The following is a 56,869-nucleotide window of genomic DNA, read 5'->3' on the forward strand; positions in this document are numbered from 1 at the left end:
TATCCGGTTAACCACAAAGCGTCACCGCTTAAGTGAACAGTATTGGGCCAGCGTGCCGGGGTTTTTTATCAGTTGGTGAAAGACTACCGGCCCTAAATAAATGCAATTTTTGTATAAAATATGTGAATTAATGGTTTTAATTAAGGTGGCTATAGGGCAGAATTTCGAATCATATTAGTCTATCTGAGCTTTCCTATGTCAATTCGTCGATTTGTGGTTACAACCTCCTTGTTTACTGCACTGGTAAGCTGTGCTGCATTTGGTACTAATGAACAGAGTGCCAGAGTACCGCTTGATCGTCTGCAAGCTCTAGCAAATGGTAATCCTGTTACACCTTTACCTCCAACATTTTCAGCGCAGGCAACAAAGGGTATCGCCAATGATCAGCTTGCCATGTATCTGGCCGGTGTTATTGACAGTGGCGAAGGACAAAGCTGGTGTGTAGTAGCATCTAATATTCCACCGCATGAGGTTAATCAGCAGCTGTTAGCTGAGCTGCAACATGATTTGCAGCAGAAGAAATCTGCCGCTACAGCTAACTCCGCAGTATTGCTGGCAGCTAAGTTGAAAATTTTATTTCCTTGTAACTAACTTAAGTAGGGATGCGTTATGTCAGTTATCAAATACCAAGCCGTTGCCGATGCGTATGAAAAATACAATGCTTATGAAACAACAGAACTTTATCAATTGCTTGGTTGGGGCGATCTCATTGGCCGGCCGGAGTGGGCCAATACCTGCGCGGTTAGAATGAGCCTGGCACTGATTGAGGCGGGTATGACGGTATCTGGCCGTGTACAAGTTAAAAAAGGGGATCTTAAAGGCAAATGGATAGAGCCGGGGCAAAACCGTTTATCAGACTGGCTTATCCGCCACCTCGGCCAACCCGAAGTTTTTCCTTTTGATACCAGTAGTGCCGCAGGCCCACAATCGCTTTACGACAAAAAGGGCATAGTATCGTTTATGCGTATCCCCAGTTACTCCGGCGGCCATATCGACTTGCTGCAACCCTCAAATGATTACCTTACCTGCAGTCGCAGCTGTTATTTCACCGCCGGTGAAGTGCGTTTTTGGCAGTTAAACTAGGGGCGTGTTTATCGCGCCTTTTGACCTTGATTACTCACGGGTACTAGTACGCCGCCTTCCCGGTAGCCTTAGTGGCAGAAAACAAATTCTGGCCAACGGTAACCCGTATTGATGATGTATACGGCGACCGTAACCTGATCTGTTCCTGCCCAAGCCCGGAAGCGTATCGCTAAGCGGTTAGCGTGTTGCAGTAATGGCCAAAACCCCGGCCAGCGCGCCGGGGTTTTTAATGGCTAAGACCGACTCGTTTGTAGTGTAAAATGTGAGTTTGCAGTTTATCGATTATCGATATATGATTGGTTATAATCAAGAGTTTTAAATGTGCGGATACACAACAACTGTTTGAAACCGGTAAATCCAACCGGTGGTCCGCTATGGTAAAAGTTGCCACGCGCAAGTTAACTCAGTTAGAGGCTGCAACAACATTAGATTTTTTGCGTAGCCCACCCGGAAATAGGCTGGAATCTTTAAAGGGTAACCGTGCAGGGCAGTATAGCATTCGCATTAATGAGCAATGGCGGCTGTGTTTCCGCTGGGATGACGGTAATGCATGGGACGTTGAAATTGTCGATTATCACTAACGGGGGGAGTTATGTTTAAAAACGGCATGCGCGCAGTGCACCCTGGTGAAGTATTGCGTGAAGATTATTTGTTACCACTAAATATGAGTGCCAATGCCTTGGCTCAGGCGCTACGGGTAACACCTGCGCGGATCAATGAAATAGTGCGTGAAAAACGCGGTGTTACTGCTGACACAGCACTTCGGCTGGCTCGCTATTTTGGCGGCGATGCCCAAAGCTGGCTTAATCTGCAGGCGATATACGACCTTAAACTGGCCGAGCAGCAAAGTGGTGAGCAAATCCGCAAAGATATCTCACCTCATGCAGCTTGAATGTAAGCATTGCTATGCCACGTCGCACCTGCCCGTTTTGCTAGATACCAAATTGCTGCACACCAGATAGCGGCAGTTATCTTTTGTTTATCCATGTATGACAATCAAAGCCTGTTGGCTCCGAACAATGGAGCCGTGGCGAAGGTATGGCAATTGAATCAAAGGCGGCACTGGATGCACTGTTTGACGATATAAAAGGCTAAACAGATACCAGCTTACACGCTCGTTATTGTCCCTTCGCTGTACCATAAGCTTCCGTTCCCCACAGCGGCACGGTAGACAGGCTGTGTTTAAAGCTGCCGGACGTTTCTTTGGTGGCGTAAGACAAATACATCAGCGTCTGGTTTTGCGCATCATAGATGCGGCGTATCTTCATGCTTTTAAAGAAGATGCTTTTGGACTTGGTAAACAACACTTCACCGTTTTTGCTTTTGTCTATTTGCGCAATCATCTCAGCCGTAATCGCGCCGGTTTGACGACAGGCAATAGCACTGTCGGACGGATCAGCAAAGTCAAGATTGGCTTCAATACTGGACACATGACAGGTCACGCCTGTCACGATGGGATCGCTAAAGGCGTCGATTTTAATATCTTTGGTGGTAAAAACGCCTAATGACACATCAGCCACTTCATTTCGGTTACAGCCAACCAGCATCAGCAGTATCAAAATGCAATAAATCGGGCGCATGGCATAGCCTCTTTAATCAAACTGTTATTTGGTCTGCTGAATCATCTGCATCAGTTTTTTTGCGATCTGGGTATTATCCTGAAAGCCGGCAAAATCTTTGGCGTTTTTGCCATAAGCCAGTACCGCCACATCGGCTGCGGTGTGGCCGCCGGTGGTCCAGCCGGTGTAGGAATATTTCGCCACTAACTGATTAGACAGGTTGCGCAGCGCCGTTTCGTCTTGCTGGCGTGTTGCCAGTAAACTGGCTTGTTCTTCTGCGCTCAGGTTAATAGCGGTAAGCTCGGCCCACAGTGCCAGCGCTGCGCTGTCTGACTCTGCTTGTTTAAGCTGTTTGGCAATGCTTCTGCCGGTGGCTTTTACCTTGCGTACGACCTCGGGCAGCCACTGGTATTCACCTGCCGCGCCTAAAGATAAACCACCTGTCTCGTGATCTGCCGTGATAACCAGCAAGGTATCAGGGTGTTTATCGACATAGGCTTTAGCGACGGCTATCGCTTTGGCAAAATCGTCCATTTCTGCCATGGCGCAGGCGATATCGTTATCATGGCCACACCAGTCAATCTGGCTACCTTCTACCATTAATACAAAGCCTTTTTCGGCCGGGGTTAATAGCGCCAGTGCTTTTTCTGTCAGCGGGGCCAGCATGGCATCAAAACCACTGTTTAATTTGGCGGGTAAAGCTGTTTCAGCCAGTAACATCATGGCAGGGGCTTTGGTAATAGTGTCAAGCTGGGTGTAGTCGTCGGTGTACTGATAGCCCAGTTGTTTAAACTCGTTGATCAGGTTTCGGTCTTTACGCACAAAATACTTAGTACCGCCGCCTATCATCACATCGGCTACCGGTTTGCCATTAATGCGATAATCCAGATACATATCGGCGATTGCATCGTAGTTACGCCGGCTTTTATTGTGCGCTAAAAATGACGCTGGTGTAGCGTGGTTTATTTGTGAGCTGGCAACAATACCATTGGCTTTGCCCAGCGTTTTGGCCAGTTGCATCATGGTGCCAATTGGCACGTGCTGGCGGTTTACAGCTATAGCGCCGTTATAACTTTTTACCCCGGTTGCCAGCGCCGTTGCGCCTGCGGCAGAGTCGGTAACATAAGTATCATCGTCCGGGTTAGTGGTCGCCATGCCCAGCCACAGCTGGTCGAAAATGGTGTTCTCTACTTCGGCTGTAGTTTTATCATCACTGAAATAACGGTAAGCCGACAGGTAAGACGGGCCCATACCATCGCCAATCATGTAAATAATATTTTTCGGCGCAGCCAGCGCGACCACCGGGGCGACAAATAATGACAGGGATAACAGATGACGGCGCATAGAGCCTTACCTCAAATTTGCTTGATGTTCTGGTGAGCTAGTGTACTTTATAGCCTGAGTTAAACAAACCACCGTCGACAGATAACCCAATTCATCGGCTTAGTGTTGTCAATAAGGGTTTATTTAACCACATCAGATGGAACTGAATGAAAACTGAACAATCGAAAAGATGGAAATGTAGTCGTTGTCGTCGTATTGACCACACCGAGGCAATCGCAAGTCATCAGTAAGGTGTATTGTATGTCACTAATAACGAAAACAAAGACAGTTATCACAGCCATGTTATTCACCGGCTGCTGCCTAAGCGGCGCAAGCATAGCCGCAGAGCCGGATACAGTGCTTCTGCAACAGCTGGCTGACAGCGAGCAGCGAAGTGCACAGCACAGAGCTCGCAATGTTTACCGTAATCCGGTAGCAACCTTAGAATTTTTTGGTATCACCTCACAGATGTCGGTACTGGAAGTGTGGCCTGCCCACGGCTGGTATACCGAAATACTGGCACCCTATTTAAAACAGCAGGGCCAGTTAACGCTGGCGCAGTTTCGCCATAATGATGGTTCATTAAAAGACGAACGCAGTATTTTTTGGGCAAAAGTCAGTGAACGTTTGGCGCAGCGGTTAGCGGATAATAGCGACTATTTTGGTACACCTACGCTGATAGAACTGGAGCCACCATTATTTTCACCGGCCGTGACAGAGCAGTTTGATCTGGTGCTAACCTTTCGCAATGCCCATATCTGGAATGAAAGTGGCCACTTATTCGCTACCTTGCAAAGCCTGTTTCAGGCGTTAAAACCTGGTGGCGTCTTGGGTATGGTGGAACACAGAGCTGCCCGGTTGTCTGATATCTCCAGCTCTGCCGTAGAAGGCTATCTGGATGAAGCTTATGTCATTGAAGCGGCAGAGCGTGCCGGTTTTCAACTGCTGCAAACCAGCGAGATAAACGCCAACCCGAAAGACACAAAAGATTATCCCAAAGGCGTGTATGCACTGCCGCCAACCCTGGCGATGGGGCAAGACGATCGTCAGAAGTATCTGGCCATCGGTGAGAGCGACAGAATGACGCTGAAATTTATCAAACCGCTGCAGAGATGAGTGCAATTGTGTTAACAAAGCAATTGTGGGATGATTAGCCGTTAGAGTAATAACTCAAATAAAACCCGCTGTAAAATATAAGCGCAGCAGCAGATTGCGCCGGCATGGTTTTATATCTATAAAATAATAACCTTAGACAAGAGGAGAGGACGGTGGATAGAGTTTGGTTAAAACGTTACCCGTCAGGCGTACCTGCAGAAATAAATGCCGATCATTACCCGTCATTACTAGATATTTTTGAACAAAGCATTGCGCAGTATCCGGACAAAACGGCTTTTATCAATATGGGTAAAAGCATCAGCTACCGCGAACTGGACCAGCAAAGCACTGCCTTTGCCGCTTACCTGCAAAGCACACTGGGGCTGAAAAAAGGCGATGCCGTTGCCATCATGATGCCAAACCTGCTGCAATACCCCATTGCCTTGATGGGGGTGCTGCGTGCCGGCTGTGTGGTGGTAAACGTAAACCCGCTTTATACACCCCGAGAGCTGGAGCATCAGCTGAACGACTCTAAGGCAAAAGCCATTGTTATAGTAGAAAACTTCGCGCACACTTTGCAAGCTATTGAAAGCAAAGTGAAACTTGAGCATGTAATCCTAACCACCATGGGCGACAGACTGGGCTTTGTTAAAGGCAGCATTGTCAATTTGGTGGTACGGCATGTGAAAAAGCTGGTACCGGCCTATACATTAAGTAAGTTTGTTCGCTTTAATGATGTCCTAAAGCAGGGGGCCGGGCAGTCTTACAACAAGCCACAGCTGCAGGGCAGCGATATTGCCTTTTTACAATATACCGGTGGCACGACCGGCGTGTCGAAGGGTGCGATGTTAACGCACCGCAATATGGTGGGTAACCTGGAGCAGGTCAGCGGCTGTCTGGACAGCTTTCTGGTTAAAGGTGGTGAGTATGTGGTTACCGCGCTGCCGCTGTATCATATCTTTGCCTTAACGGCGAATTTCTTTACCTTCTTTAAATACGGCGGCACCAACCTGCTGATTACCAACCCGCGCGACATGCCCGGTTTTGTTAAAGAGCTGGCGAAATTCCCCTTTACCGCCATTACCGGGGTAAATACGCTGTTTAACGGCTTACTGAATACACCAGGCTTTGCCGAGCTGAATTTCAGCACGCTTAAGTTATCCTTAGGCGGCGGTATGGCGGTGCAGCGGCCAGTTGCCGAGCGCTGGCAAAAAGTGACCGGTACCCGACTGGTAGAAGGGTACGGCTTAACCGAATGCTGCCCGCTGGTGACGGTAAGCCCGTACGATTTAGACAGCTTTAATGGCAGCATCGGCCTGCCTGCGCCTTCCACCGATATTCGTCTGGTTGATGAGGCAGGTAATGACGTGCCAGCCGGTGAACCCGGCGAAATGTTGGTAAAGGGCCCGCAAGTGATGCTGGGTTATTTAAACCGGCCGGAAGAGACCGCTAAAGTGCTGAAAGACGGCTGGCTATACACCGGTGATATAGCCCGTATGGACGAAGAAGGCTTTTTCTATATAGTCGATCGGAAAAAAGACATGATTTTAGTGTCGGGCTTTAATGTGTATCCGAACGAAATAGAAGAAGTAGTGGCCATGATCGACAAAGTATTGGAAGTGGCGGCAGTGGGTGTGCCAAACGAAGCTACCGGCGAAGCTGTTAAGGTATTTGTGGTGAAGAAGGACGCCAGCCTGACCGAGCAGGAAGTGATCCAGCATTGCCGGCAACATTTAACGGGCTATAAAGTGCCTAAACTGGTAGAATTCCGCACAGAATTACCCAAAACCAATGTGGGTAAAATTTTACGCCGAGAGTTACGCGGCTAACGCTGAGTAAGACGAAAACCGGCTTTAATGCCGGTTTTTTATTTCAGCCAGGGTATTACAGGTAAGGCATGACTTCGTTAATCACAGATAATCAGGCACTGGCGGCATATTGCCAGCAAGTGGCTGGCAGTAAACTGTTGGCGCTGGACACTGAGTTTATCCGCCAGAGCACTTTTTTGCCAAAGCTAGGTTTAATTCAGCTGTTTGACGGCAAGGCTTTGGCATTGGTCGATCCGCTTACGATCTCCGACTGGCAGCCGTTACAGCAGTTGTGCGCCGATACCGCGGTGGTGAAATTATTACACTCATGCAGTGAAGATTTAGACGCCCTGGCCACTATTGGCATCAGCCAGATCAGCCCGTTGTTTGACACTCAACTGGCCGCAGAGCTCTTGGGCTGGGGCGCCAGTGTTGGCTATGCCCGGCTGGTAGAACAGCTAAGTGGCGAAGTGCTGGATAAAAGTGAGTCGCGTACCGACTGGCTGGCCCGGCCATTAACCGAGACACAATTACGCTACGCCGCCAACGACGTGCACTTTTTATACCCGTTGTATGACAAACTGTGTCAGTTGCTGTCAACGCAACATCAGGCGCTGCTGCTGCAAGAAGGCGAGCAATTGATCCGCCGGCGCAGCCAGCAAGTGCCACTGGCATTTAAATATCTGGAAATTAAAAACAGCTGGCAGCTAAGCCCGCGCGAACTGGCGGTGCTTAGGGAGTTGACAGCCTGGCGCTACAGCTACGCGGTAGAAAAAGACTTAGCACTGGGGCTGATATTAAAAGACATCCAGTTAGTTGAGCTGGCAAAACGTCGCCCGGCAACAGCCGAGAGTTTATTAAATGTACCCGGTTTACCGCCGCGGGAAATACGCCGGCATGCCAAAACGCTGGTGGAGCTTATCAGTGATGCCAAAGCCTTACCACTTGAGCAATGCCCGCAGCGTTTTTATCACCAGCACGACTTTGCCGGTTATAAAGAAACCAGCGAGCAGCTGAGCAAAGCCATTAAAGCAGCAGCAGCGGCGCAGCAAATTCCTGCAGAGTTTCTGGCGGTGAAAAGACAACTGAACGAATATTTAAACTGGTGTTGGCGGGTGTCTGATGAGCAGCGCGCTATGCTACCGGTACCGGAGTTTATGCAGGGCTGGCGTGCTTCGCTGTTACTGCCGTTTTTACCCAAACCGGCCCATATCAACAGTTGAACCAGTTATAAACGTCTGGATGTACAACACGGATCAGTGCATTTTTTGCATTAATTTGTCCACTTTTTAACAGGCTGTTTTCCTGATCCGGCTTAATTTCACTGGCGTAACTCTTCAGCAATCCACAAACTGAAGGGTTTCAACAATGAAAGGAATAAAAATCTTTGCTTTACCTGCAGTACTGTCGCTGTCGTTAACCGGCTGTTTTTTGGATGATGACTCAGATCCGTTGCCGTCACCTCCACCGCCACCACCGCCGCCAACAGTAGTGAATGCCAGTGTGCAGGTAGTACACACCTCTATTGACGCACCGGACGTTAACGTATTGGCTAACGGCGAAGCGGTGATTGAAGGTTTGCCGTTTGGTGAGGCATCGGATGTACTGTCGCTGCCACCGGCAACCTACAGCATAGCGGTCGACGCCTTACTGCCGGGCGATGAAACTGCCACTGTTATTGGCCCGCTGGATTTAACGCTGGAAGAAGCGGTGCGTTACACCGTATTCGCGGTGGGTAAAGTGGCTGAAGAGACCTTAGAGCCCATCGTGGTCACAGGTACTGTAGAGGATGTAGCCGAAGGCAAAATCCGCTTGCAGGTAGTGCATGCTGCCTCTACCGCGCCTGAAGTAGATATTCACGTCACCGCGCCTGATGCAGAGCTTGGCACGCCACTGGCAACGCTGATGTATAAAGACGCTACAGACTACGTTGAAGTCGACCCGGGCGAATATCAGGTAAGGGTAGCTCTGCCGGGTACTGACACTGTGGTATTTGACAGCGGTGCGCTTGATTTATCAACCGCAGGCACCGATTTAGTGGTAGCTGCCGTAGATACCCGCTTCTCAGGTGCGTCGCCAATATCGCTACTGGCAGTAGGCCAGGATGGCAGTGAGATGGACATTCTGGATATTAATGCCACTTCCTCTGTCCGTGTAGTACACAACGTATCAGACGCGCCTGCGGTCGATGTGATTGTTAACGATGCCATTACACTGGTAGACGCTTTAGCCTTCCCGGACTTTACCGACTATGCGGCAGTGGCACCAGACACTTACAACGTCAAAGTTGCAGCCGATGCTGATAACAGCGTAGTGGTGATTGATGCAGACTTAACACTGGAAGCCAGTGCCTTCTACAGCGTATTGGCCGTGGGCTCCTTAGGTGAAGATAGCATCGAGCCGCTGGTGTTAGCCGATATGCCACGCCGTATCGCCACTGAAGCGCAGGTGCGTATTGTGCACGGTTCTACTTTGGCCGGTAATGTAGATATTTACGTCACCGCGACCAATGATATCAGCGAAGCCACACCCGCTTTTGCCGATGTGTCGTTTAAAGCCGAGACCGGTTATGTATCATTAGCTGCCGGTGACTATGTGGTTACGGTAACACCTGCAGGTAGCAAAACTGCCGCCATTGGCCCGGTGACACTAACGCTGGAAGCCAACAGCATTTACACCGCGATAGCGCGTGACGGTGAAGGTTTAACCGCGGATGTAGGGTTAATTTTAATGGACGATTTCATCCAGCCGTAAAATTAAATAACAGAAGGTCCTGTTAAGCGAAAGCCCGCCTTGTGCGGGCTTTGTTTTTACTGTTAACGGCTGTGAAATATTTTGCCAGTATGCAAGCATTTTGCTACCTTGCTGCGGTGAAAATACTGATAACAGGAACGTTAACCTTGAACTCACTTTTTGTCCGGGCGTTATTAATTGGCGCCTTGTTAAGTAGCACTGTTTATGCTGGGCAGTTGCCGGTGGAAGCTTTTGCCAGTGCACCCGCCATTGACATGCTTAAACTGTCTCCTGATGGCAATAAACTGTCGATGATCCAACGGCTGGAAACCGACAAAGAGCAGCTGGTGTTGCTAAAACTGGTTGATCTTGAAAGCGGCGAACAGAAGTTTTTGATGAAAGCCGATACCCGTGAACTGAATATTTTCTCGGTCGTATGGGCTAATAACCGTCAGCTGTTGGTTAAAGCGGCTTATGCATCGCACCGTTATGGTACACCGGTCACGGAAACCCGGCTGGTGGTGGTCGATGTTAACACCGGCAAAAACTATAATGCTGTAAGAGGTCAGTTACAACGCAAGTTAGTGCGTACGCCACAGTTTCAATCAGAGATTGTTGCTTTAATGCCTGAAGATGAAGAGCATTTTTTGCTGGCGCTGGATGGGCTGAGTTATGGCATGGGCACGAGCGTCGTAAAAATTAATCTGGCCGGTGAAATTGCTGAAGTTATTGCGCATAGCCGGGAAAACCTGATTGATTGGGTGGCGGATCGCAGTCATACTCCGCGCATCGCGGTATTTCGAGAAGACAAACAGTTTCAAATCAAGCAACGGCTGGCTGAGAGTAACGAGTTTCGGCTGCTGTGGCAGTTCGAAGCATTTTCCGAGCAGGCTATCTGGCCGATTGGCTTTGATGCCGATCCCAACATTCTTTATGTGTCAGCCTACCATGATGGTCGCAAAGCCATTTTTACAGTTGACCTGAGCAGTACCGATTTAGCTTTACAGTTGGTCAAAGCCGATGCCAATTATGATGTGCCGGCCGACATCAGCTACTCCTGGCAGGATAACAAGATCATTGCTATTGCCGATGAGTATATTGACGATAAGTACCGCACCTTTCAGCGTGCCCTGGATAAAGCGCTACCGGACGCTGAAAACAGCATTATCAGCATGAGCCATGATCAAAACCGCTATATCGTGTTAAGCAGCAGCCAAACCAATGCCGGCATTTACTTGCTCGGCGATCGTAAAGCCAAAAGCCTGGAATACTTAACCGCCAAGTTTGCCCAGTTACCGCCTGAGCAGATGGTAGCTAAACAGACTATCAGCTATCAGGCCCGCGATGGCCTGACGATCGAAGGCTTTTTAACCACGCCGCTCGGGTACACTCAGGGCGCGCTGCCAACGATTATTTTTCCGCACGGCGGCCCTATTTCGTTTGACGATGACGGTTTTGATTACTGGACACAGTTTTTTGCCAACCGTGGTTATGCGGTGTTGCAAATGAACTTTCGCGGCTCATACGGTTATGGTTTCGACTTTATGCAAATGGGCTTGCAGGGCTGGGGCGCACAAATGCAGGACGACGTAGAAGATGGCACCCGTTGGCTAATCAGTAAAGGTATTGCCGATGCTAAACGTATTTGTATTGTCGGTGCCAGTTATGGTGGCTATGCCGCGCTGATGGGCGCAGTAAAAACGCCGGATCTATACCGCTGTGCTGTAAGCTTTGCCGGAGTTAGCGATCTGAAAGCCTTAGTGAAAGCCCAACGTGGCTTTACCAACTATGAAATTGTTAAAAAGCAAATTGGCGATGATTTTGACGTGTTAGAGCAGCGCTCGCCATTAACCTTTGCCCGCCAATTTAACCTGCCGGTGTTGTTAATTCATGGCACTGATGATCGCAGTGTGCGGGTCAATCAAAGTCGTGATTTGTACAAAGCGTTGCGCCGGTACGATAAAGACGTGCAGTATATCGAACTTGAAGACGGCGACCATTACCTCAGTACCAACAGCCACCGGTTGCAAACCTTTCAGGCGATGGACAGCTTTCTACAGCAACATTTAACTGCACCAGTACAACAAGCAGCAATTCAGTAGCAATCTAATAGCTGCACAAAAAAGCCCGCATTATGCGGGCTTTGTTTTTTACTGGCAGTGACTTTTAACGTTTATCATCCGGGAAGGTAACGTTAAGCTCGAGTACCGATAGCTCGTCGTCACGCTTCTCCAGCGATACCGCAATTTGCTCGGGTGAAATGTCCACGTACTTGCGGATCACCTCTAAAATATCGCGCTCTAACTGCGGCAGGTAATCCGGGCTGTTACGCTTTCTGCGCTCGTGCGCCACGATAATCTGCAGCCGCTCCTTGGCGGTGCTGGCGGTGTTTTTTTTGCTTGAACGAAAATAATCCAGTAACGACATGCGTTAACCTCCAAAAATCCGTTTTAACAGGCCTTTTTTCTCCACGGTTAAAAAGCGGAAAGGCACATTTTCGCCCAGCAGGCGGTCTACCGTATCTAAGTATGCTTGTCCGGCGTCGCTGTCTTTATCCAGAATCACCGGCTGGCCTGAGTTAGAGGCATTTAACACCGCCTGTGATTCAGGAATAACACCAATTAAATCGATAGACAGAATTTCTTTTACATCTTCTACGCTTAACATCTCGCCTTTTTCGACCCGCTCCGGGTTGTAGCGGGTCAGTAGCAAATGCTCTTTAATCGAATCCAGGCCTTGCTCTGCGCGGCGTGACTTGCTGGATAACATACCCAGAATGCGATCTGAGTCGCGTACCGATGACACTTCCGGGTTGGTTACCACCACAGCTTCATCGGCAAAATACAGTGCCATCATGGCGCCGCTTTCAATACCGGCCGGTGAGTCACATAAAATAAAGTCGAAGTCTTTGCTTAGCTCGTTTAATACCCGCTCTACACCCTCTTTGGTCAGGGCGTCTTTGTCGCGGGTTTGTGAGGCCGGCAGAATAAACAGGTTGTCGATGCGCTTATCTTTAATCAGCGTTTGCTTTAAATTGGCTTCGCCGTTTATCACATTAACAAAATCGTATACTACCCGGCGCTCACAGCCCATAATTAAATCCAGGTTTCTAAGGCCAATATCAAAGTCGATAATCACCGTTTTGTGGCCTTTTAATGCCAGGCCGGTGCCAATAGCGGCGCTGGAGGTAGTTTTGCCTACGCCGCCTTTACCTGAGGTGACAACAATAATTTTTGCCATCAAAAATTCCTTATACTAAATCCGCTAACACCAATTGATCGTCCTGCAGCCTGACACAGGCAGGCTTGCCCCAAAAATTGCCCTGCAGGCTCTCGCTTAGCCAGTAATTACCGGCAATAGACACCAGTTCGGCCTGCAGGTTGTAACAAAAAATTCGTTTGCTGCTATCGCCCGCTGCACCGGCGATGGCTTTGCCTCTTAAGGTACCATAAATGTGAATGTTGCCATCGGCAATCACTTCAGCACCGGCACCTACGGTGCCTTTAATCACTAAGTCGGCGCCTTTGGCATAAATTTGCTGGCCCGAGCGTACCGTTTGTTCAACAATTTTGCTGTCCATCGGCACCGGCACATTATTAGTGACGACCGAGGTTTGCCGCGAAGGGGCCGTCGCTGTCGGCTCAGCCGCTTGGCTGGCTTTGGCGGTTTTCCCCAGCTGTAATACTGCCAGACCTGCCTGCTGTGCCAGTTGCTTGTGTTCGCTGCTGGCACCGCAAACGCCTACCAACACCAGGTTAAGCTGGCTAAATAACTGCTTAATGGCGCTAAAATCAGGTGTTTGTTGGCTGTCGCTCAGGTTAAGCACAATCGGCGCCTGATAAAAAAACGCCGGCGCTTGCGCGAGCTTGTGTTCAAGTTGTGATTTAACTACCGCAAGGCTGAGGTCGGTGCATGACAGCACCGACAAAGGAAATAAACTGCCTTTTAATTCCAGAGACTGATCTGACATAAGGATAAGGTGCGCACTGTTAGGGTTTGTTACAGCCTGGCAGCCATCAGGCGCCGGCGCTGCGATTTATTTGCGTTGCTACCTTGTTGCCGGTACGCAACACCTGGCGGTCATGTTATAGTTTAGCCCTTAGTTAAGCAAGGTTGGGGCGTGGTTTTCTTCGATGTTATGTGCCGTATATAAAAGTCTGAAAAAAGACAGTACCTATTTGTTTGTTGAACGCCGGGATGATTTTTCTGCCGTGCCTGAGCCGCTGCTGGCCGCCTTTGGCACACCTGTGCTGGTAACCCTGATAAATTTAGCCAACCGGGAACATCTGGCGCAGGCGGATATCAACAAGGTACGGCAACAGTTAACTGCGCAGGGCTACTACCTGCAACTGCCACCGCCAGAGGAGAACCTGCTTGCGCAGCACAAAGCCAGCCAGCAGGGGCTATCGTCTTAATAATTCACAGGCCTTTTTAATTATGATTAGAGCAATATTTCGCGCCACCTGTAGTCGTCTGCTTCTAAGTGCCAGCTTATTCGTCGCCAGCCCTTATGTACTGGCCGAGCAGCAGAAGCCGGCTTTTGCTGACTATGTCGCTGCGTTAAAACAAGAGGCGCAAGGCAAGGGTTACCAAGCCGAGCTGCTTGATGCGGTGTTTAATTCGCTGCAATACCATGAGCGGGTGGTGTCGGCTGATAAAAGCCAGCCCGAGTTTGTTGAAACGCTAAATACCTATCTGCCCAAACGCGTTAGCGAAACGCGGATCAAAATGGCGCGTGAGCGTTATCAGCAATATTTGCCGGAGCTGACTAAAATTGGCCAGAAATACGGCGTGCAGCCGCGCTTTATTGTCGCGCTATGGGGGCTGGAGAGCAGCTTTGGCCGCTTTATGGGCACTTACTCTGTACCCTCTGCCTTAGTGACACTGGCGTATGATGGCCGGCGCGAAAGTTTTTTTAAACAAGAGTTTTTTCATGCGCTGGATATCCTGGCGCAAGGCCATATCAGCCTGGATGACATGAAAGGCTCCTGGGCCGGTGCTATGGGGCAAAGTCAGTTTATGCCCAGCTCCTTTATGGCCTATGCGCAGGACGGTGATGGCGATGGTAAAAAAGATATCTGGACCAATCAGCTGGATGTGTTCGCCTCTATTGCCAATTATTTAAAACAGCAGGGCTGGGATAACAGTAAAACCTGGGGCCGTGAAGTTAAGCTGCCAGCCGGTTTTGATGCCAGCCACGCCATTGCCCGCGGCAGCTTACAGCGCAGCGAATGGCTGGGCCGCTGGGCGCAGTCTGAGCGCAGCTTAGCGCAGTGGAATAAACTGGGCGTACAGCGGCTGAATAACACCGAATTACCCAAGCGGGATATTAATGCCGCCCTGGTACTGCCTGACGGCGAAGGCGGCCGGGCCTTTTTAGCCTATGATAACTACAAGGTGCTGATGCACTGGAACCGGTCTTATTATTTTGTCACCAGCGTGGGCTATTTAGCCGACCTTATTGTAGCAGAGCAGTCATGACGCCTTATCAGCACCTCGCACAAGATGGCAGTACCATCGCTTTGCCGGTTGGCAAAGTGGTCTGTATTGGCCAGAACTATCAGGACCACATCGCCGAGATGCAAAGCAAAACGGCGCCGCAGGCTCTGTTTTTTATTAAGCCTTCTACCTCTTTGTGTGCGCTGACGCCCGGCTTTAGCATTCCGGCGCAGCAAGGCGCGGTACATAACGAAACTGAGCTGGCGGTGTTAATTGGCAAGCCGCTAAAGCAGGCCGACTATGTCCAGGTGCATAACGCCATTTGGGGCTACAGCCTGGCGCTGGATTTAACCCTGCGCGATGTGCAGGCCGAGCTGAAAAAACTGGGCCGGCCCTGGGAGATTGCCAAAGGCTTTGACGGCGCCTGTCCGGTGGGGCCATTTATCAGTAAAGAGCAGGTGCAGCACCCGCAGCAGCTGGAGTTTCGCTTAATGGTGAATGGTCAGCTGCGCCAGGATGGCAATACCGCCAATATGATCCGCGGTATTCATCAGCTGATTAGCGAAATGAGCCAGCATTTTACCCTGTTGCCAGGCGATGTGGTGCTAACCGGTACCCCAGCCGGTGTGGGCCCGCTGCACAGCGGTGACAAGCTGGAATTACAACTGGCGGACCAGCTTCGCCTCAGCACTAAGGTAAATTAGTTATGGCGCTAACGGAACGGTTCTGGGAGCACAAAAGCCTGGATCAGATGAACACTGAAGAGTGGGAGGCGCTGTGTGACGGCTGCGCCAAATGCTGCCTGAACAAGTTTATTGATGATGACGAGGACGAAGGCCCGACGGCGGTGCTGCATGATAACGAGCAGGTGCACTACACCAATATTGCCTGTCGTTATTTAAACAGCCATAAGTGTGAATGCACGCAGTACAGCCAGCGCACAGTATTAGTGCCTGATTGTATTGCGCTAACCAAAGACAACTTAAAAGACATTTTTTTTATGCCCACCAGCTGTGCTTACCGCCGGCTACACGAGGGCCGCGGCTTGCCGCACTGGCACCCGCTGTTAAATGACGGCAAAAAAAGCCTGATGCACAAAAAACAAATGTCGGTACGCAATAAAACCATCTCTGAGTTAGACGTAAATATGGATGACTTTGAAGATTTTATTGTGCGCTGGCCGTTAAATGATCTGGATTAATCTGTAGGAACACCATCTTGTCCTGGTTCGATTATAGCCAACAACTGCTTAAGCACTTAAGCCCGGTGGCCGTGCAGCTGATCATCAGTGTCTGCGCGGTGCTATTGTATTTTATTATAAGCCGCCGGGTGATGCCGCTGCTGTATCAGGTTATCGCCCATAGCCGGCTAAAAGCCGAAATGAACAAACGCGCAGCAGCGGTGTTTCATATTTTACTGGTGCTGCTACTTATCGTGGTGTTAAGTATTGTCTGGGGTGTGGATATCCGCGGCCTGTTGGTGCTGGCCTCGTCGATGATTGCCGTGGTCGGTGTCGCCTTGTTTGCTGCCTGGAGCCTGCTTAGCAACATTACCGCCTTTTTTATTCTGCTGGGGCAAAAAGCCTTTGCCGAGGGCATGGAAGTGCGGGTCATTGATGGCGGTAACTATCTGGAAGGGCGCATTGTCGAAATAAACCTGTTTAGCACTGTGCTGCGTACCAAAGATAACGAGCAGGTGGTGTACCCGAACAATCTGCTTATCTCAAGGCCGGTGGTGGTATTTCCGAAAAAAAGCCGCCAGGTGAGAAAAAACACTATAACCGAGAAAGCGCTGCGCTGGCGCAGTAAAACCGGCATTAGTGCCAAGGCTGACTGATTTTTCCGTGACAGCCTTTTGGCCTGCTGCTACATTGCGCACAACGCCATGATAACTATAAGAACTGTATTGCTTAAATGCGCTTAAAACAGATCAAACTGTCGGGCTTTAAATCTTTTGTCGACAGTACCAGCGTGCCTTTTCCACAGCAGATGACGGCTGTGGTGGGCCCCAATGGTTGCGGTAAATCGAACGTGATTGACGCGGTGCGTTGGGTGCTGGGTGAAAGTTCAGCTAAGAACCTGCGTGGCGATGCGATGACCGACGTTATTTTTAACGGCTCGGCGCAGCGTAAGCCGGTGTCGCAAGCTTCAGTTGAGCTGGTGTTTGAAAACACTGAAGGCCGTCTGGCCGGCGGTCTGGCCGACCGCAGTGAAATTTCCATTAAACGTATCGTCACCCGCGATGCGCAGTCACTATATTTCCTCAACGGCAGCAAGTGCCGCCGTCGTGACATCACCGATATTTTCCTCGGTACCGGCCTTGGGCCGCGCAGCTATGCCATTATCGAGCAGGGCATGATTTCAAGGCTGATAGAGTCTAAGCCGCAGGAGCTTAGAGTTTTTATTGAAGAAGCGGCCGGGATTTCCAAGTACAAAGAGCGGCGGCGCGAGACAGAAAACCGTATTAAGCACACGCGTGAAAATTTAGATCGCTTAGCCGATGTGCGCGAAGAGCTGGGTAAAAACATTGATAAACTTAAACGCCAGGCCAGCGCGGCGCAGCGTTATAAAGAGCTAAAAGCCCAAGAGCGCAGATTAAAAGCCGAAGTTACCGCCATTAAATGGTTGCAGTTTAACAGCCGCTACACTGAGCTGGAGCAGCAGCTGAGTAAACAGCAAACCGAGCTGGAAAAATACCAGTCGCAGGAGCTGGGCGATCAGCGGGTGCTGTTAGAGCTTAAACAACAAGCACAAGAAACCCGCGCGCAGTTAGAGCAGGCGCAAAGCCGCTTTTATCAACTAGGCGCCACCATCAGCCGGCTGGAGCAACAAATACTGCACCAGCGGCAACAGCAGCAAACGCTCAGTACGCAACTGTCGCAGGCACAGCATAGTTTAAATCAGGCGCAGGACTATATTGCCGCCGAGCAGGCGCAGCAGCAAGAGCTTGAGCAACAGCTGGCCGACGATGAGCCAAGGCTTGAGATCATGCAGCAGCAGGTAGACGAGCTGGCCTTTACCCTACAGCAACTGGAAGACGAGCAGCAGCAACAGCAACAGGCATTGATGCAGTGGCAACAGCAGCAATTTCGTTTGCAGCAGCAACAGCAGCAATATCAGCTGCAGTTGCAGCATGAGCAGCAGCAAGACGGGCAGCAGCAGGCTGCGCTAATGCACATAGAGCAGGAAATTGACCAGTTGGCGCTTAAACCGCTGGAGCAAAAGCTGCAGCAATTAACGGCTGAATTAACCTCGTGTACTGCTAAGGTTAGCGCGCAGCAACAACTGCTGGCAGAGCGGCAACAGCAACTGGCAGAGCAAGAAAAGCGCACGCAATCCGCGTTAAGCCAATGGCAGCAGGCCAGCACCGAGCTGCAATTACTGCAGCGCGAGCAGGCGCAGTTAGCGCGCCAGCAACAGCAGCAGGCCACTGAGCAGCAACAATTATTACAGCAATTACAGGTTAAACCGGGCTGGGCGGCCAGTGTCGCCCTGGTGCTGGGCCAGCTACAGCATGCCAGTGTGAATACCAGCCTTAGCGATACGGCTATCAGCGAAGTGTTTGCCAGGCCGCAGCCGCGCCAGGCCGGTAGCCTGGCAGAGCAAATAGCAGAGGGGCTGTATCCGGATTATTTTAATCAGATTTTATGTGCTCAAAGCGTGACGGCTGCCCGTGAGCAGCTAAGCAGTTTAACTGCCGGCCAATCAGTTATTACCGCAGACGGCTATTGGCTGGGTAGCAACTGGGCGATACTGGCCGGTAGCAGCAACGCCGACAGCTATTTGCTGCGTGCCGAGCGCTTACAGGCACTGACAGCCGAGCTTGATAGCGCTCAGCAACATCTGACGGAACTGGATACCGCCTGTCAGGCGCAGCAACAGCAACTTGACGTATTACAACAGCAACAACGCGAGCAGCAAGCGGTATTACAACAGCTGCAGCAGCAACAGCAGCAGGCTCAAACGGCTAAATTGCTGTCAGAGCAAGAGTTGCAGCAGGCGCAAAAGCTGTTGCAAAAATTACAGGCCGAGCTTAACGACAAAACCCTGCAGCAGGCGCAGCGCCAGGAGCGCATTGAGCAGTTGCAACTAGCGTTAGAGCAAAGCGTTGAGCAACTGCTTAACCATGAAGCGGCGCAGTATGATTTAACCAGTCATAGCAGCGCCGCACAGCAACAATTGCAGCAGGTTAAACAGCGCTTTGAGCAGCAGCGAAGCAGCCAGCAGCAGTTAATTATGCAGCATAAAATGGCACAGCAGCAGCTGCAAACCCTTAGCCAAAACCTGAACCGCAGCCGCCAGCAGCAGCAACAACTGCAGGAGCAGGTAAGCCAGCTGGAGGCCAAGCTGCAACAAGATGACGAGCCTGAGCTGCTGTTACAGGAGCAGCTGCAGGACAATTTATTACAGCGTGAAGAGGCTGAGCAGGCGTTAATCAGCCAGCAGGATCTGCTGGCTAACCTGGAGCAGCAAATCCGTCAGTTAGAGCAAGGCCAGCAGGGTATCGTGCAGCTACTGAACAAAAAGCGCAATGAGCTGTCAGAACTGCGACTAGATGCTGAAGGTTACCGGGTGCGCGCCAACAATATGCTGGAGCTGCTGCGCGAACAGCAAGCCAGCATGAAAGAGTTGCTGGAAAGCTTACCGGCGGATGCCGACGAGACGCTATGGCAGCAGCAACTGGATAAGACCACCGATGCTATCGGCCGGCTGGGGCCAATTAACCTGGCGGCGATTGAAGAGTACGAGCAGCAGGCTGAGCGTAAGCTGTATTTAGACGCGCAGAATGATGATTTAATGGCGGCGATGGACACGCTGGAAACAGCCATCCGTAAAATTGATAAAGAAACCCGGCAGAAATTTAAAGACACCTTTGAGCAGGTAAACGATGGCTTAAAAACCTTGTTCCCGAAAGTGTTTGGCGGCGGCAGTGCTTATTTGGAGCTGACCGAGGATGATTTGCTGGAAACCGGGGTCACCATCATGGCCAGACCGCCGGGCAAAAAAAACAGCACAATACATTTATTATCGGGTGGTGAAAAAGCGCTGACGGCCTTATCATTGGTGTTTTCGATATTCCGGCTTAACCCGGCACCGTTTTGTATGCTGGATGAAGTGGATGCACCGCTGGATGACGCTAACGTAGGACGTTTTTGTAACCTGGTACGGGAAATGTCAGAAACGGTGCAATTTATTTATATCAGTCATAATAAGATAGCCATGGAAATGGCCGCACAGTTGATGGGTGTGACCATGCAGGAACCGGGTGTGTCGCGGGTCGTCGCTGTCGATGTAGACGATGCTGTTAAAATGGCAGCAGCCTCTTAATTTAGGGTAGCCTTATGGTAAATGAGTTACGTTTGGTATTAATTATTTTAGGTGCACTGGTGTTAGGCGCCCTGCTATTGCATGGCCTTTGGACAGTGCGCAAAAATGCCGGTCAGCCGCGCCACCGTTACCTGGACGAGAGCAGCGAGCACGCGGAAGAAAAAGCCGAAGGCTTCGACGAGCTGGGTGTAGGGCCGGTACGGGTCATTAAAAAAGCCGGTGGCGACAGTAGCACAGCAGAGAAACCTGCCTCGCCCCTGCAGGCGAAAAAGCCGCAGTTTAAATACAATACGCAGGCAAAACCTGCCGTAAGCGCTAAGCCTGTTGCCGAAATACAAAACGAGTTGCCGTTTGATGAGCCGAAAGAGCCGCAGCTGAATTTTAGTGCTTTAACCGATGACGAGCTACAGCAGGACGCTTTTGCTGAACCCTCTGCAGAGCACTCAACAGACTCAGCGCATGACAGCGACCAGGACCATGAAGCAGCAACCACGCCTGAGCCTGCAGAAGTACTGATCCTCTATGTGCTGCTGGCGGAAAATAAAGAAATGAAGGGGCCAGAGCTGTTATCAGCGCTGCTGACGCTGGGCTTTAAATATGGTGATATGGACATTTTTCACCGCCATCAGGACAGTGCCGGCTCAGGCGCGGTGCTGTTTAGTCTGGCCAATATGTTTAACCCCGGCACCTTTGACCTGGAAAACATTGACAAGCTAAGCACCCGCGGTGTCAGCCTGTTTATGACGCTGCCCGGGCCGGGTGAGCCACTGCAAAACTTTAACCTGATGCACAACGCGGCGAAAAAGCTGGCAGAAGAGTTTGGTGGTCAGGTGTTGGATGGCCAGCGCAGCGTATTAACGGTGCAAACTGTGCGCCATTACGTGGATAAGATCCGTGAGTTTCAGCGCCAGCAGCTGATCCACGGTTAACGGCGAAATTCTCAGCAGACACAACGGCAGGCAGTAGTCCTGCCGTTTTTGTTATGGCAAACTCAGGCGTTATTTTGCTACGGGCATAGATGCTATGGATCAGGTTTTATTGCAACAACTGCAGCAGCTGCGTCAGCAGCTGGAAGATTACAGTTATCAGTATTATGTGCTGGATAAACCCACTGTACCCGATGCCGAGTACGACCGGCTTTACCGCGAATTGCAACAGCTTGAGCAGCTGCATCCTGAACTGATAAGCCCGGACTCACCGACGCAGCGGGTAGGGGCGGCGCCGCTGACAAAATTTGGCCAGGTAAGCCACAGCATACCCATGCTGTCACTGGATAACGCCTTTGATGATACCGAATTTACCGCCTTTTGTAAGCGCATGGCTGACCGGCTGGATAGCAGCCAGGACTTTAGCTTTTGCTGCGAGCCTAAATTAGATGGCCTGGCAGTCAGTATCCGCTACGAAAACGGTGTGCTGGTGCAGGCCGCCACCCGGGGTGATGGCTACACCGGCGAAGACATCACCAGCAATATTAAAACCATCCGTGCAGTGCCGTTAAAATTAAAAGGTGATGCGCTGCCTGTGGTGCTTGAAGTGCGCGGTGAGGTATTTATGCCACTTGCCGGCTTTAATGCCATGAATGACAAGGCGCGTGCAGCAGGTGAAAAAGTGTTTGCCAACCCGCGTAATGCCGCAGCCGGTAGCTTGCGCCAACTGGATCCGAAAATTACCGCTCAGCGTCCGCTGATGTTTTATGCCTATGCGGTAGGGCTGGTAGAAGATCCTGCCGCATTGCTGGACAGTAACAGCCATTATCAGCGGCTTATGCAGTTAAAAGCCTGGGGCTTGCCGGTATGTCCGGAAATCCGCTTGGTTGAAGGCGCTCAGGCTGCGCTGGGTTATTATCAGGATATTCTTAAGCGCCGTAGTCAACTGGCCTATGAAATTGACGGTGTGGTAATCAAGGTGTCGGATTTAGCCCAGCAGCAGGCGCTGGGCTTTGTGGCGCGGGCGCCGCGTTGGGCTATTGCCTTTAAATTTCCGGCGCAGGAAATGCTGACGACTTTACTGGATGTAGAGTTTCAGGTGGGCCGTACCGGCGCTATTACGCCGGTAGCCCGGCTTGAGCCGGTGGTGGTCGGTGGCGTAACCGTCAGCAACGCCACCTTGCATAACCAGGACGAGATAGACCGGCTGGGCATTAAAATTGGCGACGCTGTTATCGTGCGCCGCGCCGGCGATGTGATCCCGCAGATTGTCTCAGTGGTAGTGGAGCAGCGCCCAGCAAATACGCGCGATATTGTGTTTCCGCTACAGTGCCCGGTGTGTCGCTCGGCGGTTGAGCGGGTAACAGGTGAGGCCGTGGCCCGTTGTAGCGGGGGCTTGTTCTGCGCTGCCCAGCTAAAAGAGTCGATAAAACACTTTGTTTCGCGCAAAGCCATGGATATAGAGGGCCTGGGCGACAAGCTGGTTGAGCAGCTGGTTGAGCAGCAATTGGTAAAAACCCCGGCTGACATTTATCAGCTGGATATGGCGGCACTGGTGGGGCTGGAGCGGATGGCGGAGAAGTCAGCACTGAAGCTGCTTAACGCTATTGCACAGTCAAAAAACACGACGCTGGCGCGTTTTATTTATGCGCTGGGCATTCGTGAAGTGGGCGAGGCGACCGCACTTAATCTGGCTAATCATTTTGCCTCGCTGCAGGCATTGCAGCAGGCAACGCTTGAGCAGTTACTGGAAGTGGCCGATGTCGGCGCTGTGGTGGCAGAGCATGTCAGCGGCTTTTTTGCCGAAGCGCATAATCAAGATGTGATCAGCGCGCTGCTGGCCGCCGGTATTCACTGGCCTGACATTGTAAAACAAGCGGCGACTGAGCAGCCTCTGGCCGGGCAAACACTGGTGCTTACCGGCACCTTAACCAGCATGGGGCGCGATGAGGCTAAAGCCGGCTTACAGCGGCTGGGCGCCAAGGTGTCTGGCTCAGTGTCAGCGAAAACCCACGCTGTTATTGCCGGAGATAATGCCGGCTCTAAGCTGGCTAAAGCCACTGAGCTTAATGTGCCGGTGTGGAGCGAACAGCAAATGTTAGATCTGTTTACGCAGTATGGAGTGAGCTAGATGCCTGATTTTCTCTATCAGCTGTTATTGGACTGGGGCGCGTTGTTTCGCCCTTATGTGCGTGATATTGCGCTGGCGCTGGTCGCTACGGCGTTGGTGGTGTTTGGCGATAACATTAACGCCTTTGTACGCCGCCAGACGCTGACGCTGCATTTTATCTGGCGTACGCTGATATTTATCCTGTTGTGTGCTTTTGGCTATGGTGCACTGACCATTTTCTTAACGCCGCTGGTAGCGGCACAACTGGCAAAACTAACCAACCTGTGGCTGCCCTGGATCACGCTGGCCATTTTTATTATGTTGGCGCTGCTGGCACAGCGTAAACGGCAGCTATGAGCCCGCCACCGCTGTGGCCGGTGCTGGATGACTACGGCCTGCATAAGGTACCGCTGCGCTTATACTGGCTGTTATTGTTATTGCTAAGGCCCTACATTTGCTGGGTATTGGTACTGACAATGCCACAGGGCAAGCAGGATCTGCTGGCGCTGTTTTATCCAAAACAGGCTGACTTTGTGCTGGCCTGCGCGGTGGCTGCGCCGTTATTGCTGCTGTTGGCAGCCCTGAGCCAACGCAAACCCAACGGCTATAAGCCGTGGCGTTATATCTGGCGTCTTGCGTTGCCGCTGTTGTTTTTGGTTACTGCAGCTGATTTAGTCATCACCCTTAGCCAGCTGCCAGCCGATGTGATGCTGGATGCGCCCTGGCGTATTATCACGCCCTTGTTGTTGCTGCTTAGCCTGCTGTGGTTGGTACGTTCGCGCACCTTGCGTCAGGTGTTTGCCGAATGGCCCGACAGTAACAGTTAAGCCAGTTTAGTTAAGTACTTTTGTTTTAGCTGCTGGTAACGCTGTAGCTGTTCGGTCTTCAGTTTGCTGTTTTCAATCAGCTGTTGGCACTGCTGTAACAGCTGTTGTTGCTGCGGTGCCGGGCACAGCGGCCTGGGTGAGGTGAGCAGGGTTTGCCACAGGTTAAGCGCTATACCGGCATTTTTTGGCATCACCTGCCAGGCCAGCATAAAAGCGGAAAAAGCTTCCTGCCAGTTACCATGCTGGTATAAATGTACGGCGTTGTTATTTAACTCACGTGGCCCATGCGCCATCGCTGCGCGTTCTTGCTGCTCCTGTTGTAAGTATTGTGCCAGCATCGGCTCTGGCTGTTGCGCAGCGCAATAGCTGCTGATCCGGCTGAACAGCGCTTTGGACGCCTCGGTTAACCCCACTTCATGCAGGGCCTTGGCTTTATCCAGCGCATCTTCCAAAGAGTGAATATCGTCATCGCTGCTAAGTTCGGCCAGCAACTGCCGGGCTTTATCACGCTGATCCTGTAGATATAATAATCTGGCCTGTAGCACCTGCAGCGCCTGCTCTGAAGCCGGTGGTGAGAATTGCCGCTGGGCGGTATTAAGCGACAAGGTGGCCTGGCGGTTTAAGCGGATTTGCTGCTCGCTATCTTCGCTACTGAGCGCAAAGTCGATGCTGGCACGGGCCAGGTTCAGGTATAAATCGCTTTGCTCATAAATAGAGTGGCGGGCAAATTTCACCATGTCACGGGCAGCGCGGTACTGGGTTTCGTAGTCGTGGTTGAGCCGCGACAGCTGCAGCAGTTTTTGTTGGCGTAGTAAATTGCGTGGCGCTATGTTGGCTGCTGTCAGAATATGCTGCTGTGCCTGTTGATAATGCTGCTGACGAAACTCCAGCTCTGTTAAACAGTCCAGCGCAAATAAGCGTGTTTCGCTGCGCGCTAGCATCTGCTCCAGCTCGCTAAAGGCGTCCTGCTCTTGCTGCAGGGCCAGCAAACAGCGCACCTTACCAATGCGCGCCCAGCCAAACGGCTGAATATGCAGCATGGCGCGAAAGAACGTCAGGCCGGTGTTGTAATCTTGTTGCTGCAGTAAAATATCGCCTTTTACTTTTAGTAGCAGCGGATACAGCTTATGCAGCTCGGGCTGTGTCAGTTGTTGATCCAGCAATCGCAACGCTTTGTCGTACAGTTGCAGGTCCAGCAGCTCATACACTGGCCGTAATTGTTGTTTGCGGCTGAGCACCCGTTCAATGCGTTGTTGTAAATCACGGATCACGAAGGGTTTGGCTAAGAACTCATCCGGCTGCAGTTCCAACACACTGTGTACCAGAGCAGGATCAGTATCGGCGCTGATAAAAATTAACCCGCAGCTGAGCTTTTGCAGACCGGTACTTTTAAGTTCATCAAACAACTGATAGCCGTCTTTGCCCTGAGGCAGGTTATAGGCACAGATAATCAGATCAAACGCATTTTGTTTACACAGGTTTAGTGCCGTCTGAGCGCGGTCAGCATAGCTGATATTCTGATAATTCAGCTGCTCCAGCGCATAGCGTAAATAGCTTTGGCTCAGGCTTTGATCATCAATAATTAGAATACGTTCATCACGTTTAACAGCGGGATCCATAATAGCAAAGCAAACCGGCAAGCAAAGTCTGGTTTTACTATAGCAACTTTATAGCAACAAGTAACAGGCGTAATGGCGTGTTGTATCGGAATAAAATTAGGAAATTTGGTGGATTGTACTGGGTTCGAACCAGTGACAACCGTCTCGTCGTAAAGAGTGGGCGGTGCTTTTCTTTGATAATCAGAGAATTGGTGGATTGTACTGGGTTCGAACCAGTGACCCCCGCCTTGTAAGGGCGGTGCTCTCCCAGCTGAGCTAACAATCCATGGGATATCAATTTGTAACCAAACTATTTTAAGATTGGTGGATTGTACTGGGGTGGTGCCAGTGACAACCGTTTTGTCATGAAGAGCGGGCGGTGCTTCTCATGATAAACCCCAAGTGGTGGATTGTACTGGGTTCGAACCAGTGACCCCCGCCTTGTAAGGGCGGTGCTCTCCCAGCTGAGCTAACAATCCATGGGATATCAATTTGTAACCAAACTATTTTAAGATTGGTGGATTGTACTGGGGTGGTGCCAGTGACAACCGTTTTGTCATGAAGAGCGGGCGGTGCTTCTCATGATAAACCCCAAGTGGTGGATTGTACTGGGTTCGAACCAGTGACCCCCGCCTTGTAAGGGCGGTGCTCTCCCAGCTGAGCTAACAATCCATGGGATATCAATTTGTAACCAAACTATTTTAAGATTGGTGGATTGTACTGGGGTGGTGCCAGTGACAACCGTTTTGTCATGAAGAGCGGGCGGTGCTTCTCATGATAAACCCCAAGTGGTGGATTGTACTGGGTTCGAACCAGTGACCCCCGCCTTGTAAGGGCGGTGCTCTCCCAGCTGAGCTAACAATCCATGGGATATCAATTTGTAATCAAACTATTTTAAGATTGGTGGATTGTACTGGGTTCGAACCAGTGACCCCCGCCTTGTAAGGGCGGTGCTCTCCCAGCTGAGCTAACAATCCACGCTGTTTGATGGCGCTCATTATAGGGAGCATGTTTTAGCTGTCAACATTAATTTGTCAATCAGGGTTTGCTTGCTGTAAAAGTAGACATTCTGCCTCCGCTGCCGGTAAAAAGCCGCTGCCTGGCCCCACCATAGCGGGTGCATCCGTTAAGCAGCATTGTTACAATAAGCACAATTTTGCACAGTGATGGATAAATTATGTCTCTTGTTACCCGTTTTGCTCCAAGCCCAACCGGCTATTTACATGTTGGTGGTGCCCGTACGGCGTTATTCAGTTGGTTATACGCGCGCAAACATGGCGGAAAATTTATTCTGCGCATTGAAGATACCGATTTAGAGCGTTCAACGCAGGAGTCGGTAGATGCTATTTTAGAAGGCATGCAGTGGTTAGGGCTGGACCATGACGAAGGCCCGTATTACCAAACCAAACGTTTTGATTTATATAAAGAAGTAGTGGCGCAGCTTTTGGCAGAGGGTAAAGCCTATAAATGCTTTTGCACGGTAGAAGAGGTTGAGGCCATGCGCGAGGCGCAAATGGCGGCCGGTGAAAAACCACGTTATAACGGTATGTGGCGCGACCGTACCGACCATCCAACCGATAAGCCTTTTGTTATCCGCTTTAAAAACCCGCAGGATGGCGTGGTAGTGATTGACGATATGATTAAAGGCCGTATTGAGATTGCCAATGCGGAACTGGACGATTTGGTCATCGCCCGCAGTGACGGCACACCCACCTACAACCTGACGGTGGTGGTAGATGACTGGAAAATGGGCATTACCCATGTTATCCGGGGTGATGACCATGTTAATAACACGCCACGGCAGATGAATATCCTGGCGGCGCTGGGGGCAGACATTCCCAAGTATGCCCATGTGCCGATGATTTTAGGCGATGATGGTAAGCGTTTATCTAAGCGCCACGGCGCCGTGGGCGTTATGCAGTACCGCGACAATGGCTTTTTGCCAGAAGCACTGCTGAATTATTTAGTGCGTTTAGGGTGGTCACATGGCGATCAGGAAATTTTCAGCAAAGACGAGCTGGTGCAGCTGTTCGATTTAGATAGCTGTAACCGCGCGCCTTCAGCCTTTAACACCGACAAACTGATTTGGTTAAACCAGCACTATATGAAAACCCTGCCGCCGGAGCAGGTGGCAAAGCAGTTAGAGTGGCACATAGCTGCGCAGCAGCTGGATATCAGCCAGGGCCCGGCGCTGACTGAGCTGGTAAAAGCCCAGGCTGAACGGGTTAAAACGCTAAAAGAGCTGGTGGAAGTAAGCCGCTATTTTTACGAAGACTTTAGCGAATTTGACGCTGAAGCAGCGAAGAAACACCTACGCCCGGTGGCGCTGGAGCCATTGCAGGCAGTGCAAGCCAATTTAGCGGCGTTAGCTGACTGGTCACAAGAGGCTGTGCATCAGGTGATTAACGCCACTGCCGAGCAGTTAGGTGTAGGCATGGGCAAAATTGGTATGCCGCTTCGGGTGGCGGTAACCGGTGGCGGTAACTCGCCGGCGCTGGATATTACGCTGTCACTGATTGGTAAAGCGCGCAGTCTGGCGCGGCTTAACCATGCCATTGAGTTTGTAAAGCAGCGTAGCAGCGAGTAATCGCGCTGCTGCTTTCGTTGAATGGTGCAGATCCTCAGCTCAGCGCCGCTGGGCTGAGGCAATAAACTTGATACAATTAAGCGGCGAGTCAGCCAGGGAACAAATAATAACAAGCCGGAGGCATTATCACTCATGGGTAAACCGTTAACAGGAGTCAAACAACGATACAATGCATGTTTCTATAATCGGTGTCGGTATCGCACTGATGTTAGGCTTGTTTGGGGTACAAGCGTCAGAAACAGCCAGTCTGCCAGACAGTGAAGAGCCGCTGCAGCCAATCGGCTTTTTCGGCACTGTTACCGGCGATGTTGAACTGGGGTTTTTGTTAACATCGGGCAATACAGATGCTTTTGCTATTCGTGCTAACAGCGAGCTGGTGCACGAGCTGGAGTATTTTCGTAACCGCTATCAGCTACAGAGTTTATTGCAAAAAAGCAATATTACCGATGGTAGCAGCGGTGAGCAGAGTCGTGTCACCACGGCCAGCCGTTACAGTTTTACCGGCCAGAGTAACTACAAGTTAGTCACTGGCCGCGAGTCGGTATTCGCCCGTGGCGCTTATGCTTACGACAAGTTTGGTGCTTTTACGCAGCAAGCATCGTTAGCGGTGGGCTACGGTAACCGGATTTACGAGCGGCGCACCAATTACCTGGACTTAGAGACCGGCCCCGGTTTTGCCCAGCAGGAAAGTGCAGCCGGCAATCAGCGTAGTGGTGCTATCTGGTTTTTAGCGGCCAATCTGGATTACAAGCTGTGGGACAACAGTAGCTTCCGCCAGAGCCTGGAGAGTGCCGTGTCGCTGGATGGGGAAAACTCGACCCTGCTCAGCCGCAGCAGCCTGACCGCTAAAGTGGCTGATAAACTGTCGATGCGCTTTAATTTTGTCGTGCGCTATAACTCGAGGCCCGAGGCCAACCTGCGTGAAACCGATACCGAAACCTCAGCGTCTTTGGTATACACCTTTTAAGCAGCTGCGGGCGTCTGGCGGCGCCCCGCTTTAATTCACCAGCTCGTTACCGGTGGTGGTATTGCTGGCAAACGCTAATAAGTTATCACTGGTCACCTGGCTGATTTCCTGCAATGCTTCGCGGGTAAAAAACGCCTGATGGCCGGTAATCAACACGTTAGGGAAGGTGAGCAGCCGTTTGAAGACGTCATCATCGATGACCTGCTCTGACAGATTTTCAAAAAACAGATCGGCTTCCTGTTCATACACATCCAGCCCCAGATAACCAATTTTACGGCTTTTTAAGCCGTTTATTACGGCCTTGCTGTCCAGCAGTGCACCACGGCTGGTGTTAATCAACATCACACCATCTTTCATTGCATTAATACTGTGTTGGTTGATCAGGTATTTGGTGTCTGGTGTTAACGGGCAATGCAGGCTGATAATGTCACTTTGCGCATAAAGCTCGTCAAGGCCGACATAACGGCCGCCAAGTTCAGTGATGGCTGGGTTGGCGACAATATCGTGACACAATAACCGGCAGCCAAAGCCCTGTAGTATGCGGGCGGTTGCCAAACCAATACGGCCGGTTCCAATTAGCCCTACTGTTTTGCCAAACAGGTTAAAACCCAACAGTCCGTCCAGCGCAAAATTGTCATCGCGCACTCTGTTATAGGCTTTATGCAGTTTACGGTTTAAGCACAGCATCATGCCGATGGTGTGCTCGGCGACCGCTTCGGGTGAGTAAGCCGGTACTCTGGCCACGCGAATGCCCAGCGCTTTAGCGGCATTGAGGTCGACATTATTAAAACCGGCGCAGCGCAGCGCCACCATTTCAATGCCCAGCTCTGACAGTTGCTGTAACACGGCAGCATTTAGCTCATCATTAACAAACACGCAGACCGCATGGCAGCCGGCAGCCAGCCGGGTGCTATCGGCGGTTAAGCGGCTGTCGATATAAATAAAGTGCAGGCTGCTATCAGCCCATTGGCTAAAACCATCACGGTCATACTTCTTCGCACTAAAAACGGCAACTTTCATGGTTTATCCTCCATCATATGCCGTTTAGCTTAGCGGACTTTACTGTGTGATAGTTAGCGCTGGATCAAAGTTACAGCAATTCTTCAATGGCACTGGCGATGGCTGTTGGCTTGGTACGCGGCGCGTAGCGCTTTACCACATCGCCATCTTTATTCACCAGAAACTTGGTAAAGTTCCATTTTATGGCGCGGGTTTTCATTAATCCGCGGGCACTGTCTTTTAAGTGCTCAAACAGTGGTGAGGCCTCCGGGCCATTGACCTGTAACTTGGCCATTACCGGAAAACTTAACCCATAATTTATCTGACAAAACTGCTGAATGTCGCTGTCAGAGCCGGGCTCCTGACCACCAAACTGATTACACGGAAATGCCAGGATCACCAGGCCCTTGGCATGATACTGCTGATAGAGCTGCTCTAACTCTTTATATTGCGGGGTAAAACCGCATTTACTGGCGGTATTAACAATAAGCACCACCTTGCCACGGTATTGGCTTAAATCTACCTCATTACCGGCAGCGTCTTTCACCTTAAACTGATGTACATTCGCCATGCTGCTTCCTTATTTAAATGCTTTTCATTGTGTGCGGAACTTTGTAAGCTTTGCGCCACAGTATGTCACAGATTTAAGTCATTAATATGTCAAATCAAGGTAATAACAAGGTCGCTTTTATCGGCTTGGGGGTAATGGGTTATCCAATGGCCGGATATCTGCAGCAAAAGGGCTATCAGGTTACCGTATATAACCGCACCAGTAGCAAAGCGGAAAAATGGGCGGCGCAATATGGTGGCAGTTTTGCCACGACGCCTGCAGCAGCAGCGCAGGGCGCCGCGTTGGTCTTTATGTGTGTGGGTAACGATAATGATGTGCGCTCGGTGGTATATAACGAGCAGGGCGTGCTGGCAGCGATGGCGCCGGGCAGCGTGTTAATTGACCACACGACTGCCTCAGCAGAACTAGCGCGCGAGCTTGCTGTTGCAGCCAGCGCAAAAGGTGTCGGCTTTTTAGATGCACCGGTATCGGGGGGGCAGGCCGGTGCTGAAAATGGTGTGTTAACGGTGATGATTGGCGGCGAGCCGGCTGATATGCAAAAAGCTGAAACCGCCATTATGAGTTTTGCCCGCTGCGCGAAATTGCTTGGGCCTGCAGGCTCGGGCCAACTGGCGAAGATGGTAAACCAGATTTGTATTGCCGGTGTGGTGCAAGGCCTGGCCGAAGCGCTGAATTTTGCCCAGAACGCCGGGTTAGATGCCGCCGCTGTGGTTGAGGTGATTTCACAAGGCGCGGCGTCGTCCTGGCAGATGCAAAACCGCTCGCTCACCATGCTGGACGGCAAATACGATTTTGGTTTTGCGGTAGATTGGATGCGTAAAGACTTAGGCATAGCGCTGAACGAAGCACGGCAAAACGGCAGCCATTTACCGCTAACAGCGCTGGTGGATCAATTCTATAGCGAAGTGCAGCAGATGGGCGGCGGCCGCTGGGACACCTCCAGCCTGCTGGCCAGATTAAAGCGTTAAGCGTCATAGCAAAAGAAAAGGCGCCGCGGCGCCTTTTTTGCTGTGTTTAGTTAAACACCATCTCCGGCACATCACCGTTGATTACCAGTTTACCGGCCGTTTTCTGCTGAATTTCTTCAACCGAAATACCCGGCGCGCGCTCGAGCAGGTGGAAGGCGCCGTTACGTACTTCCAGCACGGCTAAATCGGTAACGATTTTCTTCACGCAGCCTACGCCGGTAAGCGGCAGGGTGCAGTCGGTTAGCAGCTTGCTGTTGCCGTATTTGTCGGCGTGGGTCATGGTAACCACGATATTCTGCGCGCCGGCGACTAAATCCATCGCGCCGCCCATACCTTTTACCAGTTTGCCCGGGATCATCCAGCTGGCGATATTACCGTTTTGGTCGACTTCAAAGGCACCTAATACGGTTAAATCGACATGGCCGCCGCGGATCATGGCAAAGCTTTCCGCCGAGCTGAAAATCGCCGCGCCTTTAATGGCGGTCACAGTTTCTTTGCCGGCGTTAATCATATCGGCATCAATTTCATCTTCTGTCGGGTAGGGGCCCATGCCGAGCAAACCGTTTTCGGATTGCAGCATTACTTCTATACCGGCCGGCACATAGTTAGCCACCAGGGTAGGAATGCCGATACCTAAGTTAACGTAGTAACCGTCTTGCAGCTCCTGCGCCACGCGCATGGCAACCTGTTCACGAGATAAAGCCATTGTTGCCTCCTTAACCTTGACGGACCATACGACGTTCAATGCGTTTTTCAAAGTTGCCTTTGATCACGCGCTGTACGTAAATACCCGGGGTGTGAATTTGTGACGGCTCCAGCTCACCCGGCTCGACAATTTCTTCCACTTCTGCCACGGTAATTTTACCGGCGGTGGCCGCCATCGGGTTGAAGTTCATTGAGGTATGGCGAAACACCAGGTTGCCGTAACGGTCTGCTTTCCAGGCGCGCACTATGGCAAAATCACCGGTGATAGATTCTTCCAGCACATAGTTGCGGCCGTTAATTTCGCGGGTTTCTTTGCCTTCAGCTACCGGTGTACCGTAACCGGTGGCAGTGAAAAACGCCGGTATGCCAGCACCGCCGGCACGCATTTTCTCCGCCAGGGTGCCTTGTGGTGTTAATTCCACTTCCAGCTCGCCGCTGAGCAGTTGTTTTTCAAACAGCGCATTTTCACCCACGTAAGAGGCAACCATTTTTTTGATTTGCCGATCTTCGAGCAAAATACCCAAACCAAAGCCATCTACACCGCAGTTGTTTGATACTACGGTGAGATCTTTAGTTTGCATTTTTTTGATCTGGGCAATTAAGCCTTCCGGAATACCGCATAAGCCAAAGCCACCGGCAATAACGGTCATACCGTCCTGCAGGCCTGCCATGGCGTCTTCGTAGCTATGTACGACTTTATTAAACCCTGCCATTTTAAATCCTCTACGCGCTTTTTAACTGTTAGTTTGCGTGCACTTGGCCTTTAGCGCCAATCCTACTTTAGAACTAGGCTGCTTTCCCATCTTATCGGTAATAAACCAGCCGGCTTTGGCCAGCGCCGTTAAATCGATGCCGTGCGAAATGCCAAGGCCGTTCAGTAAATACACCACATCTTCAGTGGCAACATTGCCTGACGCACCGGCAGCGTAAGGGCAGCCGCCAAGGCCGGCCACGGCGCTGTCAATCACTGCTATACCGCGGTTTAGCGCCACGTAAATATTGGTTAACGCCTGGCCATAAGTATCGTGAAAATGCACCGCCAGCTTCTCCACCGGCACCATGGAAAGGACCGCATCGAGCATCGCATTCACTTTATCCGGTGTGCCAACGCCTATGGTATCGCCCAGCGAAATTTCGTAGCAGCCCATCTCCAGCAGCGCTTTAGCGACCAATGCTACTTCGGTAGGGGCAACATCACCCTGATAGGGGCAGCCGACCACGCAGGACACATAGCCGCGCACTTTAATACCGTCGGCTTTGGCGGCTTCGACCACAGGCGCAAAGCGTTCCAGGCTCTCGGCGATGCTGCAGTTAATGTTTTTCTGACTGAAGGCTTCTGATGCCGCACCAAAAATCGCTACTTCAGTGGCACCGGCGGCTTTGGCGGCTGCATAGCCTTTTAAGTTCGGCGTTAGCGCCGCATAGGTAACACCGGCTTTGCGGCTGATACCGGCAAACACCTCTGAAGAGTCCGCCATTTGCGGCACCCATTTGGGGGAAACAAAGGCGCCGCTTTCAATATAGCTGTGGCCGGCGGCGCTTAGCATATCAATCAGCGCGATTTTATCGGCGGTAGCCACGGCAGCTTCGTTTTGCAGGCCATCACGCGGGCCGACTTCAACAAGGCGTACTTGCTTTGGCAAACTCATGCTTCCTCCGGGGTAAAATCCACCAGCTCGGCGCCGTCTTTTACCAGATCGCCGGCGGCATAAAACACAGCATTTACCACGCCGTTTTTCGGCGCCTTTATGCTGTATTCCATCTTCATCGCTTCCATTATCACCAGCGTATCACCGGCTTTTACCGTTGTGCCGGCTTTGGCCATTACTGCGACGATAGTGCCGTTCATTGGTGCGGTTAAACTGCCGGCATGTTCGGCGCCATCAACCTCGGCGGCCACTTCGGTCTGGTAGATAAAGTCGTAACGCTGATGCTTAATAAACACGCTGATGGTGTGCTGATGCTGGCTTACCCGCACCTTGGTACGGTGATCGCCAAGCACCGCGCTTAGCTCGTCGCCATTCAGCTCGGCCGTGCAGCAAAGCTGCTGGCCTGCCACGTCAATCACATAATGCTGCTGCAGCTGCTGTACTTTTAATACCGAGTTTTGCTCGCCATGTTGCAGGCTGATCTCAACCGTTGGCATCTCGTTAATGCGCCAGCCGTGGCTGAACTGCCAGGGGCTAAAGCTGTTACAGGAAGCTTGCGGTGCTTTTTGCTGCTGCAGTATAAACAGCGCAGCCAGTACCAGCGCCTGATTGTTTTCTTTATTGGCCGGCGCAAAAAGGCTTTGCTGATGTTTATTAATAAAGTTGGTATCAAGCTCGGCCGCTTTAAAGGCCGGGTGCTCGGTTAAGCTGGTGAGAAAGCTTAAGTTAGTGGTAACACCGGCAATACGGTAATCATCCAGTGCACGTAACATGCGGGCAATAGCACGGTCGCGGCTTTCATCCCAGACAATCAGTTTGGCGATCATCGGATCATAAAACGGCGAGACTTCATCGTTTTCCACCACACCGGTATCCACGCGTACATGGCGGTTGGCTTCCGGCTGGCGCAAATAGGTCAGTTTACCGGTTTGCGGCAGGAAGTCGTTATCCGGATCTTCGGCATACACCCGCACTTCAATAGCGTGGCCATCCAGTTGAATATCATCCTGCGCCAGTGGCAGTGCTTCGCCGGCGGCGACTAACAGCTGCCATTTTACTAAGTCCTGGCCGGTGATCATCTCGGTAACCGGGTGCTCTACCTGCAGCCGGGTGTTCATTTCCATAAAGTAGAAAGAGCCGTCTTCGTCGAATAAAAACTCCACGGTACCGGCGCCGCGATAATCAATGGCTTTGGCCGCTTTTACCGCCGCTTCACCCATGGCTTGGCGCTGTGCGCTGCTAAAGTTTGGCGCCGGCGCTTCTTCAATCACTTTTTGGTGGCGGCGCTGTATCGAGCAGTCGCGCTCGGCCAGATATACCGCATTGCCGTGGTTATCGGCAAACACCTGAATTTCAATGTGCCGCGGCTTGGTTAAATAGCGCTCAATCAGCATCTTGTCATTGCCAAAACCGGCTTTGGCTTCACGCCGCGCACTGGCTAAGGCATCGGCAAACTCTTCGGCTTTCCACACCACGCGCATACCTTTGCCACCACCACCGTAGGCGGCTTTTAACAGCTGCGGGTAACCAATACGCGCTGATTCGGCTTTAAGTAAGTCATCGGACTGATCATCACCATGATAACCCGGTACCAGCGGCACGCCGGCTTTAGCCATGATCTCTTTGGCGGCGCTTTTTGAGCCCATCGCCGTAATAGCACCTACCGGTGGGCCGATAAACACTACGCCGGCTTCCTCACAGGCTTTGGCAAAGCTTTCATTTTCCGATAAAAAGCCGTAGCCGGGGTGAATGGCTTCGGCACCGCTTTGTTTGGCGATGGCGATAATTTTGTCACTGCGCAGGTAAGAGTCTTTGCTTGGCGCCGGGCCTAATAAATAAGCTTCATCGGCCATGCGCACATGGCGGGCATTGGCGTCGGCTTCAGAATACACGGCCACGCAGCGGATACCGAGCTTATGGGCGGTGTCGATAACGCGGCAGGCAATTTCGCCGCGGTTAGCTATTAATATTTTGCGAAACATTATGCGTCTTCCTTGCCAAGCCAGGCCGGTTTACGTTTTTCGAGGAATGCCGTTAAGCCTTCCTGACCTTCTGGCGATACCCGAATTTCAGCAATCGCCTGCTCGGTATGAGCAATCACATTGTTACTGATCTTACGGTTATAAATATTATGAATAAGCGCTTTGGCAGCGGTCATGGCGGCGGGGCTGTTTTGCAGCATAGTATTAATCAGGGTTTCAGCCACATCGCTCATTTCGCCTTCGGTTACTACTTCATGCAGCAGGCCAAGTTTTTTCGCTTTCGGCGCCATAAAGCGCTCGGCGGTTAAAAAATAGCGCCGGCTTTCACGCTCGCCAATGGCGCGCATGACATAGGGGCTTATTACCGCAGGGATCAGGCCAATACGCACTTCGCTTAAACAAAAACTGGCATTTTCTTCGGCGATAGCGATATCGCAACAGGCGACTAAGCCCAGCGCGCCACCAAAGGCCGCACCTTTTACCAGCGCCAGGGTGGGCTTGGGGAATTTGTCCAACCGGTGCATTAGCGTGGCCAGCTCTGCGGCGTCATTTAAATTTTGCTGGTAGTTTTTTTGCGCCATCGAGCGCATCCAGTTTAAGTCGGCACCGGCAGAGAAATTTTTGCCGTTGGCGGTCAGAACCAACAGCCGTACTTTATCGTTATTGGCTAAGTCTTTTAGCACGGCGATAAGCTCGGCGATCATCGCATCGTCAAAGGCGTTATGCACTTCGGGGCGATTCAGCGTTAAGGTGGCTACGCCGCGCGCATCGATATTCACTTGAGTGTAAAGCTGGTTCATGGTTATCCCCCGTTACATCCGGAACACGCCAAAGCGGCTCTCTTCAATCGGTGCATTCAGCGCAGCAGCTAAGGCCAGCCCTACTGTCATCCGGGTTTGTGCCGGGTCAATAATACCGTCATCCCACAAGCGGCCACTGGCATAATACGGGTGGCCCTGCTTTTCATACTGCTCGATAATCGGCTGCTTCAGCGCTTTTTCGGCGTCGCTTGATAAGGTTTCGCCTTTACGCGCCAGGCCATCTTTGGTCACCTGCGCCATTACACCGGCGGCTTGTTCGCCACCCATCACCGAGATACGGGCATTGGGCCACATCCACATCATAGTAGGGTCGTAAGCACGGCCACACATGCCGTAGTTACCGGCGCCGTAGCTGCCGCCAATCAGCACAGTAAATTTCGGCACCTTGGCACAGCTTACTGCCATCACCATTTTGGCACCGTGCTTGGCAATACCCTCGGCTTCATACTTTTTACCGACCATAAAACCAGTAATGTTTTGCAGGAACAGCAGCGGAATTTTGCGCTGGGCACAGAGCTCAATAAAGTGCGCGCCTTTTTGTGCCGATTCTGAGAAAAGTATTCCGTTATTGGCGACAATGCCTACCGGATAGCCGAAAATGCGTGCAAAACCGCACACCAGGGTTGCGCCATAATATTGTTTAAACTCATCAAAATCTGAGCCATCAACAATACGGGCAATCACTTCTTTCACATCAAACGGCTTGCGCAGGTCGGTGCCGACAATGCCGTACAGCTCTTTGGCGTCGTACAGTGGCTCTTGCGCCGGTTTAACGTCCATCGCTTGCGGCGCAGGGCGGTTTAAGCGGCTTACTGCGTTACGGGCCAGTTGCAGCGCATGCTCGTCGTTTAGTGCATAATGGTCGGCCACGCCGGAGATTTTACAGTGCACATCAGCACCACCGAGCTCTTCGGCGGAGACTTCTTCACCGGTAGCGGCTTTAACCAGCGGTGGGCCGGCTAAAAAGATGGTGCCTTGCTCTTTAACGATAATGCTTTCATCGGCCATCGCCGGCACATAAGCGCCACCGGCAGTACAGAGGCCCATTACCACGGCAATTTGCGGTATGCCTTTGGCTGACATATTGGCCTGATTAAAGAAAATACGGCCAAAGTGCAGTTTGTCGGGGAATACCTCATCCTGCCGTGGCAGGTTGGCGCCGCCGGAGTCGACCAGATAAATACAGGGCAGGTGGCAGCGCTCGGCGATTTCCTGGGCGCGTAAATGCTTTTTCACCGTAAGCGGGTAGTAAGTGCCGCCTTTTACCGTAGCGTCATTGGCGACAATCATGCACTCGACACCGCTGACACGGCCGATACCGGCGACCACGCCGGCGCTGGGCACGTAATCGTCGTAGCATTCCCAGCCGGCAAACTGGCCGACTTCTAAAAACGGTGAGCCCGGGTCGAGTAATTTTTGGATGCGGTCACGCACAAACAGCTTACCACGGGCGGTATGGCGGGCAATTAAGGCTTCGCCGCCACCGAGTTTAATTTGCTGTACTTTGCTTTGCAGATCATCCACTACAGCCTGCATGGCAGCAGCGTTTTTTTGGAAGTCCTCAGCGCGAGGATTAATTTTAGAGGTAATTCTGGTCACTTAAGTCACCTTATACCAGAGCTGGTTAGACAAAGCGGAACCGGAACAACTAAGCAGACGATCAAGAGCGAGGATGGGAGATCCGAGCGGGTCTGCGTGTTGTTACGGTGGAAGCTTTGGCCTGCACCGGACTTAGATTCACGGCTTTGCTGCTTTCACACATTTAACACACTCGCCCGTTCGCCGCTCCCCGGCTCACTTTTGATCGCTCGTTTAGTTAAATCTGTTACGCGCTTCGCCTCGTTCAACTTTCTATTTAGTTACGGCTATTTTGGCGGTGCGGAACCGGAACAACTAAGCAGACGATCAAGAGCGAATTTGGGAGAAATTCGCGGGTCTGCGAGTTGTTACGGTGGAAGTAGTCGCTTCCACCCGAGTTTCGCCTTTAAACCTTAGTTTGATTCGGTAAACAATTCCCGGCCAATCAGCATACGGCGGATTTCCGAGGTACCGGCGCCAATTTCGTACAGCTTGGCATCGCGCAGTAAGCGCCCGGTAGGGTACTCGTTAATGTAGCCGTTGCCGCCCAGCAGCTGAATCGCATCCAGCGCCATCCTGGTCGCCAGCTCCGCCGAATACAGAATAACCGCTGCCGCATCTTTACGTGTGGTTTCGCCGCGATCACAGGCTTTAGCTACAGTGTAAACGTAAGATTTCGCCGCATTCATCTGGGTATACATATCGGCCAGTTTACCCTGTACCAGTTGGAACTCACCGATAGACTGGCCAAACTGTTTACGGTCGTGAATATACGGCACTACCACGTCCATACAGGCCTGCATAATGCCAAGCGGGCCGGCGGATAACACCACACGCTCGTAATCCAGGCCGCTCATTAATACCTTAACGCCGCCGCCAACCTGGCCTAAGACGTTCTCTTCTGGTACTTCGCAGTCTTCAAACACCAGCTCACAGGTGTTTGAACCGCGCATACCCAGTTTGTCCAGCTTCTGCGCTGTGCTAAAGCCTTTAAAACCACGCTCAACAATAAAAGCGGTAATGCCTTTGCTGCCGGCATTAATATCGGTTTTGGCATAGATCACATAGGTATGCGCATCCGGGCCGTTGGTGATCCACATTTTATTGCCGTTTAAAATGTACTTGTCGCCTTTTTTCTCGGCACGCAGCTTCATGCTGACCACGTCTGAACCGGCGTTCGGCTCACTCATCGCCAGAGCGCCGATATGCTCGCCGGAGCACAGCTTGGGCAGATATTTCATCTTCTGTGCTTCGCTGCCGTTGCGGAAAATCTGGTTTACGCACAGGTTAGAATGGGCACCGTAAGACAAGCCAACCGAGGCCGAGGCGCGGCTGATCTCTTCCAGCGCCACCACGTGTTCTAAATAACCTAAGCCTGAGCCGCCGTATTTTTCATCGACGGTAATGCCCAGCAGGCCTAAATCACCGAATTTACGCCACAAATCATTTGGGAACTCATTTTTTTCGTCAATATGGGCGGCACGCGGGGCAATTTCTTCGCGGGCAAAGGCATTAACCTGCTCGCGGATCATATCTACCGTTTCGCCTAAATCGAAATTAAGCCCTTTATAACTGCTAATCATGGTTATCCCCGTTTGCTATGTCTTACCGCTTAAGCGGTTTTATGTTGTTTGGCGTCGGCTAAGGTATCGCGGCAACGTTTTTCTACCGTTACCAGCTCCATCAGCACCACTTTGATATCGTCCATCTGCTGATGCAGCTCGGCTTTTTTCAGCTCAATCAGCTTCAGCATGGTATTTAACTGAGTGACGCTGCTTTTATCAGCGTCATATAATTCGAACAGCTGACCGGTTTCGGCCAGGCTGAAACCCAAGCGCTTACCGCGTAAGATCAGTTTTAATCTTACGCGGTCGCGCTTGCTGTAAATGCGGGTTTGCCCGCTGCGTAGTGGCGTGATCAGCCCCTGATCTTCATAAAAGCGGATACTACGGGTAGTAATATCAAACTCTTTGGCCAGTTCGCTGATACTGTAGGTTTTTTCTTCTTTTTCTGTCATAAACGCCATCCCCGAAAACGCAGTCAATATAAGTGAAGTTTACGTAAAGGTAAAGCTGATGGCCGGCTGCCTAATCGGGCAACCGCGCGTTTTTGCCCGCTTTGTAAAGCAAAAATGCCAGTTGCTGCTGGTCAGACTGTACACTTTGCTGAACCAAAAGCGGCGTACACTACCATAGTGTTAGTGGGTTGACGTTGGCGTAAACGTAAATTTGGTGTAGGCTCTGGGGCAACTTTTTAGCCGACCGCTTCTGGGGAGAATATTATGGCTACCGACAATATTGTTATCGTTGCTGCAAAACGTACCGCTATGGGCGGCTTTATGGGCGGCTTAGCGGATGTAGACGCCACCGTGCTGGGTGCCACCGCCATCAAAGCGGCGCTGGAGCAGGCCGGTGTAAGCGGCGATAAGGTCAGCGAAGTGATTATGGGCAACGTGCTGCCGGCGGGCTTGGGCCAGGCTCCGGCGCGTCAGGCCACATTAAAAGCCGGTTTACCACTTACCGCCGGCGCCACCACCATTAATAAAGTCTGTGGTTCTGGCTTAAAAGCGGTAATGCTGGCCAGCGATTTACTCAAAGCCGGTAGCGCCGATGTGGTGGTGGCCGGTGGTATGGAGTCGATGAGTAACGCGCCGTACCTGCTGGATAAAGCCCGCAGCGGTTACCGTATGGGCCATGGTCAGATTAAAGATCATATGATGTTAGACGGCCTGGAAAATGCCTATGACGGCAAAGCCATGGGCTGTTTCGCCCAAGGCACTGCTGATGAAAAAGGCATTACCCGTGAGCAGATGGATGCCTTTGCCGTGCAATCGTTAACCCGTGCCCAGCAGGCGATAAGCTCAGGTGCCTTTGAAGGTGAAATCACCCCGGTCACCTTTCAGACCCGTAAAGGTGAAGTGACCTTTAACGTTGACGAGCAACCGGGCAATGCCAAAGTAGATAAAATCCCAACCCTGCGCCCGGCCTTTGCTAAAGACGGTACGATCACAGCCGCCAACTCCAGCTCAATTTCAGATGGTGCAGCCGCGCTGATATTAATGCGCGAGTCTGATGCCAAAGCGCAGGGCGCTAAGCCATTAGCACGGGTGGTTGCCCATGCGACGAATTCGATGGAACCGGCACTGTTTACCGTAGCCCCGGTTGGCGCCATGCAAAAAGTACTGCAAAAAGCCGGCTGGGATAAGCAGCAGGTAGACCTGTGGGAGATTAACGAAGCCTTTGCCATGGTCACTATGCTGGCCATTAACGAACTGGGCTTAGATAGCGCCAAAGTAAACGTCAACGGCGGTGCTTGTGCGCTGGGCCATCCTATCGGTGCCTCAGGTGCGCGTATTCTGGTGACGCTAATTCATGCGCTACGTAATCGTGGTTTAAGCAAAGGCGTTGCCTCGCTGTGTATCGGTGGCGGTGAAGCCGTCGCGCTGGCGGTAGAAGTTTTATAAAACACATATTAACCGCCAGCAGCATTTAATTACTAAACATACAACCAGCTGGCGGCATACCCAAACAATCGGGAGAAGCAACATGACACAACAGGTTAAACATTTTATCGACGGCGAGTTCGTTACCCCTACCGGTGACAAACTGATCCCCGTTACTGATCCGGCAACCCAGGAAGTGATTGCTCAGGTGGCTTGCGCCACGCCCAGCGAAATGGAACGCGCTATTGAATCAGCCAAGGCTGCCTTTAAAACCTGGAAAGAAGTGCCGGTATCGGAACGTGCCCGTTTAATGATGCGTTTCGCGCATTTATTAAAAGAGCACCAGGGCGAAATTGCTGACATTATCTGTCGTGAACTGGGCAAAACAGTAGAAGATGCCAAAGGCGATGTCTGGCGCGGTATTGAAGTCGTCGAACAAGCGGCGAATATTCCATCATTAATGATGGGCGAAACGGTAGAAAACGTCGCCCGCAGCATCGACACCTACAGCTATATTCAGCCGCTGGGTGTGTGTGCCGGTATTACGCCGTTTAACTTCCCGGCAATGATCCCATTGTGGATGTTCCCGATGGCCATTGCCTGCGGTAATACCTTTATTTTAAAACCGTCAGAGCAAGATCCGATGACGGTAAACAAAATCGCTGAGCTGTTTGTTAAATCCGGCGCGCCCAAAGGCGTATTACAAGTGGTGCATGGCGCCAAAGAGCAGGTTGATGCCATTTTGCACCACCCGGATATTAAAGCCATTTCGTTCGTCGGTTCAGTCAACGTGGGCCAGTACATTTACAAAACCGGTACTGATAATTTAAAACGCGTGCAGGCCTTTGCCGGCGCGAAAAACCATATGGTTATTATGCCGGATGCCAACAAACAGCAGGTGATCAATGCTTTAGTGGGTGCTTCTGTCGGTGCGGCCGGTCAGCGCTGTATGGCGATTTCAGTCGCCGTATTTGTTGGTGGCGCAGCGGATTGGATCCCGGAAGTGGCCGCTGCCATTGGCAAGGTACGCCCTGGTGTTTACACCGACCCGAACGCCGCTTATGGCCCGCAAATCAGCCCGCAAGCGCGTGCCCGGGTGTTATCGCTGATTGAGCAAGGTAAGAAAGAAGGCGCGACCTGCGTACTGGATGGCTCTGACTGCAAAGTCGACGGCTACCCGAACGGTAACTGGGTAGGCCCAACGGTGTTTAGCAACGTTACTACCGAGATGGAAATTTATAAGCAGGAAATTTTCGGCCCGGTACTGTCTACCATGCATGTTGCTTCATTAGATGAAGCGCTGAAAATAGTAAACGACAGCCCCTACGGTAACGGTACCTCTATTTTTACTGCCAGCGGCGCCGCTGCACGTAAGTATCAGCATGAAGTGGAAGTAGGCCAGGTGGGGATTAATATTCCTATTCCGGTGCCACTGCCGTTTTTCTCGTTTACCGGCTGGAAAGGCTCGTTCTATGGCGACCAGCATGCTTACGGTAAGCAGGCCGTGCGTTTCTACACTGAAACCAAGACCATTACCGCGCGCTGGTTTGACGACGATATTCAGGTGTCCGGCCCGAATATGTCGATTAACTTGCGGTAACAGCCATGTGGAGCCTGATTTTAGTCAGGCTCAGGCCTGCACACTTTACACGCCGACACGCCATAAACCATCCATGGGGCTCGACTCCGGCCATCCATGGCCTCCAACGGTCGGCTAAGTAAAGTCTGCAGTCCCTCTGCAATGCAGATTCGAAGCGGTTAACAAGGCGAAGTGCGGAGTAGATTTAACTTAGCGAGCGATCAAGAGTGAGCCGGGGAGCGGCGAACGGGCGAGCGTGTTAAATGTACGGAAGCATCTGAGCCGATTGGACAGACAGGACCAACTATGAATTTCAATTTAACAGAAGACCAACAAGCCTTTGTCGATGTGGCCAAACAGTTTGCCGAACAAGAACTGGCGCCACATGCCGCGCAGTGGGATCGCGATCACCACTTTCCTAAAGACGTCATTCAAAAAGCCGGTGAGCTGGGGTTCTGCTCGCTGTATACGCCAGAAGAAGACGGCGGTATGGGGCTGTCGCGGTTAGATTCCTCCATTATTTTCGAACAGCTGTCGATGGGCTGTACCGCTACCACAGCGATGCTGACCATTCACAATATGGCTACCTGGATGATTGCCAGCTGGGGTACCCGTGATGCCAAGGCAGAATGGATGGAGCATCTGGTAACAGGCCAGAAACTGGCGTCTTATTGCTTAACCGAGCCAGGCTCCGGCTCAGATGCCGCCGGCCTGCGCACCAGTGCGAAAAAAGACGGCAACGAGTATATTTTAAACGGCTCGAAAATGTTTATCTCCGGCGCAGGTTCTACCGAGGTGTTAGTAGTGATGGCGCGCACCGGTGAAGCCGGGCCAAAAGGCATTTCGGCCTTTATCGTACCGGCCGATGCTAAGGGCGTTATTTACGGTAAAGCCGAAGAGAAAATGGGCTGGAACGCCCAGCCAACCCGCTTGATCACTTTTGAAGATGTACGGATTCCGGCGCACTACCTGCTGGGTAATGAAGGCGAAGGTTTTGGCTTTGCCATGAAAGGCTTAGACGGCGGCCGCATTAATATTGCTACCTGCTCTATCGGCACCGCGCAGCAGGCGCTTAACACCGCGCGTAACTATATGCTGGAGCGTCAGCAGTTTGGTAAGCCACTGGCCGCCTTTCAGGCGCTGCAGTTTAAGCTGGCCGATATGGCAACCGAGTTGGTTGCTGCCCGGCAGTTAGTGCGCCTGGCGGCGTTTAAGTTAGATCAGAAAGACGGTGAAGCCACTGCCTATTGTGCGATGGCAAAACGCTTTGCGACTGACGTTGGTTTTCAGGTATGCGATCAGGCGCTGCAGTTACACGGCGGTTATGGCTACATTAAAGAATACCCGCTGGAGCGGCATTTCCGTGATGTACGTGTGCATCAGATTTTGGAAGGCACCAACGAGATTATGCGGCTGATAATCGGCCGGCGTTTACTGGATGAAGCCGCAGGCGATATTCTTTAACTAGCAGATGAACTCAAGCTGGGGGAACAGGATTGTTCTAAACCGACCGTTGGAGGCCATGGATGGCCGGAGTCGAGCCCCAGGGACGGTTTATGGCGTGTCGGTGTGGACAATGCTGTTTCACCGGGCACGTAGCATAAACTACGCCCAAATCAGGAGACAACAATGGCTCAATTAAAACTCGAAAAACGCGGCCACACGGCGCTGATTACCATGTCTAACCCGCCGGCGAATACCTGGACCCGCGACACCTTAACCCAGCTGCGCGACGCAGTAAAAAGCCTGGATGCTGATAAAAATATCTATGCGCTGGTTATCACCGGTGAGGGTGAAAAGTTTTTCTCGGCCGGTGCCGATTTAAAACTGTTTGCCGATGGCGATAAAGCCGTGGCCAGCGATATGGCGCGCATTTTCGGCGAAGCCTTTGAAACCTTAAGCGCGTTTCGTGGTGTGTCTATCGCCGCCATGAACGGCTACGCCATGGGCGGCGGCTTAGAAGTGGCTTTGGCCTGTGATATCCGTATTGCCGAGCAGCAGGCGCAAATGGCGCTGCCGGAAGCCAAAGTGGGTTTATTACCTTGTGCCGGCGGCACGCAGAACCTGGCATGGTTAGTCGGCGAGGGCTGGGCCAAACGGATGATTTTATGCGGCGAGCGTTTAGGCGCTGAAAAAGCGCTGCAAATTGGCCTGGTAGAAGAAGTCGTCGCCACCGGCATGGCGCTGGAAAGCGCGCTGGCGCTGGCTGATAAAGTAGCTGAGCAAAGCCCATCGTCAGTGACTGCCTGTAAAGCGCTTATCCAAAAAGGCCGCAGTGGCACTATGCAAAGTGCACTGCCGCTGGAGCGTGAGCTGTTCGTTGGCTTGTTCGATACCAAAGATCAGGTTGAAGGTGTGCAGGCGTTTTTAGAAAAACGTAAAGCCAACTGGGTGAACGGCTAATGAGCGGCGCGAACGAGGTAGTGCTGTATCAGCAGCTGGCAGCACACAACGGTAAAAAAATTGGTGTCGCCACGCTTAACTCAGAAAAGTCGCTTAATGCGCTCAGCCTGCCGATGGTCGAGTCATTACTGCCACAACTGCAAGCCTGGCAGGCCGATAACAGCATTAGCATGGTCGTACTGCAAGGCGCGGGCGATAAAGCCTTTTGTGCCGGCGGCGATATCCGTGACTTATACAAAGCCATGCTGGATAAACCCGGTGAATATGCGCCCTATGTGGAAGAGTTCTTTACCAAAGAATATACACTGGATTATCTCATTCACACCTTTGGCAAGCCGGTGTTGGTATGGGGTAACGGCATCGTCATGGGTGGCGGGTTAGGCTTAATGGCCGGCGCGTCGCATCGGGTAGTGACTGCCACCAGCCGTATTGCCATGCCGGAGATGGCGATAGGCTTGTACCCGGATGTCGGTGCCAGCTGGTTTTTAAACCGCATGCCGGCCGGTTGCGGTTTGTTCTTAGGTTTAACCGGTGCCTCAATTAACGCTGCTGACGCCAAGTTTATTGGCCTGGCTGATCACTTTTTGCTGCATGAGCGCAAAGAGGCACTGCTGGAAAAACTGCTAAGCATTAACTGGGGCGAGACGATAGCGCTGAATCATCAGAAGCTTAGCGATCTGCTGCGTAGCGAAGAAGAACAGTGTCGCACCCAGATGCCACTGAGTAATATCCGCCCGCATCAAAGCGCCATTGAAGCTTTAGCCAAACACGATAGTTTGCAAAGCGTAATCGCGGCCGTTAATGCGATGCCGGGCGAGGATAAATGGCTGCAAAAAGCCAAAGAGTCGCTGGCTTATGGCAGTCCGATTACCGCGCATATTGTGTTTGAGCTGTTAAAACTGGGCCAGAGCAAAATTCTGGCCGACAGCTTCCGCCTCGAGTTGGGTTTAAGCGTGCAGTGCGGCAAGCTGGGTGAGTTTACCGAAGGTGTGCGGGCGCTGTTGATGGATAAAGATTTACAGCCAAAATGGCAATACAAAACCGTAGATGAGGTGCCGCAGCCTGTAATTGACGAGCTGTTTCGCTCGCCGTGGGCGGCTAACGAGCACCCGCTGCGTGAGCTGGGCCAGCTGGATAACTAATTAGGAGAGCATATGGCGAAGGTTGCATTTATAGGCTTAGGTAACATGGGTGGCCCTATGGCCATCAATCTGGTAAAAGCCGGCCATGCGGTAACGGCGTTTGATTTATCGGCAGCGGCATTGGCGCAGGTAAAAGCGGAAGGCGCAGCGGTAGCAGCCACTGCCACTGAGGCGGTGAAAGGCGCCGAGTTTGTTATTTCGATGCTGCCGGCCGGTAAGCATGTATTGGGGCTGTATTTAGGCGAGCAGGGCGTAGCGGCACATATCAGTAAAGATGCACTGGTAATTGACTGCTCTACCATAGATGCCGACAGCGCGCGTAAAGTCGGCGCCGGCCTTGCGGCACAGGGCATCGCCTTTATCGACGCGCCGGTGTCCGGTGGTGTCGGTGGCGCTAAGGCCGGTACTTTAACCTTCATTGTTGGCGGTGATGCGGCGCATTTTGAGCGCGCCAAAACGGTGCTTGGCAATATGGGGAAAAACCTGTTTCATGCAGGCGCGGTGGGCGCAGGCCAGGTGGCGAAAATCTGCAACAATATGCTGCTGAGCATTTTAATGGTCGGCACTTCTGAGGCGCTGCAAATGGGCGTCGATAACGGCCTGGACCCGAAAGTACTCTCGGAGATTATGCTAAAAAGCTCCGGCCGCAACTGGACGTTAGAGCTGTACAACCCCTGCCCGGATGTGATGCCGAATGTGCCATCGTCCAATGGCTATCAGGGCGGCTTTATGGTCGATTTAATGGCAAAAGATTTAGGCCTGGCGCTGGAAGCTGCATTGCAAAGCCAAAGCAGCACCCCAATGGGGGCACTGGCGCGCAGCCTGTACGTGGCGCACCAGCGGGCCGGCAATGGCAAATTAGATTTTTCCAGTATTTTTAAGCTGTTTGAAAAGAAGTAATTGGTTAAGTAGTGAAGTCACGCGGCTACTGCGTACATTTTTTCTGAGACACGCCATAAACCGTCCATGGGGCTCGATTCCGGCCATCCATGGCCTCCAACGGTCTCAGAAAAAAGTACATCCGTATCCGCTACTACTGCTTTTCTACGTAGCCGGGCGTTACTTCAAAGACAGACGCGGATGTACTTTTTTGGCGGACCGTCTTTTTCAGGGATGAAAAAGAGGAGCCTACAGGGATGTATTTACGGCGTGTCCGACGAAAAATGTACGCAGCGGCTGTCGGTGCAGAACAATACTTGTAAATTAAGGTAGAAAGATGAACCTGCAAAACAAAACCATCGTTATCACTGGCGGTGCACAAGGCTTAGGCCTGGAAATGGCCCGCATGTGTGCGGCTGAGGGCGCCAAACTGGCATTAATTGATATGAATGCCGACCAGTTAGCGGCTGCCAAAGAAGAACTGGGCGCAACAACCACAGTACAAACTTACATTGCTAACGTCGCCAATGAACAACAGGTAGAAGACACCTTTGCTCAAATCGACAGTGATTTTAACGGCATTGACGGCCTTATTAACAACGCCGGTATTTTACGTGACGGCCTGTTGCTAAAGTACAAAGACGGCGAGCTGCAAAGCAAAATGTCGTTATCGCAGTTCCAGTCGGTTATCGACGTTAACTTAACCGGTGTATTTCTGTGTGGCCGCGAAGCCGCAGCGGCTATGGTTAAACGCGGTACTAAGGGCGTAATTATCAATATGTCCAGCGTGGCGCGGGCCGGTAATATGGGCCAGACCAACTACGCCGCCTCTAAAGCCGGTGTAGTAGCCATGACAGTAACCTGGGCGCGCGAATTAGGCCGCTTTGGTATTCGTGTCGGTGCCATAGCACCAGGTGTTATCCGCACCGCGATGACAGATGCGATGAAGCCCGAAGCGCGCGACCGATTAGAGAAAATGAAGCCGGTAGGGCGCTTAGGCGAGGCCAGTGAAATTGCCCACACCGCCAAGTACATTTTTGAAAACGACTTCTTCACCGGCCGGGTGGTAGAAATCGATGGCGGCATTAGCATGTAAGCTGGTGTGCAAAATAGCCAAAAAAGACGCTGCGGCGTCTTTTTTGTTTTTGTCTAACCAGATAAAGGTGGTGTATATTTGAAGCAGTAATGCACCAAAGGCAAAGGTGGAACAGATGACCCGTCAGAGTATTACCCTAAGTAAGCCCAATGATGAATGGCTGCAGCAGCAAGTGAGTGAAGGCGCTGAGTACAGCAGCAAAAGTGAGCTGATTAACGAACTTATCCGCAATGCCCGTAGGGCTGAAGCCATTAACAACAGGCTGGCACAGGCAGAGCAAAGCGGTTTTACCAGCCAAAGTGCAGCAGAGATGCTGCAGGAGTTTAAACAAGGCTTGGCCAGGCATGTATAACTGGCGGCTGTCTACGCTGGCAAAAGAAGATTTACGCCGCATTTACTACTACGGCGCTCAACACTTTGGCCAGCAGCAGGCAGACAGTTACTTTTATGCGTTTTTCAGCATGTTTGACAACATTGCTAAAAATCCACTTTTATACCAATCAGTAGATCATATCCGGCCCGGCTATCGGCGTTGCCCCTGCGGTGTCGACAGCATTTATTACCGCATTAACGGTAATATCATTGAGATTATGGCCATATTGGGCTCTCAGGCTGCGTATCCCTGGTTACCTTAGCGCTATATTGTGTGCTAGCTTAGCCAATAACAAAAACGAACAACAATAAACAACAGGGAACCCACCATGAAAACCAGCCTGCTGCTTACCACACTGCTATTAACGTCAATGCTTGTAACACCCACGCTTGTGCTGGCGGATGACAAAGCCGAACTTACCGCTTTATTAGCCGAATTTTTAGACGGCGCCACCCGCAACGATGCTGCTATTCACAATAAATACTGGGCCGATGAGCTTATTTATACCAGCTCGAGCGGTACGCGTTTTGGTAAGGCCGAGCTGATGCAAAGTGTGACCAGCCGCGGCCTGTTAAAAGCCGATGAAATAGACACTGTTTATAGCAGCGAAGATCTGCGCATTATGCAATACGGTGACACGGCGGTGGTGGCCTTTGTACTGGTGGGTAAATCAGCCAGCGAAACCAAGCGCTATTTAAACAGCGGCACCTTTGTACGTAAAAACGGCCAATGGCAGGCGGTAAACTGGCAAGCCACCATTAAAGCTGATTAATTTCTCGTATTTTTATCAGTACTTTTATCAGTTTTATAGCTAAGAGACATGAGTAATTGAACATAAAACATGACGATTTAAGCAGTGGCGAGGTAATAGCCTTGCTGCAAGAGCATCTGGCCGATATGTATGCGACATCACCACCCGAAAGTGTGCATGCGCTGGATGTCGAAGCGCTCAAAGCCAGTAATATCAGCTTTTTCAGTGCCTGGCAGGACAACACTTTAGCCGGTTGTGTCGCCATTAAAGCATTGGATAACCAGCTGGCCGAGCTAAAATCAATGCGTACCGCAACAGCGTTTCGTGGCAAGGGGGTAGGGCAGGCGTTATTGCAGTTTATTATCGACCATGCCAAAGCCCAGGGTTTTAGCGCGCTTAGCCTTGAAACCGGCACCCAGGATTATTTCGCCCCGGCCAGAGCGCTGTATCGTAAGTTTGGTTTTAGCGACTGCGGCCCCTTTGGCCAGTACAAGTTAGACCCAAACAGTCATTTTATGACGCTAAGCTTGCGCGGATAAAAACCAGCTGAAGCTAAAAGGAGGGCCCGATGCACTTTTTGCTGATATACGATACCGCACCGGATTATCTGCAGCGACGCGCTGAATTTCGTTCAGCACATCTGGCACTGGCCTGGCAAGCGGCACAGCGCGGCGAATTGCTGCTAGGCGGCGCCGTCGGCGAGCCGGCAGACAGCGCTCTACTACTGTTTAACTGCGACAGCGCCGATATCCCAGCTGCTTTTGCCAAAGCCGACCCCTACGTAGTAAACGGCCTGGTAAAGCGCTGGCAGGTTAAACCCTGGCATACGGTAGTAGGCGAGAGCGCAGCTAATCCGGTAAAGCCAGAGGCCGCAGGCTAATGGCAGAGACAAAAACCAAAGCAACCAACGCCAGTGTTGACGATTACCTAGCCAGCCGCGCTAACGCGCAGCAACTAAGCGATTGTCATCAGCTTATTACTTTATTTGGCGATGTAACCGGCGAAGCGGCAATTATGTGGGGGCCAAGTATTGTTGGTTTTGGTCGCTACCGTTATACCTACGACAGCGGCCATAGCGGTGAAGCCCCACTTACCGGCTTTGCCATTCGCGGCCGTGACATCGTTATTTACCTGCTGGCCGAAGGCCCTGAGCAAGAACAACTGCAGCAACAACTTGGCAAACACAAAATGGGCAAAGCCTGTTTGTATATAAAGCGTTTGGCTGATCTGGATATTGCGGTGCTAAAACAACTGGTGGTTAACTCTGTTGCAGAATTACAGCGGCGTTATGGTGCGGCTGGCTGATGTTAGCCAGCGTTTTCTGTCGCCAGCTGGTAACCAGATAGCTCTTGGCTGGCTTGAAATAAAGGGGCAGAGTAATAATCACCGAGCCTTGGCAAAATACCAAAATATATAGTGGCAAGTTGGATGGTCTTTAATGTGTCAAAAGCAGAAACTCCATCGGGTGCGCCTCATTGCACTCACATCGCTGTATTTATATCCAATTAGATGCTGAAGCCACATGTGCTTTGTTAGACGGTTTAACCCGTATTTGTCGCCAGCACAAATATAAGCTGTACCGATAAGTTATTGTAAGTTTTAAAGAGGCGGTGTAGTGTTCTGTACATAAAATTTACAAAGGCAGGTTAGCCCGTGTTTAAGTGCGGGCCGACCGGCCTAATAAGCGTTATATAACAAGAGGCAGATTCAAGTGAGTAAAGCCCTAATCATCATTGGCTGTTTAGCTCTTTTATATGCTATCGCGGCCTTCGCGGTAGACTTCTTACCGGTTGAGACATTTCAATCATCGTCTGATGATACTTACTTAAAGGTCGTACCTACTGCTGAGAATTCATTTAATTGGACGCAGTTTAGGTTCCCAGCATTAGCTGTTGGGACAATATTAGTTGCCATAGGCATGTTTGTCGGTGGTAAAAACTAGCATGTTATATAACAAATTGCTTAATTTCGTTCCGGCCACAAAAAGCGTGGCCTCCACTGGACTGCCTACGCTGCGCTGCGGCAGCCCATTAGTAATGCGTTAAGCCCGCTTCGATCAAAGCGAACAGTTCATATAACATAATTATTTTAAGCACCTGCAGCGCCAAACCTTCGCTTTCGCCTTATTGACGAGCAAAGCCTTACGGGTTTCAATCATTGTCTAATTGCGACTTCATGGCAGATAGACAATCGCAGGAAAAACAAGGAGTAATAATGCTGGTAAAAGGAAAAATAACCCAGTGGGATGATGCTAAAGGCTTTGGCTTTATTCAGCCGCTGCTACAAGGCGAGCGGGTGTTTTTGCATATAAAAGCGCTGCAAAACCGTACGCGCCGGCCAGTGATTGGCGAGGTGGTAACCTACTCAGTGACTAACGACGACAAAGGGCGGTTACAAGCGCAGGGGGTAACCTTCGCCGGTGAAAAGCGGCGGATAAAGGCGGCGAAAACTTCGTCAAATGCGCCTTTGTTGCTGGTGCTGTGTTTTGCTGCTGGGTTGGCTTTGACAGTATGGCTGGGTAAGCTGCCGCTGTATGTACTGGCAGCTTATATGCTGCTAAGTATGTTTACCTTTCTGGTGTACTGGCTGGATAAACGTAAAGCCCAGGCTGGGTATTGGCGTACGCCGGAGTCGACGTTACAGCTGTTAGCGTTGCTTGGCGGCTGGCCCGGTGCTTTGCTGGCGCAAAGTTATTTGCGGCATAAGTCACAAAAGCGGCCGTTTTTACTGCTGTTTTGGTGTGCTGTAGTGGCAAACCTTACCGCACTTAGCTGGGCAGCAACACAGCAGCTGCCGCCGTTACAATATTGGCTATAATTTGTACTATTTGCTGCTGCAGTTTTGGATCTAAGCTGTCAGCAGCGGCGTACAACATTTACCAATGTTACAACGGAGCCTGACTATGCCTTACCATCGTGTAGAACATTTAAACCATCAGGATGTACGTATTACCGAGCTTGTCGTGCATTCCTTTGAAATGGGCGTCTATCTGGTTGAAGCCGACTACGACGGCCGCCGGGCGTTTTTGGTTGATGACAGCAACAAACCGCAGCGCTTTAGCAGCGTAGAGCAGGTAAAGCAGGCGCTGGACCGCTGCACTATTTATCAGGCGTATCTGGTGCACCAGTCGGCCTATGATGAAATGTGCGGCGGCCCGGATAAGGTGGATAACACCTTAAAAGTGCCGCTGTATGTGCAGGGTGTTGCCTGAGTTAACTAATGGCCTGATACAGCCGTTGCCACATGGCGGTGTTTTGCTGTTTTAATGCCGCTGCCTTGGCCTTTACCTCTGCGCTTAAGCTGGTTTTGTTATCCAGCAGCTGCTGCAGGGCGGCCAATAGGCTTTGCTCGCTAAGTTCGGCCACGCAGTAATCGCCCATGGCGAAATCAGACATCATGGCGTGATATTTATGGCTCCAGCTGGTGGCGATGCAGGGCACGCCCTGGCTAAGCGCATTTACCGCGCCGTGAAAGCGTGAGCTTACCGCTAGCTCTGCTTTACCAATAAAGGCTTTTACCGCCAGCGGATCTTCAATTTGTACGATAGTGCAGGGCGCTTTGGCGGCAATTTCGGCGCAAAGCTCGGCATCTTCTTTGCCTTCGTGGTTTACCAGCACACATTGCAACCCCTCTGCAGATAGCTTATTGGCGGCAGCGGCAAAGGCGTTAATGTAGTCAGCACGCTGTTGCTCGGCGCTGGCATGGTTAAATTTAGACACCACTTTGTTATTGGGAATAAGCGCCGCGAAAGGGCCACTTATCTGCGGCAGCTCGTCATTGGCGCGTGGCGTTAGGCTAATGGTGAAATCGGGCGTCAGCACTACTGAGTCGGGCAGGTTAGGCACGCAGCTTTGTAAATGCTGCAGCGACACCGGATCGCGCACGAATATCAGCCGGGCGTGGTTGATAATATCGCGCATCGCCGCTTTGCTGGCGTCGCTGTTAAAGGGGCCAAAGGCTTGCGGCATAAACACAAAGGGTTTACCGGCTTTGGCAAAACGTACTACTTCTTTGGCGGTATTTTGCAAAAAGCGCAACGGCCACTGATCGCCATAGGCAAAGCCGCTGGCTTCCAGTACTAAATCTACCTGACGCTCGCTGACCATGCCGTAGCGGTTAAATAGCCGCTGCACTGCAGCAGGCAATTTGCCGATCAGCGGGGTTAAATCCAGCGCGCCGCGGCGAAACGACAACTTTTGCCAGGCGCCTAAGCGCGCGCGCTCGACATAAGGCAGGTTAGGGCCGGGTGATAACACCAGCTCCATCGGTTGCTTCAGGCCTTTTAAGCCTTCCAGGCAAGCCAACAGCATTAAATAGGCGCCCTTATTGCGAAATTGTACGCCTTTAATTTCAACAAACAGTGGTTTGCTCATAATAGCCCTTATCAGCTTGGTTGCCGGCGCGCCCGTATCAGTTGCCACAACTGGCTGCGGGTGCTTTTGGCGAAAAATAAAAAGAAAAATGAAGCATAAGCATACGAAATCAGCGTGGCCCACGCCGCGCCGACGATGCCCATAGTGGGAATTAGCCAGAGGTTTAAACCGACATTAAGCGCGGCGCCAACCGCGTGGCTTAACAGTGACAGCGGCTCCTGCTCGGTAATCAGCAAATGCTGGCTAATTAAATAACGCACAAAAATAAAGCAGCCGGCCCAGATATGAATGCGCAGTACTGCTACCGCACCGGCAAAGGCGTCACCAAACAGCAGGCTGACAATCCAGGGCGACAGTAGCGACATCACCACCGCAATAGCAAAAGCCATAGCAAAGAACAGCAGTGCAAAACGGCGTAGCTTCAGGTAATAGGGCGTCCAGCCTTGCTGATGAGCGCGGATCATATCCGGGTAATAGCGCGCGGCTAAGGTGGCCGGAAACACATACCATAGCTCAGATAAACGGCTGGCGGCGGCGTAAATACCGGCCTGCTCGGTGCCGGCGATAGAGCCTATCATTACGATATCAATTTTCAGGTAAATCACCGATACGATGCCAGACACCCACAGCCAGGAAGAGCGCTTCAGCAGCTGCTTAGCCTGGTTAACATTAAACCAGCGTGGATGATAGGCCGGCCAGCGTGCTTCGCCTTCTTTATACGGCTGGTGTTTGCGCCGGTACAGCAGGTACTGCGCCATACCGACGACAAAAAATTCGATACCGGTTAACAGCAGCAAACTGGCAATACCAAAGCCACTGTATAACAGCGCCAGTTTAGCGGCAAAGCTCACCAGGGATATGGCGGATTTAACATAGGCCACACTGCGAAAGGTGCCCTGGTAATTTAAGTAAAATTCAAACAGCAAAAAACCAAAAAAGGCCTGCAGTAAAAACAGCACCGGAATGGCAATGGCGGTATTGCCGCTAAACATGGCGGGGTATAACAGATGAAACGCCAGCAGCATCAGGCTGCCACCAAGTAAACCCAGCAGCAGGCGCATACTAATGGCGCTGTACAGCATGGTCATGGCATCAACGCCGTGCTCGTGTTTTACCATTTGGCGCACGACAACGTTATTCAGGCCCAGGCTGGTTAGCGGCACTAAAAAGGCGCTCCAGGCCATCACAATCGAATACACGCCCAGCTCGCTGGCGCCCAGCATACGGGCAACGAATACGGTTAGCACAGCGCCGGCAGCCAGTTTTACCAGTTTATCGCCCAGCATGGCCGTGGCGCGGGCCAGCAGAATTTTTTTCAGCAGTTTCACTACTTTACAACCCTAGGAACGGTGCGGCGCAGCCGCTTGTGTCGCAGGTGCGAAATAATACGCCAGATATGCTGCAGCAGATATAGGTAAGCGCCGAACAACAGCAAAAATAACAGTAGCATCAGCCAGTCGGGCAGCAGCAGGTATTCAGCAATAATGCCAATACAGGCAAAAATACAGGCCAGTGCGGTAATCAGTGCCAGCGACTCGCGCGAGCTTAGCCCCAGGCGCAGTGAAATATGGTGTAAATGCTCGCGGTCGGCCTGAAACGGCGATTGGCCCTTACGGATGCGCCGCACCATAATAGCAATCATGTCCATCAGCGGAATGGCAATGATCCAAAGCGCGGTGACCGGGCGAAAGCTGGCGCTTTCACTTTGGGTGCCGATAATCAGCAGCCAGATCACTGACAGGCCAATTAACATGCTGCCGGCATCGCCCATAAAAATGCGCCGGCCGGGAATAAGGTTCAGGTTGCAGGCCAGATAAGGTAGCAGTGCCACGGCCAGCAGCAGCGCCAGGGCGGCGTATTCCTGTTGCCCCCAAAGCGCCATAAAAATAGCAATGGCACTAAAGCTGACCAGGCTTAGCATACCGGCCAGGCCATCAATACCGTCGGTCATGTTAAAGGCATTAATGGCAGCAATAACGGCAACGAGTGTAACGGGTAAGCCCAATACGCCAAGCTCTATTACGCCAAAGCCAAATAAATTGCCCAGGCTGGCCAGGTGTAAATCCAGCGCGTAGGTCATCGCCAGCCCTACCAGCGTTTGTACCGCCAGGCGCAGTTTTACGCTTAAATCCAGATAATCATCAAACACGCCAAGCAGTACAATAACGCCGCTACA

56 protein-coding genes and 5 tRNA genes (1 of these 61 cut by a window edge) are annotated in these 56,869 nt (G+C 51.5%); 37 read left to right on the plus strand and 24 right to left on the minus strand.

Going from position 1 to position 56,869, the window contains the following annotated elements:
• The first annotated feature begins 228 nt into the window (after positions 1-228).
• The 4 genes from RNAN_RS19045 to RNAN_RS01575 all read left to right on the plus strand — a co-directional run bounded on the left by RNAN_RS19045 (position 229) and on the right by RNAN_RS01575 (position 1,975).
• Positions 229-591 (plus strand): Rap1a/Tai family immunity protein, encoded by a 363-nt coding sequence (locus tag RNAN_RS19045; protein WP_148275630.1) that lies wholly within the window; start codon positions 229-231, stop codon positions 589-591.
• An 18-nt stretch (positions 592-609) separates the two neighbouring features.
• Complete coding sequence (locus RNAN_RS01565) at positions 610-1,083, plus strand: T6SS effector amidase Tae4 family protein (protein ID WP_008218054.1); 474 nt, start codon at positions 610-612, stop codon at positions 1,081-1,083.
• 302 nt (positions 1,084-1,385) lie between these two features.
• A complete protein-coding gene (locus RNAN_RS01570; protein WP_040551491.1) occupies positions 1,386-1,664 on the plus strand; it encodes a type II toxin-antitoxin system RelE/ParE family toxin in 279 nt (92 codons plus the stop codon).
• Between the two features lie 11 nt (positions 1,665-1,675).
• Entirely contained in the window at positions 1,676-1,975 is a 300-nt protein-coding gene (locus RNAN_RS01575; RefSeq protein ID WP_008218068.1) for a HigA family addiction module antitoxin, read from the plus strand.
• Between the two features lie 226 nt (positions 1,976-2,201).
• On the opposite strand, the gene RNAN_RS01580 is transcribed toward RNAN_RS01575, so the two are convergent.
• Positions 2,202-2,663: a CreA family protein gene (locus RNAN_RS01580; RefSeq protein ID WP_008218069.1), complete on the minus strand. Its 462-nt coding sequence runs from the start codon at positions 2,661-2,663 to the stop codon at positions 2,202-2,204.
• 24 nt (positions 2,664-2,687) lie between these two features.
• The gene (locus RNAN_RS01585; RefSeq protein ID WP_008218070.1) at positions 2,688-3,986 is read right to left on the minus strand and encodes an alkaline phosphatase; all 1,299 of its coding nucleotides are present in this window, start codon (positions 3,984-3,986) and stop codon (positions 2,688-2,690) included.
• 240 nt (positions 3,987-4,226) lie between these two features.
• Between RNAN_RS01585 and RNAN_RS01590 the strand changes: the two genes are divergently transcribed.
• From RNAN_RS01590 to RNAN_RS01610, 5 genes are all read left to right on the plus strand, one after another.
• A complete protein-coding gene (locus tag RNAN_RS01590; RefSeq protein WP_040551439.1) occupies positions 4,227-5,081 on the plus strand; it encodes a class I SAM-dependent methyltransferase in 855 nt (284 codons plus the stop codon).
• A gap of 152 nt (positions 5,082-5,233) precedes the next feature.
• A complete protein-coding gene (gene fadD, locus RNAN_RS01595; protein WP_008218073.1) occupies positions 5,234-6,889 on the plus strand; it encodes a long-chain-fatty-acid--CoA ligase FadD in 1,656 nt (551 codons plus the stop codon).
• Between the two features lie 68 nt (positions 6,890-6,957).
• Positions 6,958-8,091 (plus strand): ribonuclease D, encoded by a 1,134-nt coding sequence (rnd, locus tag RNAN_RS01600; protein ID WP_008218074.1) that lies wholly within the window; start codon positions 6,958-6,960, stop codon positions 8,089-8,091.
• Positions 8,092-8,236: 145 nt separating this feature from the next.
• Complete coding sequence (locus RNAN_RS01605; RefSeq protein ID WP_008218078.1) at positions 8,237-9,622, plus strand: DUF4397 domain-containing protein; 1,386 nt, start codon at positions 8,237-8,239, stop codon at positions 9,620-9,622.
• A 146-nt stretch (positions 9,623-9,768) separates the two neighbouring features.
• A complete protein-coding gene (locus RNAN_RS01610) occupies positions 9,769-11,703 on the plus strand; it encodes an alpha/beta hydrolase family protein (RefSeq protein WP_237739875.1) in 1,935 nt (644 codons plus the stop codon).
• Positions 11,704-11,767: 64 nt separating this feature from the next.
• Here RNAN_RS01610 and minE read toward each other — a convergent pair whose 3' ends face one another.
• The 3 genes from minE to minC are packed head-to-tail and all read right to left on the minus strand — an operon-like array spanning position 11,768 to position 13,571.
• Positions 11,768-12,028: a cell division topological specificity factor MinE gene (minE, locus tag RNAN_RS01615; RefSeq protein WP_008218081.1), complete on the minus strand. Its 261-nt coding sequence runs from the start codon at positions 12,026-12,028 to the stop codon at positions 11,768-11,770.
• A 3-nt stretch (positions 12,029-12,031) separates the two neighbouring features.
• The gene (gene minD / locus RNAN_RS01620) at positions 12,032-12,841 is read right to left on the minus strand and encodes a septum site-determining protein MinD (RefSeq protein ID WP_008218082.1); all 810 of its coding nucleotides are present in this window, start codon (positions 12,839-12,841) and stop codon (positions 12,032-12,034) included.
• Between the two features lie 10 nt (positions 12,842-12,851).
• A complete protein-coding gene (gene minC, locus RNAN_RS01625) occupies positions 12,852-13,571 on the minus strand; it encodes a septum site-determining protein MinC (protein ID WP_008218084.1) in 720 nt (239 codons plus the stop codon).
• Between the two features lie 163 nt (positions 13,572-13,734).
• Here minC and RNAN_RS01630 point away from each other — a divergent pair, with 163 nt between their 5' ends.
• The 10 genes from RNAN_RS01630 to RNAN_RS01675 all read left to right on the plus strand — a co-directional run bounded on the left by RNAN_RS01630 (position 13,735) and on the right by RNAN_RS01675 (position 24,230).
• The gene (locus RNAN_RS01630) at positions 13,735-14,016 is read left to right on the plus strand and encodes a YcgL domain-containing protein (RefSeq protein WP_008218085.1); all 282 of its coding nucleotides are present in this window, start codon (positions 13,735-13,737) and stop codon (positions 14,014-14,016) included.
• Positions 14,017-14,038: 22 nt separating this feature from the next.
• Positions 14,039-15,082: a lytic murein transglycosylase gene (locus RNAN_RS01635; RefSeq protein WP_008218086.1), complete on the plus strand. Its 1,044-nt coding sequence runs from the start codon at positions 14,039-14,041 to the stop codon at positions 15,080-15,082.
• Positions 15,079-15,744, plus strand: a complete 666-nt coding sequence (locus tag RNAN_RS01640) for a fumarylacetoacetate hydrolase family protein (RefSeq protein WP_008218087.1) — start codon at positions 15,079-15,081, stop codon at positions 15,742-15,744. Before RNAN_RS01635 ends, RNAN_RS01640 begins: the two co-directional genes overlap by 4 nt.
• 2 nt (positions 15,745-15,746) lie before the next feature.
• The gene (locus RNAN_RS01645; protein WP_008218088.1) at positions 15,747-16,241 is read left to right on the plus strand and encodes a YcgN family cysteine cluster protein; all 495 of its coding nucleotides are present in this window, start codon (positions 15,747-15,749) and stop codon (positions 16,239-16,241) included.
• Positions 16,242-16,258: 17 nt separating this feature from the next.
• A complete protein-coding gene (locus RNAN_RS01650; protein WP_008218089.1) occupies positions 16,259-16,876 on the plus strand; it encodes a mechanosensitive ion channel domain-containing protein in 618 nt (205 codons plus the stop codon).
• A 77-nt stretch (positions 16,877-16,953) separates the two neighbouring features.
• Complete coding sequence (smc, locus tag RNAN_RS01655) at positions 16,954-20,367, plus strand: chromosome segregation protein SMC (RefSeq protein WP_008218090.1); 3,414 nt, start codon at positions 16,954-16,956, stop codon at positions 20,365-20,367.
• Positions 20,368-20,381: 14 nt separating this feature from the next.
• Positions 20,382-21,296: a cell division protein ZipA gene (gene zipA, locus RNAN_RS01660; protein WP_008218091.1), complete on the plus strand. Its 915-nt coding sequence runs from the start codon at positions 20,382-20,384 to the stop codon at positions 21,294-21,296.
• 85 nt (positions 21,297-21,381) lie between these two features.
• Positions 21,382-23,424, plus strand: a complete 2,043-nt coding sequence (gene ligA, locus RNAN_RS01665) for an NAD-dependent DNA ligase LigA (protein WP_202802248.1) — start codon at positions 21,382-21,384, stop codon at positions 23,422-23,424.
• On the plus strand, positions 23,425-23,760 hold the full coding sequence (locus RNAN_RS01670) for a DUF3392 family protein (protein ID WP_008218093.1): 336 nt from the start codon (positions 23,425-23,427) through the stop codon (positions 23,758-23,760).
• Positions 23,757-24,230, plus strand: a complete 474-nt coding sequence (locus tag RNAN_RS01675) for a DUF2919 family protein (protein ID WP_008218094.1) — start codon at positions 23,757-23,759, stop codon at positions 24,228-24,230. Before RNAN_RS01670 ends, RNAN_RS01675 begins: the two co-directional genes overlap by 4 nt.
• Here the strand turns inward: RNAN_RS01675 and RNAN_RS01680 are convergent.
• The 6 genes from RNAN_RS01680 to RNAN_RS01705 all read right to left on the minus strand — a co-directional run bounded on the left by RNAN_RS01680 (position 24,227) and on the right by RNAN_RS01705 (position 26,805).
• A complete protein-coding gene (locus tag RNAN_RS01680) occupies positions 24,227-25,849 on the minus strand; it encodes a response regulator (RefSeq protein WP_008218095.1) in 1,623 nt (540 codons plus the stop codon). The two genes, RNAN_RS01675 and RNAN_RS01680, sit on opposite strands and share 4 nt — an antisense overlap.
• A gap of 189 nt (positions 25,850-26,038) precedes the next feature.
• Positions 26,039-26,114 (minus strand) — tRNA-Val (locus RNAN_RS01685).
• A 117-nt stretch (positions 26,115-26,231) separates the two neighbouring features.
• A tRNA-Val gene (locus tag RNAN_RS01690) sits at positions 26,232-26,307 on the minus strand.
• A 117-nt stretch (positions 26,308-26,424) separates the two neighbouring features.
• A tRNA-Val gene (locus RNAN_RS01695) sits at positions 26,425-26,500 on the minus strand.
• 117 nt (positions 26,501-26,617) lie between these two features.
• A tRNA-Val gene (locus RNAN_RS01700) sits at positions 26,618-26,693 on the minus strand.
• Positions 26,694-26,729: 36 nt separating this feature from the next.
• A tRNA-Val gene (locus tag RNAN_RS01705) sits at positions 26,730-26,805 on the minus strand.
• Positions 26,806-27,005: 200 nt separating this feature from the next.
• Between RNAN_RS01705 and gltX the strand changes: the two genes are divergently transcribed.
• Both gltX and RNAN_RS01715 read left to right on the plus strand, forming a co-directional pair.
• On the plus strand, positions 27,006-28,415 hold the full coding sequence (gltX, locus tag RNAN_RS01710; RefSeq protein ID WP_008218106.1) for a glutamate--tRNA ligase: 1,410 nt from the start codon (positions 27,006-27,008) through the stop codon (positions 28,413-28,415).
• A 169-nt stretch (positions 28,416-28,584) separates the two neighbouring features.
• Entirely contained in the window at positions 28,585-29,382 is a 798-nt protein-coding gene (locus RNAN_RS01715; RefSeq protein ID WP_008218107.1) for a DUF481 domain-containing protein, read from the plus strand.
• Between the two features lie 30 nt (positions 29,383-29,412).
• On the opposite strand, the gene RNAN_RS01720 is transcribed toward RNAN_RS01715, so the two are convergent.
• The gene (locus tag RNAN_RS01720) at positions 29,413-30,402 is read right to left on the minus strand and encodes a 2-hydroxyacid dehydrogenase (protein WP_008218108.1); all 990 of its coding nucleotides are present in this window, start codon (positions 30,400-30,402) and stop codon (positions 29,413-29,415) included.
• 70 nt (positions 30,403-30,472) lie between these two features.
• A complete protein-coding gene (locus tag RNAN_RS01725; protein WP_008218109.1) occupies positions 30,473-30,952 on the minus strand; it encodes a glutathione peroxidase in 480 nt (159 codons plus the stop codon).
• An 86-nt stretch (positions 30,953-31,038) separates the two neighbouring features.
• Between RNAN_RS01725 and RNAN_RS01730 the strand changes: the two genes are divergently transcribed.
• Positions 31,039-31,920 (plus strand): NAD(P)-dependent oxidoreductase, encoded by an 882-nt coding sequence (locus RNAN_RS01730; RefSeq protein ID WP_040551444.1) that lies wholly within the window; start codon positions 31,039-31,041, stop codon positions 31,918-31,920.
• A 46-nt stretch (positions 31,921-31,966) separates the two neighbouring features.
• On the opposite strand, the gene RNAN_RS01735 is transcribed toward RNAN_RS01730, so the two are convergent.
• The 8 genes from RNAN_RS01735 to RNAN_RS01770 form a co-directional block, all read right to left on the minus strand.
• Positions 31,967-32,626 (minus strand): CoA transferase subunit B, encoded by a 660-nt coding sequence (locus RNAN_RS01735; RefSeq protein ID WP_008218111.1) that lies wholly within the window; start codon positions 32,624-32,626, stop codon positions 31,967-31,969.
• Positions 32,627-32,636: 10 nt separating this feature from the next.
• Positions 32,637-33,338 carry a CoA transferase subunit A gene (locus tag RNAN_RS01740; protein ID WP_008218119.1) on the minus strand — a complete coding sequence of 234 codons (702 nt, stop codon included), beginning with the start codon at positions 33,336-33,338 and terminating at the stop codon, positions 32,637-32,639.
• A gap of 21 nt (positions 33,339-33,359) precedes the next feature.
• Positions 33,360-34,274: a hydroxymethylglutaryl-CoA lyase gene (locus RNAN_RS01745; RefSeq protein WP_008218121.1), complete on the minus strand. Its 915-nt coding sequence runs from the start codon at positions 34,272-34,274 to the stop codon at positions 33,360-33,362.
• Positions 34,271-36,256, minus strand: coding sequence for an acetyl/propionyl/methylcrotonyl-CoA carboxylase subunit alpha (locus tag RNAN_RS01750; protein ID WP_008218129.1), 1,986 nt, complete (start codon positions 36,254-36,256; stop codon positions 34,271-34,273). The genes RNAN_RS01745 and RNAN_RS01750 overlap by 4 nt, the downstream gene beginning before the upstream one ends.
• Entirely contained in the window at positions 36,256-37,056 is an 801-nt protein-coding gene (locus RNAN_RS01755; RefSeq protein ID WP_008218131.1) for an enoyl-CoA hydratase/isomerase family protein, read from the minus strand. The genes RNAN_RS01750 and RNAN_RS01755 overlap by 1 nt, the downstream gene beginning before the upstream one ends.
• Positions 37,057-37,068: 12 nt before the next feature.
• Entirely contained in the window at positions 37,069-38,676 is a 1,608-nt protein-coding gene (locus tag RNAN_RS01760; RefSeq protein WP_040551446.1) for a carboxyl transferase domain-containing protein, read from the minus strand.
• 392 nt (positions 38,677-39,068) lie between these two features.
• Positions 39,069-40,238, minus strand: a complete 1,170-nt coding sequence (locus RNAN_RS01765; RefSeq protein ID WP_008218136.1) for an isovaleryl-CoA dehydrogenase — start codon at positions 40,236-40,238, stop codon at positions 39,069-39,071.
• Between the two features lie 29 nt (positions 40,239-40,267).
• Positions 40,268-40,672 (minus strand): MerR family transcriptional regulator, encoded by a 405-nt coding sequence (locus RNAN_RS01770; protein WP_008218143.1) that lies wholly within the window; start codon positions 40,670-40,672, stop codon positions 40,268-40,270.
• A 264-nt stretch (positions 40,673-40,936) separates the two neighbouring features.
• Between RNAN_RS01770 and RNAN_RS01775 the strand changes: the two genes are divergently transcribed.
• The 15 genes from RNAN_RS01775 to RNAN_RS01845 all read left to right on the plus strand — a co-directional run bounded on the left by RNAN_RS01775 (position 40,937) and on the right by RNAN_RS01845 (position 53,531).
• Positions 40,937-42,118, plus strand: a complete 1,182-nt coding sequence (locus tag RNAN_RS01775; protein ID WP_008218151.1) for a thiolase family protein — start codon at positions 40,937-40,939, stop codon at positions 42,116-42,118.
• An 82-nt stretch (positions 42,119-42,200) separates the two neighbouring features.
• Entirely contained in the window at positions 42,201-43,697 is a 1,497-nt protein-coding gene (locus RNAN_RS01780; protein WP_008218154.1) for a CoA-acylating methylmalonate-semialdehyde dehydrogenase, read from the plus strand.
• 285 nt (positions 43,698-43,982) lie between these two features.
• Entirely contained in the window at positions 43,983-45,140 is a 1,158-nt protein-coding gene (locus RNAN_RS01785) for an acyl-CoA dehydrogenase family protein (protein WP_008218160.1), read from the plus strand.
• A 165-nt stretch (positions 45,141-45,305) separates the two neighbouring features.
• Positions 45,306-46,079 carry an enoyl-CoA hydratase gene (locus tag RNAN_RS01790; protein WP_008218161.1) on the plus strand — a complete coding sequence of 258 codons (774 nt, stop codon included), beginning with the start codon at positions 45,306-45,308 and terminating at the stop codon, positions 46,077-46,079.
• Positions 46,079-47,221, plus strand: coding sequence for an enoyl-CoA hydratase/isomerase family protein (locus RNAN_RS01795; RefSeq protein WP_008218162.1), 1,143 nt, complete (start codon positions 46,079-46,081; stop codon positions 47,219-47,221). Before RNAN_RS01790 ends, RNAN_RS01795 begins: the two co-directional genes overlap by 1 nt.
• Before the next feature lie 12 nt (positions 47,222-47,233).
• Positions 47,234-48,121 carry a 3-hydroxyisobutyrate dehydrogenase gene (gene mmsB / locus RNAN_RS01800; protein WP_008218163.1) on the plus strand — a complete coding sequence of 296 codons (888 nt, stop codon included), beginning with the start codon at positions 47,234-47,236 and terminating at the stop codon, positions 48,119-48,121.
• A gap of 316 nt (positions 48,122-48,437) precedes the next feature.
• Positions 48,438-49,196: an SDR family oxidoreductase gene (locus tag RNAN_RS01805; RefSeq protein WP_008218164.1), complete on the plus strand. Its 759-nt coding sequence runs from the start codon at positions 48,438-48,440 to the stop codon at positions 49,194-49,196.
• Between the two features lie 115 nt (positions 49,197-49,311).
• The gene (locus tag RNAN_RS01810) at positions 49,312-49,548 is read left to right on the plus strand and encodes a ribbon-helix-helix domain-containing protein (protein ID WP_008218165.1); all 237 of its coding nucleotides are present in this window, start codon (positions 49,312-49,314) and stop codon (positions 49,546-49,548) included.
• Entirely contained in the window at positions 49,541-49,831 is a 291-nt protein-coding gene (locus RNAN_RS01815) for a type II toxin-antitoxin system RelE/ParE family toxin (RefSeq protein WP_008218167.1), read from the plus strand. Before RNAN_RS01810 ends, RNAN_RS01815 begins: the two co-directional genes overlap by 8 nt.
• A gap of 66 nt (positions 49,832-49,897) precedes the next feature.
• Positions 49,898-50,341, plus strand: coding sequence for a nuclear transport factor 2 family protein (locus tag RNAN_RS01820; protein WP_008218169.1), 444 nt, complete (start codon positions 49,898-49,900; stop codon positions 50,339-50,341).
• 56 nt (positions 50,342-50,397) lie between these two features.
• Entirely contained in the window at positions 50,398-50,859 is a 462-nt protein-coding gene (locus RNAN_RS01825; RefSeq protein WP_008218171.1) for a GNAT family N-acetyltransferase, read from the plus strand.
• A gap of 29 nt (positions 50,860-50,888) precedes the next feature.
• Entirely contained in the window at positions 50,889-51,200 is a 312-nt protein-coding gene (locus tag RNAN_RS01830; RefSeq protein ID WP_008218173.1) for a YciI-like protein, read from the plus strand.
• The gene (locus RNAN_RS01835; protein WP_008218174.1) at positions 51,200-51,625 is read left to right on the plus strand and encodes a DUF1801 domain-containing protein; all 426 of its coding nucleotides are present in this window, start codon (positions 51,200-51,202) and stop codon (positions 51,623-51,625) included. Before RNAN_RS01830 ends, RNAN_RS01835 begins: the two co-directional genes overlap by 1 nt.
• Positions 51,626-52,534: 909 nt before the next feature.
• Positions 52,535-53,137 carry a DUF1294 domain-containing protein gene (locus RNAN_RS01840; protein ID WP_008218176.1) on the plus strand — a complete coding sequence of 201 codons (603 nt, stop codon included), beginning with the start codon at positions 52,535-52,537 and terminating at the stop codon, positions 53,135-53,137.
• 85 nt (positions 53,138-53,222) lie between these two features.
• Positions 53,223-53,531, plus strand: coding sequence for a DUF6482 family protein (locus RNAN_RS01845; RefSeq protein ID WP_008218177.1), 309 nt, complete (start codon positions 53,223-53,225; stop codon positions 53,529-53,531).
• Position 53,532: 1 nt separating this feature from the next.
• Here RNAN_RS01845 and RNAN_RS01850 read toward each other — a convergent pair whose 3' ends face one another.
• The 3 genes in view from RNAN_RS01850 to wecA are tightly spaced (each overlapping or abutting the next) and all read right to left on the minus strand, a layout consistent with a single transcriptional unit that may run on beyond the window.
• On the minus strand, positions 53,533-54,741 hold the full coding sequence (locus RNAN_RS01850; protein WP_008218186.1) for a polysaccharide pyruvyl transferase family protein: 1,209 nt from the start codon (positions 54,739-54,741) through the stop codon (positions 53,533-53,535).
• The gene (locus RNAN_RS01855; protein ID WP_008218189.1) at positions 54,705-56,021 is read right to left on the minus strand and encodes a flippase; all 1,317 of its coding nucleotides are present in this window, start codon (positions 56,019-56,021) and stop codon (positions 54,705-54,707) included. Before RNAN_RS01855 ends, RNAN_RS01850 begins: the two co-directional genes overlap by 37 nt.
• Positions 56,021-56,869 carry the 3' portion of a UDP-N-acetylglucosamine--undecaprenyl-phosphate N-acetylglucosaminephosphotransferase gene (gene wecA, locus RNAN_RS01860; protein ID WP_008218190.1) on the minus strand. 228 nt of this gene lie beyond the right edge of the window, so the window shows 849 of its 1,077 coding nt (coding positions 229-1,077); the start codon falls outside the window, past its right edge — the gene reads right to left on this strand; its stop codon occupies positions 56,021-56,023. The genes RNAN_RS01855 and wecA overlap by 1 nt, the downstream gene beginning before the upstream one ends.

It is taken from the genome of Rheinheimera nanhaiensis E407-8, assembly GCF_000296695.1.
GTDB lineage: Bacteria > Pseudomonadota > Gammaproteobacteria > Enterobacterales > Alteromonadaceae > Alishewanella > Alishewanella nanhaiensis.

Coding starts and splice junctions, on each gene's coding strand:
- RNAN_RS01645 (WP_008218088.1), top strand. CDS start 15,747: ATGGCGCTAACGGAACGGTTCTGGGAGCACAAAAGCCTGGATCAGATG.
- RNAN_RS01675 (WP_008218094.1), top strand. CDS start 23,757: ATGAGCCCGCCACCGCTGTGGCCGGTGCTGGATGACTACGGCCTGCAT.
- RNAN_RS01820 (WP_008218169.1), top strand. CDS start 49,898: ATGAAAACCAGCCTGCTGCTTACCACACTGCTATTAACGTCAATGCTT.
- RNAN_RS01830 (WP_008218173.1), top strand. CDS start 50,889: ATGCACTTTTTGCTGATATACGATACCGCACCGGATTATCTGCAGCGA.
- minC (WP_008218084.1), bottom strand. CDS start 13,571: ATGTCAGATCAGTCTCTGGAATTAAAAGGCAGTTTATTTCCTTTGTCG.
- rnd (WP_008218074.1), top strand. CDS start 6,958: ATGACTTCGTTAATCACAGATAATCAGGCACTGGCGGCATATTGCCAG.
- RNAN_RS01605 (WP_008218078.1), top strand. CDS start 8,237: ATGAAAGGAATAAAAATCTTTGCTTTACCTGCAGTACTGTCGCTGTCG.
- gltX (WP_008218106.1), top strand. CDS start 27,006: ATGTCTCTTGTTACCCGTTTTGCTCCAAGCCCAACCGGCTATTTACAT.
- RNAN_RS01840 (WP_008218176.1), top strand. CDS start 52,535: ATGCTGGTAAAAGGAAAAATAACCCAGTGGGATGATGCTAAAGGCTTT.
- RNAN_RS01720 (WP_008218108.1), bottom strand. CDS start 30,402: ATGAAAGTTGCCGTTTTTAGTGCGAAGAAGTATGACCGTGATGGTTTT.
- RNAN_RS01810 (WP_008218165.1), top strand. CDS start 49,312: ATGACCCGTCAGAGTATTACCCTAAGTAAGCCCAATGATGAATGGCTG.
- RNAN_RS01790 (WP_008218161.1), top strand. CDS start 45,306: ATGGCTCAATTAAAACTCGAAAAACGCGGCCACACGGCGCTGATTACC.
- RNAN_RS01670 (WP_008218093.1), top strand. CDS start 23,425: ATGCCTGATTTTCTCTATCAGCTGTTATTGGACTGGGGCGCGTTGTTT.
- RNAN_RS01640 (WP_008218087.1), top strand. CDS start 15,079: ATGACGCCTTATCAGCACCTCGCACAAGATGGCAGTACCATCGCTTTG.
- RNAN_RS01750 (WP_008218129.1), bottom strand. CDS start 36,256: ATGTTTCGCAAAATATTAATAGCTAACCGCGGCGAAATTGCCTGCCGC.
- RNAN_RS01715 (WP_008218107.1), top strand. CDS start 28,585: ATGCATGTTTCTATAATCGGTGTCGGTATCGCACTGATGTTAGGCTTG.
- smc (WP_008218090.1), top strand. CDS start 16,954: ATGCGCTTAAAACAGATCAAACTGTCGGGCTTTAAATCTTTTGTCGAC.
- RNAN_RS01745 (WP_008218121.1), bottom strand. CDS start 34,274: ATGAGTTTGCCAAAGCAAGTACGCCTTGTTGAAGTCGGCCCGCGTGAT.
- RNAN_RS01730 (WP_040551444.1), top strand. CDS start 31,039: ATGTCAAATCAAGGTAATAACAAGGTCGCTTTTATCGGCTTGGGGGTA.
- minD (WP_008218082.1), bottom strand. CDS start 12,841: ATGGCAAAAATTATTGTTGTCACCTCAGGTAAAGGCGGCGTAGGCAAA.
- RNAN_RS01835 (WP_008218174.1), top strand. CDS start 51,200: ATGGCAGAGACAAAAACCAAAGCAACCAACGCCAGTGTTGACGATTAC.
- mmsB (WP_008218163.1), top strand. CDS start 47,234: ATGGCGAAGGTTGCATTTATAGGCTTAGGTAACATGGGTGGCCCTATG.
- RNAN_RS01780 (WP_008218154.1), top strand. CDS start 42,201: ATGACACAACAGGTTAAACATTTTATCGACGGCGAGTTCGTTACCCCT.
- RNAN_RS01755 (WP_008218131.1), bottom strand. CDS start 37,056: ATGAACCAGCTTTACACTCAAGTGAATATCGATGCGCGCGGCGTAGCC.
- RNAN_RS01815 (WP_008218167.1), top strand. CDS start 49,541: ATGTATAACTGGCGGCTGTCTACGCTGGCAAAAGAAGATTTACGCCGC.
- RNAN_RS01845 (WP_008218177.1), top strand. CDS start 53,223: ATGCCTTACCATCGTGTAGAACATTTAAACCATCAGGATGTACGTATT.
- minE (WP_008218081.1), bottom strand. CDS start 12,028: ATGTCGTTACTGGATTATTTTCGTTCAAGCAAAAAAAACACCGCCAGC.
- RNAN_RS01795 (WP_008218162.1), top strand. CDS start 46,079: ATGAGCGGCGCGAACGAGGTAGTGCTGTATCAGCAGCTGGCAGCACAC.
- RNAN_RS01770 (WP_008218143.1), bottom strand. CDS start 40,672: ATGACAGAAAAAGAAGAAAAAACCTACAGTATCAGCGAACTGGCCAAA.
- RNAN_RS01630 (WP_008218085.1), top strand. CDS start 13,735: ATGTTATGTGCCGTATATAAAAGTCTGAAAAAAGACAGTACCTATTTG.
- RNAN_RS01765 (WP_008218136.1), bottom strand. CDS start 40,238: ATGATTAGCAGTTATAAAGGGCTTAATTTCGATTTAGGCGAAACGGTA.
- RNAN_RS01805 (WP_008218164.1), top strand. CDS start 48,438: ATGAACCTGCAAAACAAAACCATCGTTATCACTGGCGGTGCACAAGGC.
- RNAN_RS01635 (WP_008218086.1), top strand. CDS start 14,039: ATGATTAGAGCAATATTTCGCGCCACCTGTAGTCGTCTGCTTCTAAGT.
- RNAN_RS01565 (WP_008218054.1), top strand. CDS start 610: ATGTCAGTTATCAAATACCAAGCCGTTGCCGATGCGTATGAAAAATAC.
- RNAN_RS01575 (WP_008218068.1), top strand. CDS start 1,676: ATGTTTAAAAACGGCATGCGCGCAGTGCACCCTGGTGAAGTATTGCGT.
- RNAN_RS01735 (WP_008218111.1), bottom strand. CDS start 32,626: ATGGCTTTATCTCGTGAACAGGTTGCCATGCGCGTGGCGCAGGAGCTG.
- RNAN_RS01585 (WP_008218070.1), bottom strand. CDS start 3,986: ATGCGCCGTCATCTGTTATCCCTGTCATTATTTGTCGCCCCGGTGGTC.
- zipA (WP_008218091.1), top strand. CDS start 20,382: ATGGTAAATGAGTTACGTTTGGTATTAATTATTTTAGGTGCACTGGTG.
- RNAN_RS01725 (WP_008218109.1), bottom strand. CDS start 30,952: ATGGCGAATGTACATCAGTTTAAGGTGAAAGACGCTGCCGGTAATGAG.
- RNAN_RS01580 (WP_008218069.1), bottom strand. CDS start 2,663: ATGCGCCCGATTTATTGCATTTTGATACTGCTGATGCTGGTTGGCTGT.
- RNAN_RS01590 (WP_040551439.1), top strand. CDS start 4,227: ATGTCACTAATAACGAAAACAAAGACAGTTATCACAGCCATGTTATTC.
- RNAN_RS01775 (WP_008218151.1), top strand. CDS start 40,937: ATGGCTACCGACAATATTGTTATCGTTGCTGCAAAACGTACCGCTATG.
- RNAN_RS01680 (WP_008218095.1), bottom strand. CDS start 25,849: ATGGATCCCGCTGTTAAACGTGATGAACGTATTCTAATTATTGATGAT.
- RNAN_RS01785 (WP_008218160.1), top strand. CDS start 43,983: ATGAATTTCAATTTAACAGAAGACCAACAAGCCTTTGTCGATGTGGCC.
- RNAN_RS01740 (WP_008218119.1), bottom strand. CDS start 33,338: ATGGCAGGGTTTAATAAAGTCGTACATAGCTACGAAGACGCCATGGCA.